Origin of the sequence: Aestuariivirga litoralis (assembly GCF_003234965.1) — a bacterium.
Taxonomy (GTDB): domain Bacteria; phylum Pseudomonadota; class Alphaproteobacteria; order Rhizobiales; family Aestuariivirgaceae; genus Aestuariivirga; species Aestuariivirga litoralis.
The window spans coordinates 221,292-276,766 of the sequence record NZ_QKVK01000004.1; the positions used below are offsets into that span (position 1 = coordinate 221,292).

Here is a 55,475-nt window from a genome sequence, read left to right on the forward strand (position 1 = left end):
AGGCGCGTCATCGACACGCCGATCACCGAGCACGGCTTCACCGGCCTCGCGGTCGGTGCAGCCTTCGCCGGGTTGAAGCCCATCGTCGAGTTCATGACCTTCAACTTCGCCATGCAGGCGATCGACCAGATCATCAACTCCGCCGCCAAGACGCATTACATGTCGGGCGGCCAGCTCAACTGCTCGATCGTGTTCCGCGGGGCGTCGGGTGCCGCCGCCCGCGTCGCCGCCCAGCACAGCCAGGACTATGCCGCCTGGTATGGCCACATCCCGGGCCTCAAGGTCGTCCAGCCCTACTCGGCGGCCGATGCCAAGGGCCTGCTGAAGTCCGCGATCCGCGATCCGAACCCCGTCGTCTTCCTCGAGAACGAGATCCTCTATGGCAAGAGCTTCGAGGTGCCGAAGGTCGAGGACTGGCTGGTGCCCATCGGCAAGGCGCGCATCGCGCGGGTCGGCCACCACGTCACCATCGTCTCCTTCGGCATCGGCATGACCTATGCCCTGGCCGCGGCGGAGAAGCTCGCCGCGGAAGGGATCGAGGCCGAGGTCATCGACCTCCGCACCATCCGCCCGATGGACCTGGCGACCGTTATCGAGAGCGTGAAGAAGACCAACCGCTGCGTCTGCGTGGAGGAAGGCTTCCCGCAATTCTCGGTCACCAGCGAAATCGCCGCCCAGGTGATGACGCACGCCTTCGACTACCTCGACGCGCCCGTCGCACGCGTCGCCGGCAAGGACGTACCCATGCCCTATGCGGCCAATCTCGAAAAACTGGCGCTGCCCAATGCCGATGAGGTGGTCGCCGCAGCAAAGGCTGTGCTCTATGTCTGACCACGATCACCACCACCACAACCACCACGGCGAGATGCACCCGCACCAGCTGGAGCCGCCGCATGAGGTATTCCACGATCCGAAGGCCGGCGAGGTCGCCCGCGCCTGGATCACCAACGGGGGCCTGAGCCTCTCGCTCCATGCCATGGCCTTCGGCACGCCCGACGTCTGGGGCCATGTGCTGGCCGGCATGGCGCAGCAGGTGGCCGCCGCCTGCGCCGAGATGGGCCACGGCAACCCGTCCGACAATTTCGCCGCCATCCGCAAGGTGCTGAACGAGGACCTGAACAAGGTCGCCGCCCAGCTCTCGCCGCTCGCCAACAAGGGCTGAGCCGACTGACGACAAGCATCGCCGGGGCTCACGCTCCGGCGGTGAAGTGCAAGACGAATGGGGAACTCCGACGATGCCCGTAAACGTGCTCATGCCCGCCCTGTCGCCCACCATGGAGAAGGGCAAGCTTGCCAAGTGGCTCAAGAAGGAGGGCGACGCCGTCAAGTCCGGCGACGTGCTGGCCGAGATCGAGACCGACAAGGCCACGATGGAGGTCGAAGCCGTCGATGAGGGCACCGTCGGCAAGCTGCTGATCCCCGCCGGCACCGACGACGTGCTGGTCAACACCCCGATCGCCGTGATCCTCGGAGAGGGCGAGAAGCTGGGTGATGCGCCGAAGCCCGCCGCCGCGCCGCAGGCCGCTGCTGCCGCGCCGGCGCCTGCTGCCGCAGCACCCGCTGCTCCCGTGGCAGCACCTGTCGCCGCTGCCGCGAAACCCGAGGGCGCCCGTGTCTTTGCCTCGCCGCTCGCCCGCCGCGTGGCCAGGCAGAAGGGCCTCGACATCGCGGCGCTTCTCGGCTCGGGCCCGCACGGCCGCATTGTGCTGAAGGACGTCGAGAACGCCAGGCCCGGTGCGGCACCCGCCGCAGCGAAATCCGCTGGCCCCGCCATGGCGACTCCGCCGTCGGACGAGCAGGTGCTCAAGCTCTTCGCCGAGGGTTCCTACGAACTCGTGCCGCACGACTCGATGCGGAAAGTGATCGCCCGCCGTTTGACCGAGTCGAAGCAGACCATCCCGCATTTCTATGTCTCTGTGGATGTGACCCTCGATCACCTTCTCGAACTCCGCGAGCGGCTGAACCTTCAGGCGCCGAAGGACAAGGAGGGCAAGCCCCTCTGGAAGATCTCGGTCAACGACTTCATCATCAAGGCCATGGCCATGGCCCTGATCAAGGTGCCGGACGCCAACGTCACCTGGACCGAGAGCGCCATGGTGAAGCACAAGCACGCCGACATCGGCGTGGCGGTGTCGATCCCCGGCGGCCTCATAACCCCCATCGTGCGCTCGGCGGAACTCAAGGGCCTCGCCCAGATCTCGTCCGAGATGAAGGACTATGCGGCGCGCGCCAGGAACCGCAAGCTCAAGCCCGAGGAATATACCGGCGGCTCGGCGGCCGTCTCCAACATGGGCATGATGAACGTCAAGAGCTTCGCCGCCATCGTCAACCCGCCGCATGCCTCGATCCTCGCCATCGGCTCGGGCGAGCGCCGCCCGGTGGTGCGCGGCAACGACATCGTCATCGAGCAGCAGATGACCATCACGCTCTCCACCGACCACCGCTGCATCGACGGCGCACTTGGCGCGGAATTCATCGGCGCCATCAAGTCCTATCTCGAAGAACCCGGCCTGATGCTGGTGTGAGGCGAGAGATGAAGACCATCCTCGCCTTCGGCGACAGCCTCACCTGGGGCTTCATCGCCGGGAGTTTCGAGCGCCACCCCTTCGACGTGCGCTGGCCCAATGTGCTGGCCGCCGGGCTTAAGGGCAAGGCCCGCGTCATCGAGGAAGGCCACAATGGCCGCACCACGGTGTTCGACGATCCGACCACGCCGGATGACCGCAACGGCTCGCATGTGCTTCCCGTTCTGCTCTCCACCCACACGCCGCTGGATCTCGTCATTGTCCTGCTCGGCACCAACGACATCAAGTTCGCCAACCGCTGCCGCGCCTTCGATGCCTCGATGGGCATGGCGCGGCTGGTGCAGATCGTCCAGACCTTCCCGTTCCTCGACTGGGCGCCGCGCCCGCAGGTGCTGATCGTCGCCCCGCCGGCGCTCGTGCCGACGGAGGATGAATGGTTCAACGACCTCTGGGGCCATGCGATCGCGGAGTCCAAGCAGTTTGGCAAGCATTATGCCCGCGTGGCGGAGGAGATGGGCGTCCATTTCTTCGACGCCGGCACGGTGGCCAGGGCCGACAAGACCGACGGCGGGCATCTCGACGCCGAGAACACCAGGGCCATCGGCACCGCGCTGGTGCCGGTGGTGAAGCGGATTTTGTCTCTCTGACCCCACTCTCATCATGGCCGGGCGTGTCCCGGCCATCCTTTGAGGGCGGCGGACAGGGAACAGATGCCCGGGACAAGCCCGGGCATGATGAAATGCTATTGCCCCATCATGGCCGGGCCCGTCCCGGCCATCCTTTGCGGGCGTGAATGACGAGGAGCAGACCATGGCCGACACGAACTTCGACATCATCATCATCGGCGGCGGCCCCGGCGGCTATGTCGCGGCGATCCGCGCGGCGCAACTCGGCTTCAAGACGGCAGTCGTGGAACGCGAGCACCTGGGCGGCATCTGCCTCAACTGGGGCTGCATCCCGACCAAGGCGCTGCTGCGCTCGGCCGAGATCTACCACTACATGAAGCACGCCAAGAACTACGGCCTCTCGGCGGACAACATCTCGTTTGATCCCGCGGCGATGGTCCAGCGCTCGCGCGGCGTGTCGGGCCGCTTGAACGGCGGCGTCACCATGCTGCTGAAGAAGAACAAGGTCACCGTCATCTGGGGCGAGGCGAAGCTGACGAAGCCCAACGAGATCGTGGTCTCGGCACCATCGAAGCCCGCCGTCCAGCCGCAGAACCCGGCGCCCAAGGACAAGCTGGGGCCGGGCACCTACACGGCGAAGAACATCATCATCGCCACGGGTGCGCGTCCGCGCGTGCTGCCGGGCCTCGAGCCCGACGGCAAGCTGGTCTGGACCTATTTCGAGGCCATGGTGCCCAAGGCCATGCCGAAGTCGCTGCTCGTCGTCGGCTCCGGCGCCATCGGCATCGAGTTCGCCTCCTTCTACAATGCCATGGGTGTGGACGTGACGGTCGTCGAGCTGATGGACCAGATCATGCCTGTCGAGGACGCCGAGATCTCCAAGATCGCCCAGAAGCAGCTCGAGAAGCAGGGCATCAAGTTCAAGCTCGGCGCAAGAGTCACCAAGCTCGACAAGGCCGCCGACAGCGTCACCGCGACGATCGAGGCCGGCGGCAAGTCGGAGCAGCTGACCGTCGATCGCGTCATCTCCGCCGTTGGCGTCCAGGGCAATATCGAGGGCCTCGGCCTCGAGGCGCTGGGTGTGAAGACCGAGAAGGGCTGCATCGTGATCGACGGCTATGGCCGCACCAACGTCCCGGGCGTCTATGCCATCGGCGACGTGGCGGGCCCGCCGATGCTCGCCCACAAGGCGGAGCATGAGGGCGTCATCTGTGTCGAGAAGATCAAGGGCCTGGACGTCCACCCGATGAAGAAGGAGCAGATCCCCGGCTGCACCTATTGCCACCCGCAGGTTGCAAGCGTCGGCCTCACCGAGGCCAAGGCCAGGGCGGCGGGCTATGAACTGAAGGTCGGCCGCTTCCCCTTCCTCGCCAATGGCAAGGCCATTGCGCTCGGCGAGGACCAGGGCCTGGTCAAGACCATCTTCGACGCCAAGACCGGCCGGCTTCTGGGCGCCCACATGGTGGGGGCGGAAGTGACCGAGCTGATCCAGGGCTTCGTCGTCGCCATGGGCCTCGAGACCACCGAGGAGGAGCTGATGCACACCGTCTTCCCGCATCCGACCCTGTCGGAAATGATGCACGAGAGCGTGCTCGACGCCTATGGCCGCGTCATCCACATGTGAGGAGGCCTGCTGCCCCGGCGCTTGATGGCGCGGCGGGCAGGGCCTATCTTTGCAACATCAAGGGACGGGAGAAAGACACATGGAACCCAACCACCTCATGGACCTCGGCGGCGGCGTCGGCTGGATCGGCACGCTGTTCATCGGTGCCCTCGCGGGCATCATCGCCGACAAGGTGATGAAGACCAACCACGGCCTGCTGATGAACATCGTCATCGGCATCGTCGGCTCCTATATCGGCGCCTTCCTCGCCAATGCGCTGGGCATCCAGCTGGGCGAGATCTTCAGTGGCTGGTTCTGGGGCAACCTCATCGTCGCCGCAGTCGGCGCGGTGGTGCTGATCTGGCTGCTGCGCCTCGTGCGGGGCAGATAGAACGGGCCCATGGTCACCATCGTCGACAACAAGCCGAAGCCGCGCCACCCCGAGAAGGCGCACAAGCCCGACACGCCCATCCTGCGAAAGCCGGAATGGATCAGGGTCAAGGCGCCGGGTTCGGCGGTCTATGCGGAAACGCAGAAGATCGTGCGCGACAACAAGCTGGTGACCGTCTGCGAGGAGGCGGGCTGTCCCAACATCGGCGAGTGCTGGTCGAAGAAGCACGCCACCTTCATGATCATGGGCGACACCTGCACCAGGGCCTGCGCCTTCTGCAACGTGAAGACGGGCCTGCCCGAGGCCCTCGTCGCCGACGAACCTGAGAAGGTGGCGGATGCGGTGGCCCGCATGGGTCTGTCGCATGCCGTCATCACCTCGGTGGACCGTGACGACCTCGCCGATGGCGGTGCAAGGCATTTCGCCCGGGTCATCACCGCGATCCGCAAGGCCTCGCCCGCGACCACCATCGAGGTGCTGACGCCGGACTTCCTCAAGAAGGATGGCGCGCTCGAAATCGTCGTTGCGGCGAAGCCCGACGTCTTCAACCACAATCTCGAAACCGTGCCGTCGCTTTACCTGAAGATCCGCCCGGGTGCCCGCTACTTCCACTCCCTGCGCCTGCTGCAGCGGGTGAAGGAACTCGACCCCTCGATGTTCACCAAGTCCGGGATCATGGTGGGCCTGGGCGAAACGCGCGAGCAGGTGATGCAGGTGATGGACGACATGCGCTCGGCCGACATCGACTTCATCACCATCGGCCAGTATCTCCAGCCCAGCCGCAAGCACGCGGCGATCGACCGTTTCGTGACGCCCGACGAATTCAAGGGCTACGAGACCATCGCCTATGCCAAGGGCTTCCTGATGGTGGCGGCAACGCCGCTGACGCGCTCCTCCCACCATGCGGGCGATGATTTCGCAAGGCTGCGTGCCGCCCGGGCCCAGCGCGGCTGATGCCCCAGTTCAGCGTCAGCCGGAGCGTTCCCTATACGGCGGAACAGGTCTTCGCCATCGCGCGCGACGTGGCGAAGTACAAGGAGTTCCTGCCGCTGGTGAAGCGCTCCCTCGTGCGCGGGGTGAGGATGGACGAGCAGGGCCGCGAGCATTTCGAGGGCGAGCTTACCGTCGCCTATGACAAGCTCCGCATCGAGGAGGTGATGACGAGCCGCGTCACCGTCGACCCCGCAGCCCTCACCGTCACCGCGCGGTCCGACCAGGGGCCGGTGAAGCACCTCGTCTCCGAGTGGAAGATTGTGCCAACGGGGGAGAGGCGCTGCGACATCAATTTCACCGTCGACTACACGCTGAAAAGCAAGATGCTGCAGATGGTCCTGTCCGGCATGTTCGACATGGCGGTGCGCAAGATCATGTCCGCCTTCGAAGAGCGCGCAAGGCAGCTCTACGGCCCGGCGATCTCGTAGGCCATTTCCACCGCCACCCGCACCGTCTCGAGCCGCACGGCGTCACGCCCGATGTCGCCGAGGCGCAGCTCGCGATGTACCGTCGCAAAGCCGCGGCGCGCGGCCGCACAATGCACCAGCCCCACGGGCTTCGCCGCCGTACCGCCGCCGGGGCCGGCGACACCCGTCACCGCAATGGCCACATCCGCCGCGCTGTTGGAAAGCGCGCCCGCCGCCATGGCGCGTGCCACGGCTTCGCTCACTGCGCCGTGCTGCGCGATCACCTCCGCCGGCACGCCGATCATCCGCGTCTTCGCCGCATTGGAATAGGTGACGAAGCCGCAGTCCAGCACGTCGGATGATCCGGCGACGGAGGTGACGAGCCCCGCGATCAGCCCACCGGTGCAGCTCTCCGCCGTGGCGAGCATGAGCTTGCTGCGGCGGCAGCGGTCGATGAGGGACGCGGCACGGGCAGTGAGGTCGGGGGGGAACATGGTGCTCACGTTCCGACCCTCCAAACTTCCGTCACCCCGGCGAAAGCCGGGGCCCCGCTTTGTTCGGGAACCACGTGGACAGAAAGCGGGGTCCCGGCTTTCGCCGGGATGACGGAACAATGTGGTGCGACCTGAAGACAGAGCCTCACGGCAACCGCACCGTCACCGTCGCATAGGCCATGATGCCTTCCTTGCGGCCGATGGCGCCGAGTTTTTCCATGGTCGTCGCCTTCACCGCGATGCGCGAGCCGTCCACGTGCAGCAGCGGCGCGAGATAGGCGCGCATCGCGGCGACGTGCGGTGCGATCTTCGGCGCCTCAGCCAGGATCGTAATGTCGGCATTGGCGATGATGCCGCGTCTGGCTTCCAGCAGTTCCACCGCCTTCGCCAGGAAGATGCGCGACGGCGCTCCCTTCCATTGCGGGTCGGAGGGCGGGAAATGCGTGCCGATGTCGCCTTCGCCGATGGTGCCGAGGATGGCGTCGGTGAGCGCATGCATCGCCACGTCGGCGTCCGAATGGCCCTTGAGCTTCTGCGAATGGGGAATCGCGATTCCGCAGAGGATCACCGCATCGCCATCATCGAAGGGGTGGACGTCGATCCCTTGCCCCACGCGCACGTCCGGGCGCTGGGCCAGCTCGCGGCCGGTCATCTCGCGGTCGGCAGTCACGATGTCGTCGGCAGTGGTCAGCTTGCGGTTCTCCGTCTCGCCCGCCAGCATCGATACGGCAATGCCGGCATGCTCGGCAACCGAGGCATCATCCGTCAGCCCCTGCGTCTGCTCGGCCTCCGCCTTGCGGTAGGCGGCGAGGATCCCGTCATAGAGGAAGCCTTGCGGCGTCTGTGCGGTCCAGATGCCAGCGCGGTCCACCGTGCGGCTCACCAGGCCGCCGGGCGCGTGTTTCAGCGTTTCCGCCACCGGCATGCCGGGAACGGCGGCCGGGAAGCGGTCGAGCCACGAGATCACGTTGTCGATGAGAGCGGCGGAGACGAAGGGCCGTGCCGCGTCATGGATCAGCACCTTCGTCGGCTTGTGCCGCCCCACGGCCTCGATGCCGATGCGGCAGGACTCCTGCCGGGTCGATCCGCCGATGACGGGAAGCGGGATGTCGAGGCCCTTCACGGCCTCGGCGAACATCGCCTCGTGGCCCTCGCCGATGACGGGCTGGACGTGGGCGACGGCGGGGTGCTCGAGGAAGGCCCGGCAGGTCCACCAGATCACCGGGCGGCCCCCGATCAGCTGGTATTGCTTGGGGCGTTCGCCCCCTGCGCGCAGGCCGGAGCCACCGGCCACGATCACTGCCGCAACTGTCATGAGCCTGCTGTAGCAAGCGGTTGACACCCCTGCAACAAAGGCTCTTGACGCAATGCAACATCGGGTTATGTTGCCTCTAAATTATACAGCACAGGTGGCTGATTAAAAAATGGGCATCAAGATCGGCCCCATCGAGACCCGCAACCGGGTCTTCCTCGCCCCCATGTCGGGCGTGACGGACGAACCCTTCCGCACGGTTGCGCATGAACATGGCGCCGGCCTTGTCGTGAGCGAGATGGTGGCGAGCGAGGAACTGGTGAACGCGCGGCCCGACATGCTGCGCCGCGCGCTCGGCGCCGAGAAGCTCTCGCCCTTCGTCATCCAGCTCGCCGGCCGCGAACCGCACTGGATGGCGGAAGGAGCCCGCGTGGCGCAGGACATGGGTGCCGAGATCATCGACATCAACATGGGCTGCCCGGCGCGCGAGGTGACGGGCGGCCTCTCCGGCTCCGCCCTGATGCGCAATCTCGACCATGCCGAGAAGCTGATCGAGGCCACGGTGCAGGCCTCTTCCGTGCCCGTCACGCTCAAGATGCGGCTGGGCTGGGACCACACTTCATTGAATGCGCCTGAACTCGCTTGTCGCGCCGAAGCCCAGGGTGTGCAGCTCGTCACCGTGCATGGCCGCACCCGCTGCCAGTTCTATGGCGGCAAGGCCGACTGGTCGGCGATCGCGCGCGTGCGCGAAGTGATCTCCATCCCGCTCATCGCCAATGGCGACGGCGCCTCCGTGGACGACGCGCGCGAGATGCTGGCGAGGTCAGGGGCCGATGGCGTGATGATCGGCCGCGGCGCCTATGGCCGCCCCTGGTGGCCCGGCGTCATCGCCGAGGGCCTCGATGAGGGCACGGGCCGTACGGAGCCAGCCCTCGACGAGGAGGCCCGCATCGTGGCCGAGCACCACGAGCGCATCCTCCTTGCCCATGGTGCCCATCACGGCAACCGCGTGGCCCGCAAGCACATCGGCTGGGCCATCACGAGGCTCGCCGAGCGCAACCACATCACGGCGGAGCAGGCGTCGCACTGGCGCGCCACGCTGCTCCGCAGCAACGACAATGGCGCGGTGCGCGAGGGCCTGCTGACGCTCTACGACACCGTCCAGGAAAGGTCCGCGGCATGAATGCGCCACTGAAGGAACGTCCGCCCGCACCCGATGCGCCCATGCCCAAGGCGGTGGTGGATGCGCTGCCCAACCCGCTCATCGTGCTTGATGCCGAGGAGCGCATCTGCCTCGCCAATGTCGCGGCGGAGGATTATTTCCAGGCCTCCAGCAACGTGCTGCTGCGCCACAAGCTCTCCGACCTCGTGCCCTTCTCGAGCCCGGTCTTCGGCTCCATCGCGCAGGCCCGCGCCAGTGCGGGTGTGGTCAACGAGTATTCCGTCGCGGTGGGAACACCGCGGCTGGGCGGCGAGCGCCTGGTCGACGTGCAGGCGACCCTCATGCACGACGATCCGCGCTACGTGATACTCATGTTGCTTGAGCGCTCCATGGCGCACAAGATCGACCGGCAATTGACGTCGCGCGGGGCGGCGCGCTCCGTCTCCGGCATGGCCACCATGCTGGCGCATGAGATCAAGAACCCGCTCGCCGGCATCCGTGGTGCCGCACAACTGCTGGAACCCACGCTCAATTCCGATGACCGGGCGCTTGCCCGCCTGATCTGCGAGGAGACCGACCGCATCCGCGACCTCGTGGACCAGATGGAGGTCTTCTCCGACGAACGCCCGCTGGAGAAGAGCCCGGTCAACATCCACGCCGTGCTGGAGCGCGTGAAGCGCCTCGTCACCGCGGGGATCGGGCAGGGCGTCAGCGTGCGCGAGGATTACGACCCCTCGCTGCCCCCCGTGCTCGGCAACAAGGACCAGCTGGTCCAGGTCTTCCTCAACCTCGCCAAGAACGCGGCGGAGGCGATCCAGCACAATGGCGAGGCGGGCGAGATCCTGCTCACCACGGCCTTTCGGCCCGGCATCCGCCTCACCGTGCCCGGCACGCAGGAGCGCATCACGCTTCCCCTCGAGGTCTGCGTGCATGACACGGGGCCGGGCGTGCCGGAAGAACTCCGCCCCAACATCTTCGACCCCTTCGTGACCACCAAGCCCGGCGGCAAGGGCTTGGGCCTCGCGCTGGTCGCCAAGATCGTGCGCGACCATGGCGGCATCATCGAATGCGTGGGCCGCGAGCGCGGAACGACGTTCCGCGTGCTGCTGCCCATGCTGCGCGGCACCGCGGCCCCCCGTGATTTTGATGGAGACAACGCATGAGCGGCAAGACGGTCCTGATCGCGGATGACGACAGCGCCATCCGCACCGTGCTGAGCCAGGCGCTGAGCCGTGCGGGCTATGCCGTGCGCTCCACCGCCACGGCGGGCGCGCTCTGGCGCTGGGTCACCGAGGGGCAGGGCGATGCCGTCATCACCGACGTGGTCCTTCCCGACGAGAACGCCTTCGACGTCATCCCCCGCATCAAGAAGCTGAGGCCGACACTCCCCGTCATCGTGATGAGCGCCAAGAACACCATCATGACGGCCATCACCGCGGCCGAGCGCGGCGCCTATGACTATCTGCCCAAGCCCTTCGACCTCAACGCGCTCGTGCAGACGGTTGGACGCGCGCTGGAACAGTCGCAGAAGCCCGCACCGGCCAATGGCGCCAGCCAGTCGGAACAGCTGCCCATCGTCGGCCGCTCGCCCGCGATGCAGGAGATCTACCGCATCATCGCGCGCCTCACCCAGACCGACCTGACCGTGATGATCGTGGGCGAGTCCGGCACCGGCAAGGAACTGGTCGCCCGCGCGCTGCATGACTATGGCCGCCGCCGCAAGGGTCCCTTCGTCGCCGTCAACATGGCGGCGATCCCGCGTGAGCTGATCGAGTCGGAGCTCTTCGGCCATGAGAAGGGTGCCTTCACCGGAGCTACCTCGCGCATGGCCGGCCGCTTCGAGCAGGCGGAGGGCGGAACGTTGTTCCTCGACGAGATCGGCGACATGCCGCTCGAGGCCCAGACGCGCCTTCTGCGTGTCCTCCAGCAGGGCGAATACACCACGGTGGGCGGCAATGCCCCGATCAAGACCAATGTCCGCATCATCACCGCCACCCACCGCGACCTGCGCCAGCTCATCAACCAGGGCAGCTTCCGCGAGGACCTGTTCTACCGCCTCAACGTGGTGCCGCTGCGGCTTCCGCCGTTGCGCGAGCGTTCGGAAGACATTCCGGACCTCGTGCGCCACTTCCTCGCCCAGGCCGTCAAGGAGGGCCTGCCGCGCAAGGACCTGTCGCGTGAGGCGATCGAGCGGCTGCAGGCCCACCGCTGGCCCGGCAATGTCCGCGAACTCGAGAACCTGTTGCGCCGCCTCGTCGCCATCGAAATCGAGGACACGATCCCGTCCTCTGCCATCGAGCGCGAGCTCGCCGCGGCGCCGCCGCAGCAGGCCGCCGAGCAGGTGGACTTCTCGGGCGCCAGCCTGCCGGAATTCATGGAGAACTACCTCTCGCGCTATTTCGCCAGCTTCGGCAGCGGGCTGCCGCCGGCAGGGCTCTATGAGCGCATCCTGGCCGATGTGGAGCCTGCCCTGCTGCGCGCCGTGCTGGCCGCCACGGCCGGCAACCAGCTCCGCGCCGCCGAGCTGCTGGGCATCAACCGCAACACGCTGCGGGTGAAGCTGCGCGACCGCCAGGTGAAAGTGGTGCGCGGCCTTGGCTGACGCTACGGCACTGTCGCAAATAGGACACATTTACTGTTGATTTCCGGCAACAGGTTCTGCTGAACAGGTTGCATGATCGAACGAACGCATCGCCGGCTGCTCGACCGCGTCCGCCGCTTCACCGGCGTGACCGGGTTCGTGCTCGTCCTCGCCGGCGTGGCCTGCGGCCTTGCGACCTTTGCGATCCTGACCGGCATGACGCCGATCACGCCCAATGCCGACAACACCTTCCTGCTGATGCTGCTCAACGGCGCGGTGCTGCTGGTGCTGGCGCTGCTCATCCTGGGCCAGATCCTGTTCCTGCTCATCGAGCGGCGCAACGGCACGCCCGGCGCTTCGCTGCAGCTGCGCCTCGTCTCGCTGTTCAGCGTCATTGCGGTGGTGCCGGCCATCGTGGTGGCGGTCTTCGCCACGGTCACGCTCAATCGCGGCCTCGATGCCTGGTTCTCGCAGCGCACCCGCGCCATCGTCGATTCCGCCGTCTACGTTGCGGAAACCTACGTCCACGACCATGGCGAGGCGGTCCGCAACGACGTGGCGCAGATCGCCGCCGACCTGTCGCAGCACCGCGAACTCTTCGACAAGGAGCCCAACAACTTCATCCGCCGCGTCGCCAACCATGCTCTGCTGCACGGCCTTCCCGCCATCTTCATCTTCGATCCCGCCAAGCAGAAGGATGGCAAGCAGGAGTTCATCGCCCGCGTCGTGGCGCGCGAAACCTTCTCGTTCTTCCCGCCCAACAAGACCTATCTCGAACAGGCCGACAAGGGCGAGCTCGTCGTCATCCAGCCGGGCGAGGGCGGCAACGTGGTGCGCGGGCTGATCAAGCTCCCCAATTTCGGCGATGCCTATCTGATGGTCTACCGGATCATCAACCCGTCGATCCAGAAGCAGCTGCGCGACGCCCAGGAGGCGAAGAAGGAATACGACCGGCTGATGTCGCAGCGTCTCGGCGTCCAGCTCACCTTCGGCATGATGTTCGCGCTCGTCGGCTTCATCCTGCTGCTCGCCGCCATCTGGGTAGGCCTGTGGTTCTCCGACAAGGTGGTGGCGCCCGTGGTGCGCCTGCTCGACGCCGCACGCCGCGTCTCGGGCGGCGAGCTCGACGCCAAGGTGACGGTGGTCGAGGGTCCGAAGGACCTGCAGACCCTGTCCAATACCTTCAACCTGATGACCGACCACCTGAAGCAGCAGCGTGACGACCTCGTTGCCGCCAGCGACGCCATCGATGCGCGCCGCCGCTTCACCGAGGCGATGCTGGCGGGGGTGAGCGCGGGCGTCATCGGCATCGATCCCTCGGGCCGCATCTCGCTGGTCAACCGCTCCGGCCTCACGCTGCTCGGCCGCAGCGAGAACGAGCTTATCGGCGAGCCCGCAGAAGTGGCGCTGGAGCCCTTCCTGCCGATTTTCGAACAGGCGCTCACCAGGCCCTCGGGTTTCGCCGAAGGCCAGGTCGACATCGAAAGGAAGGGCGAAAGCCGCAGCCTCTTCGCGCGGGTCACCACGGAAAGCTCGGAAGACGCCTCGCACGGCCATGTGCTGACCTTCGATGACATCACCGATCTCGTCTCCGCCCAGCGCAACTCCGCCTGGGCCGACATCGCGCGCCGCATCGCGCATGAGATCAAGAACCCGCTGACGCCCATCCAGCTCTCGGCCGAGCGCCTGAAGCGCAAATATGGCGGCCAGATCCACACCGACAAGCACGTCTTCGACCAGTGCACCGACACCATCATCCGCCAGGTCGGCGACATCGGCCGCATGGTGGACGAGTTCTCCTCCTTCGCCCGCATGCCCAAGGCGATCCCCGAGCCGCAGGAGCTCGCCTCCATCGTGCGCGAGGCAACGGTGCTGCAGCGCGTCTCTTCCTCCGACATCGACATCGAGCTCGATGTCAGCCACGGCGAATTCGTCTTTCCCTTCGACCGGCGCCTCATCACCCAGGCCATCACCAACCTGGTCAAGAACGCGCGTGAATCGATCGAGACCCGGTTGCAGAACCAGCCGGAGCCGCGCGGCCACATCGAGGTCATCGCCGGCGTCAATGACGAGCACCCCTTCATCCGCGTCACCGACAATGGCATCGGGCTCCCGCGCGAGAACCGCCACCGCCTGGCCGAGCCCTACATGACGACGCGCGAGAAGGGCACCGGCCTCGGGCTTGCCATCGTCAAGCGCATCATGGAGGAGCATGGCGGCCGCCTCGTGCTCGAGGATGCGCCGATGGCCGACGGCATCCAGGGCGCGCGCGTCACACTCCTTTTCGACAAGATCGCCGCCCATTCGAGTGCGGCGGAATGAAAGTGCAGGGACCTTGAATGGCAGCTGACATCCTCATCATCGATGACGAGGCCGACATCCGGGAGCTCATCGCGGGCATCCTGGAGGACGAGGGCTACGAGACGCGGCTCGCGCATAATTCCGACGCCGCACTTGCCGAGGTGGCGCAGCGCCGTCCCTCCCTCATCATCCTCGACATCTGGCTGATGGGCTCGAAGCTCGATGGCCTCGATCTCCTGAACATCATCAAGGAGAAGCACCCGGAGGTGCCGGTCATCATCATCTCCGGCCACGGCAACATCGAGACGGCGGTCGCCGCCATCAAGCGCGGCGCCTATGAATATATCGAGAAGCCCTTCAAGGCCGACCGCCTGATCCTCGTCGTCGGCCGTGCGCTCGAAACCTCCAGGCTGAAGCGCGAGAACGAGGAGCTGAAGGGCCGCTCGGGTGCCGAGACCGAACTTCTCGGCAATTCCGCCGCCATGCGTCAGCTGCGCCAGCTGCTGAAGAAGATCGCGCCTTCCAACAGCCGCGTGCTGATCACCGGGCCCATGGGTGCGGGCAAGGAGCTCGCCGCCCGCACGCTCCATGCATTGTCGCTGCGCGCCAACGGTCCCTTCGTCACCTTGAGCGCCGCCGCCATGGCGCCCGAGCGCATGGAGGAGGAGCTGTTCGGCGTCGAGGACGGCAGCGGCGCCACCCGGCGCGTCGGCGCGCTGGAGGAAGCCCATGGCGGCACGCTCTACATCGACGAGCTTGCCGACATGCCGCTCGAAACCCAGGGCAAGGTGCTGCGCGTGCTGGTCGACCAGACCTTCTTGCGGGTGGGCGGCGCGAAGAAGGTGAAGGTCGACATCCGTGTCGTCTCCTCCACCAGCCGCGACCTGCCGGGCCTCATCCAGGTCGGCCGCTTCCGCGAGGACCTCTATCACCGCCTCGGCGTGGTACCCGTGCAGGTGCCGGGCCTCACCGAAAGGCGGGAGGATATTCCCGACCTCATCCATCACTTCACCAAGAGCTATTCCGCTGCGTCCGGCCAGCCGATGCGCAAGTTCGCCGAGGACGCGATTGCCGTGCTGCAGACGCGCGAATGGGCCGGCAACGTGCGCGAGCTGCGCAACAACGTGGAGCGCATCCTGATCCTCGCCAGCGGCGAGGGCAGCTCCGAAATCACCGCCTCGATGCTGCCCTCGGACACCGGGGGCGCGGGTGCGGCGGCTGCCACCTTCGGCATCGAGCACCTGCTCGTCCACCCGCTGCGCGAGGCGCGCGAGGCCTTCGAGCGGGACTACATCACCGCCCAGCTCGGGCGCTTCGGGGGGAACATTTCGCGCACCGCCCAATTCATCGGCATGGAGCGCTCGGCGCTGCACCGCAAGATCAAGCTCCTCGGCCTCACCGGCCGCAGCGAGGAGGACACGGAACTGTGAAATTTTCCAACTGAACATTTCGTGATAGTCTGATCCCCGCCGCCACGGCCCAAGCAAGAGAACAGGACAAAAAAAGATGGCCCAAGAAAAGCAACAGAACCTGCAGGACACCTTCCTCAACCACGTGCGCAAGCAGAAGATTCCGGTGACGGTGTTCCTCGTCAACGGCGTCAAGCTGCAGGGCGTCATCACCTGGTTCGACAACTTCTGCGTCCTGCTGCGCCGGGACGGCATGTCGCAGCTGGTCTACAAGCATGCAATCTCCACGATCATGCCCGGCGGCCCGATCAGCCTCTTCGACGAGGAGCAGGCAGGCGGTTGACCACGCGTGGCAAGAGGGGAGCGGGCGGCGGCGTCGACTTCCAGATCGAAGGCAAGGCCGCAACCCGCGCGATTGTCCTCCACGTCGACCGGCGTGACCGCAATGCACCGCCGAGCTCCGACCGCGCCGTCGAGGCGCGGCTGGAGGAGGCCGTGGGCCTCGCACTCGCCATCGACCTCGAGGTGGAAGAGGCGATCATCGCCCCCGTCACCGCGCCCAAGCCCGCAACCCTGCTGGGCTCCGGCAAGGTGGAAGAGATTGCCGAGCGGGTGAAGGCGACCGAGGCCGAGCTCGTCGTCGTCAACGCCCAGCTCTCGCCCATCCAGCAGAGGAACCTCGAGAAGGACTGGGGCGCCAAGGTGCTGGACCGCACCGGCCTCATCCTCGAAATCTTCGGCCGGCGTGCGTCCACGCGTGAAGGCACGTTGCAGGTCGAGCTCGCGCATCTGCAATACCAGAAGAGCCGTCTCGTCCGCTCCTGGACCCACCTCGAACGCCAGCGCGGCGGCTTCGGCTTCCTCGGCGGCCCGGGTGAAAGCCAGCTCGAAGCCGACCGCCGCCTGATCCAGGAGCGCATCAGCCGCATCGAGCGCCAGCTCGAGAGCGTGGTGAAGACCCGCGCACTGCACCGCAAGGGCAGGGCGCGCGTGCCCTATCCGGTGGTGGCCCTCGTCGGCTACACCAATGCCGGCAAGTCCACGCTGTTCAACCGCCTGAGCGGGGCGGAGGTCTTCGCCAAGGACCTGCTCTTCGCCACACTCGATCCCACCATGCGGGTGATCGCGCTTCCGCATGGGCGGAAAATCATCCTCTCCGACACGGTGGGATTCATTTCCGATCTTCCCACCTCGCTCATCGCCGCCTTCCGCGCCACGCTGGAAGAGGTGCTCTCGGCGGACGTCATCCTGCATGTGCGCGACATTGCGCATGAGGATTCGGAGGCCCAGGCCGAGGACGTGAACCGCGTGCTGGAGGAACTCGGCATCGATGAGCTCCGCCGCGCGCAGATCATCGAGGTCTGGAACAAGCTCGACCTCCTGCCGCCGGAGGAACGCGCCGCCCGCGAGGCGCAGGCGCTGCGCCGGCCCGGCACCGTGCTGGTCTCCGCCGTCACGGGCGAGGGGCTGGGCCCGTTGCTCGAACTGATCGAAGGCCGCCTCGGCGCCGAGGACACGATCTACGAAGTGATGCTCGACCCCGAGGACGGCCAGGGCCAGGCCTGGCTCCACGACCGCGGCGAGGTGCTGAGCCGGAGGAACTTCGAGGACGGCCGCATCCTGATGAAGGTCCGCCTCACGGCCGACAAGGCCGGCCAGGCGCAGGCACGCTTCGGCACGGCGATGAAGCTGCTGGGCCAGAAGAAGGTGGCTGCGGAGTAATCTTTCTCGTCCTCTCCCGCGAGGCGTCTCCCTCTCATTCGTCATCCCGGCGAAAGCCGGGACCCCGCTTCCTCACCCCGCTTCCTGAATCAAAGCGGGACCCCGGCCTTCGCCGGGGTGACGGTCCTTGGGGGTCACAACCCCTTCGTCTTCGCCTCGTCCCACAGCCCGTCCATTTCTTCCAAACTGGACTGCCTCGGCTCTTTCCCCATTTCCGCCAGCCTTGCCTCCACATGGCCGAAGCGGCGTTCGAACTTCGCGTTCGTCCCGCGCAGGGCCGCCTCGGGATCGATCCCCAGATGCCGCGCCACATTGGCCATGGCGAAGAGCAGGTCGCCGAACTCCTCGGCCTTCTTGTCCTCCGGTGCCGCGCGGAACTCCGCGATCTCCTCGGCGATCTTGTCATAGACATTCTCGACCGAGGGCCAGTCGAAGCCCACCTTCGCCGCCTTGGCCTGCAGCTTCACCGCGCGCGTCAGGCCGGGCAGGGCGAGGGGAATGCCGGCGAGCGTGCCCTGCTTCGGCTTGCCCTTGCGCTCCTCCGCCTTGCGGTCCTCCCAGAAGCCCTTCGCGAGTGTGGCCGAGCGCGCCTCGTCGTCACCGAACACATGCGGGTGGCGGCGGATCATCTTCTTGTTCACCGCCTCGATCACGTCGTCGAAGCTGAAGCTTCCTTCCTCGTCCGCCATCTGCGCGTGGTAGACGGATTGCAGGAGGAGGTCGCCCAACTCCTCGCAGAGCTCGGCGCGCGAGCCTGTCTCGATGGCATCCGCCACCTCATAGGCTTCCTCGATGGTATAGGGCGCGATCGACGCGAAATCCTGCTCAAGGTCCCACGGGCAGCCGGTCACCGGCGTGCGCAGCGCCTTCATGATGGCGCGCAGCGTCTCGATCTTGCGGGGGTCCATGGCGGCGGGGTTGTCGGTGTTCTGGGTCATGGCCGGGGACTAGCCGATCCGGCGCAAAAGGGCTACCGGGAGATGATGCAGGACAGGCTCTTCGAGGACCCCGATCTCGTCCGCTTCTACGACGCGGAGAATGGCTGGGGCGACGACACGCGCTACTGCCTCGCGCTGGCGGGGCAGGCGGCGAGCGTGCTCGACCTCGGCTGCGGCACGGGGCTCCTCGCGGCGGCCCTGGGGCCGGGGCGGCAGGTCTGGGGCGTGGACCCGGCGGGCGCCATGCTGGACGTGGCCCGGGCGCGTCCCGGGGGCTCCGCCGTCACCTGGGTCGAGGCCGACGGCCGCAGCGTGCGGCTGGGGCGGCGCTTCGACCTCGTGGTGATGACCGGCCACGCCTTCCAGTGCCTGCTGACGGACGCCGACCAGCGCGCGCTCTGTGACACGATTGCCGCCCATCTGGCGCCTCAGGGCCGCTTCGTCTTCGACAGCCGCACCCCGGCGCGGGAGGAGTGGCGGGAGTGGACGCCCGAACTGACCGAGCGGTCATTCGACCACCCGGCGCTCGGCCGCATCACCGCCTGGAACGACGTGAGCATGGATTTCGCAACCGGGATCGTGACGTACCAGACATGCTACCGCGATCAATCGGGCAACATCCAAAACGCAACATCCCGCATCCGTTTTGCATCCCGAAACGACATCGCCCAGCGCATCGCGGAGGCGGGCCTGCAGGTCGACCAGTGGCTGGGAGACTGGTCCGGAAACCCCTGGACCGAAACCTCGCCGGAGATCATCCCGATCGGCCGGTTGGCGTAAAGCTGAGTTTCCTCCTTGCTCCGTCACCCCAGCGAAAGCTGGGGCCCAGCTTCAGGCATCAACCGCGTGGAAAGCTGGATGCCAGCTTTCGCTGGGGTGACGGGATTGTGGGGGCTGACGGACGCAAGAGGCAGGCATCGCCGGGTGCCAGGGGAGACGCACACCCGGGTCAGGCGCAAGCCCGCACAACACTCCAGGACTACTTATCCATCATTCGCATAATATATATTATGGAATATTTCAGCCCTTATCGAGAAGGCTCGGAAATCAGCCCCCACCAATGGCTTGGGCTGATCTCCGTATATCTCACTTCAGTGGCGCCTGCTTCGGCCAGGTCATCGGTTCGCAGGTCGTCACCTTCTCGGTGAAGTCCTTGTTCCACATGGTCCGGCGGCAGTCGAACCAGTAAGGCGTCTGCTTCTGCCACTCGGTGCCGGCGAACTTCGTCGCCAGCAGCTGCTGGGCTGGCTTCGAGTAAGCCGCGTGCCCGCCGTGCCAGTTGCAGCCGTAGCGCGTCGTCCGCACGGCCAGCGCCAGCGCCTCCGGCGCACCATCCTTGCCCTTGGAGGCCTTGCCCCAGTCAATCGCAGCGCGCGACAGCCGCTCCGGACCCTGCGGCATCCGCGACAGTGCCCGCAGCTCCTTCCAGTCGACCGACCTGACCATGGGATGCTTGTTCAGCACGGCGTCGCGCCTTTCGGCCAGCGGTTCGCGCAGCGCCGGGTCATAGACGTCTGCAATCCGCTTCGAAATCCAGTCAAAGTAATCCGGAAATCCCGTTGTATTGTCAGCCTGTTTGCGAATGGCGCCCAGCTGCCGGTCGGGCTCGTAGGGGCACCACCAGTTCTTGTCATTGGGGTTCCAGCCATCGATCTCGGTGAAGCTGTCAGGCCTGATCGACTCGTTCTGCCAGCCGCCGGGCATCGACACGAGGATGTTGTGCGGCGGGCTGCGCAATATGGTTAACAGGCGCTGGTTGCGGGGCGAGATCGCCGGGTAATCCACCTTCACCTGGTCGAATATCGCTTTGATTTCAGGGTTCAAGGCATGGAGCTTGGCCAGGTGCTCACCATCCACCTTGCGCACCAGGCCATAGTCCCTGGTCCAGGCGGCGCGCGCGAACAGCGCCCGGTCGCGCGGCGTGAAGCTCTGGTCATCCGCCAGGGCCCACAAGGACTTGGTGGGAAGGAAGTTGAAGGTGATGTCGGAACCCGGGTCACTATTGCGGAGCACTGCATCCTTCCACTGTGCCTGGTCTTCAGCCACATAGGCAAGCAGGGCCGAAAACCGATTGCGATCAACCATTCGGTCATCACCGGACATGCCGTTCAGCAGCTCCGGCGTGATCAGCGCATCGCGCAGCTTGCGGGACGCGGCAGTGTCACCTTGCGCGGCCTGATACTGAGCCAGATTGTAGAGCGCACCGGCATAGGCCTTGGACGTCTTGGCGGGGGCGGCGGCAAGCCCCTGCTCCGCCTCGTCATATTTCCCGGCCAGCGCCGAGAGGCGCACGGCGTGGTTCAGCAGCAGGCCAGCGGCCGCCGTCTCGGGCGCCGCACCGCAGCTGTTTTCCGCCGTATCAAGGGCTTGCCTGGCCTCAGACCAGAGTTCGGCACGGCTTGCATCGTCCGGGCGCGCGGCCAGCGCCTTGAGCATGGCGAGGGCCGGACCTTGCAGCTTCGCGCCCGTTGGCTGCACCGCCAGCGCCTTGCCGACATATTGCGCCATGCGGTCCTGCCACTTGGTGCCGACGAGGCTCCAGGGTGCCATCTGGTATTTCTCGTTGGCGGTCTGGCCCGCCATCATCCACAGCGCCATGGGGTGCTGGCGGGAGGCATCGACGATGGATTTCGAAATGGTCGCGTCGGCGGGCAGCGTGCCGTCCAGCCACCAGTCACCTTCCTTCTTGCGGATCCCCACGAAATCAATGTCATAGAGAGCGATGCTATACTGGCGCTTCATTCCGTCATCGGCCAGGATCTGGGCCGCCGGCGTTTCCAGTATGGCGATGTCGCCGTCGATCAGGCCGGTCCAGCCCTGGGCCGTGTCCTCCTGGTTGGCAATGTAGCCCAGCAATTGCCGGGTGATCTCGTGCACCGATGCCATGGACGGGTCGGCCAGGATGGCGTCGGCGGCAATACGCGCCTCCACCGGTTGCTTGGCGTTGGCCAGGAGGTTGGCGACGTTATAGGCCGCCGCTGCCCGGTGGATGGAGGTGGAGGCGGCAATCGCCTTGAACAGCGGAATGGCCTTCTGCCTGTCGCGGTAGAAGGCGATCGAGGCCTCCTGGTAGGCGCGGTCGGCCTTCTGCCGGTTGGCCACGGCCGGCGCATCGGCCAAGGGTTCCGGCAGGCTGATCTCGCCATCATCGCCGGAACAGGCGCGGATCACCTGCTGCTGGGCGAGAAGCCATTGTTTGACATAGGGATCCTGCGCTCCCAACTGGTCGATGCGGGTCTTCAGCACCGACAGTGGATAGCCGATGCGGCAGCTCCAGCCGACATTCTGCAGGTCCTGCTGATCGGGCAGGATTGCGCTCGTCAGCTTGCGCCATTCCTCCTGCTGGGCCCAGGTATCGGCATCGGCGGAGCCGGGCTCGAGCATCGGGTCACCCAGTCCCTGCACCACGCGCCATGACCGGGCGCTGAAGGGTTCCTGCGCATATCGATCGATTGCGTCGGCCAGTTTGGCCGGGTCACAGCTGGATTGGGCCAAGGCGGGGCCAGCCAGCAGCGCCAGCGCGGTAAGGCTCGCTGCGAAGGATTTCATCATGATCCGTCCCTTGATCAGAAAGAAAGTTCCAGCCCGTCATAGGCCGGTTCGACGCCAGCGGGAAGTTCCTCCCGAAGTGTGGCGAAGTCGAGATCGACGTGGAGGTTGGTGACGATGGCCCGCCGCGGCTTCATCCGCGCAATCCACTCCAGCGTCTGCGGCAGGCTCCAGTGGCTGGGGTGCGGGGTGCGCCGCAGGGCGTCGACGATCCACAGGTCGAGACCCTCGAGATTCCTGAGGCTCGCGTCAGGAACTCCATCGATATCAGGGGTATAGGCCATGTCGTTGAAGCGGAATCCCAAGGCATCGATGGTGCCGTGATGGACCTGGAAGGGCATGGCCGTGAGGGCGCCCCCTGCTCCGTCGATGGTCACCGGCGTTCCGGCCTCCATGGCATTGAGGTTGATGATCGGCGGGTAATCGCTGCCGGGTGCCGAATAGAAGCAATAGGCGAAGCGGGTGGTCAGCATCCGCCCGGTGGCGTCGTCGGCCCAGACCTCCACACGCTTGCGCTTCAGCAGGAAGAAGGCGCGCAGGTCGTCGATGCCATGGGTGTGGTCGGCATGCTCATGGGTGTAGAGCACGGCATCGATGTCGCGCGTTCCGGAGCTCAGCATCTGCTCACGGAGATCGGGCGAAGTATCGATGAGCAAACGGGTTTCGCCAGCCGGGCCCGATTGCGTCACCAACGCCGAACAGCGCCGACGGCGGTTCTTCGGCTCGGCCGGATCGCACTTGCCCCAGTCGTTGCCCACCCGCGGCACCCCGCCGGAGGATCCGGAGCCGAGGATGGTGATCCGGCGCGTCATGCGTAGCGGGCGGGACGCGGGGTCTTGGAGAACAGCCGGAAGAAATTGTCCGACGTGATGCGGGCCATCTCAGGGACCGGCAGGCCACGGGTCTTTGCCAGCACTTCCAGCGTCTTGACGACGAAGGCAGGCTCATTCGTCTTGCCCCGGTAGGGCAAGGGGGCGAGGTAGGGCGAGTCGGTTTCGACGATGATGCGGTCCAATGGAAGGGCTGCCGCCGTCTCCCGCAGGTCCTCCGCCGACTTGTAGGTGAGGATGCCGGAGAAGGAGACGTAACCTCCTATTTTCACGGCGAAATCCGCCAGCCGGCGGTGCGATGTGAAACAATGCAGGAGCGGCACGAAGGGGCCGAGGGCGAACTCCTCCTCGAGGATGGCGATTGTGTCGTCTTCCGCCTCCCGGCTGTGGATCACCAGCGGCAGGCCGGACCGGCGCGCGGCGTGGATGTGGACGAAGAAGTTGGCCTCCTGCGCCTCGCGTGGGCTCAGGTCGTAGTGATAGTCGAGGCCGACCTCGCCAATACCGACGCACTTCGGGTGCTGCGCCAGTTGGACGAGTTCTTCCGCCGTCACGCCGAGTTCCTCGTGCGCGTTGTGAGGATGGGTTCCCACCGTGAAGAAAACATTGGGATTTTCTTCCGCGATGCGGCGGAGATTGTCATAGCTGCGCACGCGCGAGGAGATGGACACCATCAACCCCACGCCGGCAGCCTCGGCGCGCGCCAGGATGGCCGGCAGTTGCTCTTCCATCCCCTCGAAATCGAGGTGGCAATGGCTGTCGACGACCAGCATCAGGCCTTCGCCGCCTCTTCTTCCACATAGCGCGGGAAGATGGGTGCCGGTGCCGGGAGCGGTGTTCCGGGCACCAGCCGCTTGTGGAGATCAGCGAAGCTTCTGGCGTTGTTTTCGATGCCCAAAAGTTGCAAAAGCGATGCTGCCGATGTTGGTATGTAGGGCTGCGCCATGATGCCGATGATGCGCAGCACCTCGGCCGTCACGTAGAGCACCGTCTCCATCCGGGCGGGATCGGTCTTCTTCAGCGCCCAAGGCTCCTGCCCCGCGAAGTAGCGGTTGGCCTCCGCCACGACACGCCAGATGGCATCGAGCGCCTTGTTGATGGAATGGGTCTCGTGCGCCGCCCGCGCCTCCGCATGGATGCCGTCGGCGGCCGCCAGGATCTCCCGGTCGGCGTCCGTAAAGGCGCCCGGTGTCGGCACGACACCGCCGCAGTTCTTGGCGATCATCGACAGCGAGCGCTGGGCGAGGTTGCCGAGGTCATTGGCGAGGTCGGCATTGATGCGGTTGACGATGGCCTCGTGGCTGTAATTGCCGTCCTGGCCGAAGGGAACCTCGCGTAGGAAGAAATAGCGTGTCTGGTCAACCCCATAGGCCTTCACCAAGGCGGCGGGCGACACGACGTTGCCGACCGATTTCGACATCTTCTCGCCGCGGCTGAACAGGAAGCCGTGGACCACCACCTGGTCCGGCACGGGGAGCCCGGCGGAGAGCAGGAAGGCCGGCCAGTAGATGGCGTGGAAGCGCGTGATGTCCTTGCCGATCACATGGGCGGAGGCCGGCCAGAACGCGGCGCGCGGCGCATGGGTGTCGGGGAAGCCGGTGGCCGAGAGATAGTTGGTCAGCGCATCGACCCAGACATACATCACGTGCTTCGGGTCATCCGGCACTGGCACGCCCCAGTCGAAGGTGGTGCGCGAGATCGAAAGATCGTTGAGGCCGCGCTTCACGAAGGCCACGATCTCGTTGCGGTAATGCTCCGGCACGATGAAATCGGGGCGCTTTTCATAGAGTTCGAGAAGCTTCGGCGCATAGGCCGAGAGCTTGAAGAAATAGCTTTCCTCCTCCACCCATTCGACCGGGGTGCCGGTCTTGATGGCGAAGCGGCGGCCGTCGCGCTCCTCGATCTCGTCCTCGCCGTAATAGGCCTCATCGCGCACCGAGTACCAGCCGGAATACTTGGACAAATAGATGTCGCCGTTGGCGGCCATGCGGCGCCAGATTTCCTGCACCGAGTCCTTGTGGCGCTGTTCGGTCGTCCGGAGAATGTCGTCGGCGCGTGCGTTCAGCTCCTCGCCCATGGCCTCGAACTGCGCGGCGGTGCGGTCAGCGAGCTGCTGCGGCGTGATCCCCTCGCGGGCCGCCGTCTGCTGCATCTTCTGGCCATGCTCATCCATGCCGGTGACGAACAGCACGTCATAGCCGTCGAGCCGCTTGAAGCGGGCGATGGCATCGGTCGCGATGCGCTCATAGGCATGCCCGATATGCGGTGCGCCGTTGGCATAGGGAATGGCCGTGGTGATGTAGAATTTCGGTTTCGACATGTTCTTCGATCTAATTGAATTCAGGAGGCCTTCAGAGCCTCTTCGAGGCGCATCAGCGCATCGGTGACCGTCTGGCGGCGGTCGAGGTTTAGGGCATCCGCCTGCCGGAGGGAAGCATTGATGTCGTCATGGGCGCGCGCCAGCGCCTCGCCGTGGCCCGCGAGGCCCGCGGCGCGGGCCTGGCTTGCCACCCAGCCCACCAGCAGGTCGCAGAAGATGAAATAATCTTCCGCCGTCTCGCGGCCCGAGAAAGCGGCGGCGATCTCGACTGCGGTGGCGGGCGACAGCTTGGAGCGCTTGAGGAACTCGCCGAAGGCCGCCGCCCCGCGCGAGCCGATCAGGTCCATGGCCTTGCCGGGGCTGCCGCGGGACATTTCGGCCGCGGCCCGCACGTCCGCCTCCTCCGCCTCGATGGCCCCGGCGGGCAGGTGGCGGAGCACCTTCAGGGTCTCATCCGTCGAGAGCGGGTCCATGGGCAGATGCAGGCAGCGCGAGCGGATGGTGCGCAGGAGCCGGCCCGGCTGGTTGCAGACGATGAGGAAGATCGACTGTTTCGGCGGTTCCTCGATGACCTTGAGGAGCGCATTGGCGGATTCCGAGTTGAGGTCATCCGCCGCGTCGACGATGGCCACACGCCAGCCGCCGGCGCCGGAGGTGCGGGAGAAGAAGCCCTGCGCGTCGCGCGCGTCATCCACGGCGATCTCGGTCTTGAGCCGCTTGGCGCGCTGGTCCACCGCGCGCTCGATGACAAGGAGATCAGGGTGCGACGCGGCGGCCACCTGCCGGAAGGCATGGCCCTCGGGGGCGATGTGCAGCGTGGTGTGGGCCCTGGCGCCATGCGCGCTCGGCACCTGCAGCAAGAACTTGGCGAAGCGGTAGGCCAGCGTGGCCTTGCCGATGCCCTTGGGGCCAGACAGCAGCCAGGCGTGGTGCAGCTTGCCGGCCTGATGAGCCTGCAGCAGGCGGGCCTCGGCCGGCTTGTGGCCGATGAGTTCACTGGCGCGGCGCGGGTGCCAGGGAACGTCGCGCGGATCCTTGAAGTCCTCGGCCATCAGCCCGCCGCCTCGACGATGGACCAGACGTCCTCGGCCACCGCGTCGATATCCTGGGACGCATCGACCAGGCGGCAGCGCTTGGGGTCCTTGCGCAGAATGTCCAGGAAGCCCTCGCGCAGCTTGCCGTGGAAGGCGAGCCCCTTGCGCTCGTAGCGGTCCTCGGCCTGATGATCGCCGCGCGACTTTGCCCGGGCAAGACCGATGGCCGGGTCGAGATCGAAGACCAGCGTCAGATCAGGCCGCGTCGGGCCGACGACGGCCCTTTCCAGTGCATCGATGAAGCCCGGCTCGCAGCCACCGGCATAACCCTGATAGGCGCGCGTCGAGTCCATGAAGCGGTCGCAGAGAACGGTCCGGCCGGAGACGAGTGCCGGGCGGATGACCTGTTCGAGATGCTGTTCGCGTGCGGCGTAATTCAGCAGGGCTTCCGATCTGGCCGTCCACCGCGCCACATCACCCGAGACGAGGAGACCACGGATCGCCTCTGCCTCCGGCGTGCCGCCGGGTTCGCGGGTGATGAGAACGTCCCTGCCCCTTTCCTGCAGCCTTGCGGCGAGACGGCGAATCTGGGTCGATTTGCCAGAACCTTCGCCACCTTCGAATGTGATGAACCGCGCCGACATCAAGAACCTTCCGTCACCCCGGCGAAAGCTGGGACACAGCGTCTTGGAGCCGAAGCGGGGTGCCAGCTTTCGCTGGCATGACGGCAGTCGGGGATGCCACGCTCCATCACCCTAGCTGCCGAAGACCATGATGAAGACGGAGTCGACGGCACGCGACCACATGGAGGGTTCCTCCTTTACGGCGGCCGCGGTGACCACCGGCACGTCGGCGACGGTGATGCCGTCGACGATGAAGCGGACCGAGCCAACCTCCTTGCCGGCTTCCACCGGGGCGATGAGGGGGCCGGTATAGGCGAGCTTCACCTCCGCCATTTCCTTTTCCTGCGGGGTCAGCGCCACGCGCACGTCGCCCGATGCCAGCAGCGCCACATGGCGCTGCGTGCCGCCCCAGACGCGGGCCTGGCCGACGCGATCACCCTTGGCATAGACGTCCACCGTGCGGAACTGCTTGAAGCCCCAGTCGAGCAGGCTCTGGGCCTCCTGACGGCGCTCGTTGATCGACTTGAGCCCGGCAATGACCATGATGAGGCGGCGGCCGTCACGCTGGGCCGAGCCGATCAGGCCATAGCCCGCCTCCTTGGTGTAGCCGGTCTTCATGCCGTCGGCGCCCGGATAGTCCTTCAGCAGCGGGTTGCGGTTCTGCTGCTTGATGTTGTTCCAGGTGAATTCCGGGATCGAGTAGTACTTGTAGTATTCGGGGAAGGTGTTGATGATGTAGCGCGCGAGAATGGCGAGATCGCGCACGCTCATCTGGTGGCCCGGGTCCGGAAGGCCGGTGGCGTTCTTGAAGGTGGCGTTGGTGGCGCCCAGCTCGTGGGCGCGCTCCGTCATCTGCGCGGCGAAGGCCGGCTCGCTGCCAGCCATGTTTTCGGCAATGACGATACAGGCATCGTTGGCGGAATGCACCACGACGCCCTTGATGAGGTCCTCGAGCGCGATGTCCGAGTTGAGCTCGGCATACATGGTCGACCCGCCGGAGGGCGCGCCGCCGCGCTTCCAGGCGTCCTGGCTGACCTTGAACTTCTGATCCAGCGTCAGCTTGCCGGCCTTCAGCGCCTCGAAGACCATGATCATGGTCATCAGCTTGCTCATCGAGGCGGGGGGAACGGGCTGGTCGGCGTCCTTCTCGAACAGCACGCGGCCAGTGCGCGCGTCGAGCAGGATCGCCTCCGCGGCCTTCGAGACATAGGGCTCGTCGGTCTTGCCCTGGGCAAGGATCTCCCGCGCACCCGGCAGTGCCAGCAGCAGGCAGGCAACAAGCAGGAGGCAGGCGACTCGACGGATACGCTGGACAGACGTCATGGTGCGGAGGCTAGAGGGCTTCGACCCGGAAATCAATTCGCGCCGGCGCCCGCCGCGCCGGAACTACGGGGCGGGCCTATTGCAGCGCCGCCTGCACCGCCTCCGACTTGATCAGCCGGGCATCGGTGAAGCCGGCGGAGCGCGCGTCGGAAAGCGCCGTCTGGGCATCGTCATTATCCGAGATCGGGCCGAGACGGACGCGGTAGACCGGGCCCGCGGCCCCTGAAAGCTCGATGAACTGGACCGGCCAGACGGAGGCGAACTGGTCACGCGCGCGGGCGGCGTTGCCTCCGTCCGAGAAGGAGCCGAGCTGGATGTAATAGCTCACCTCGCCGGTGGGGCCGGGCGCGGCCTGGACCGGTTCCGCCGGCTGTTCGAAGGCGACGGTTTCGGCCACCACCTTCGGCGCCTGCTTCTTCTTCACCGGCGCGGCTTCTGCCACCATCACGGTTTCGGCGGGAGCGGACTTGCCCCGGCGATGGTCGGCGGCGGCAATCATCTTGCGCATCGGCGTGCCGCGCTCGAGTTCGGTGTTCATGGCCACGAGATGCCTGCCGCCCTTGTCGTTGAGGGGAGCGGGGCCGATATACTGGACGCGCACCTTGGCGGTGCCCTGGTTCAGATAGCCCAGTTCGCTGGCGGCGGCCTTGGACAGGTCCATCACGCGGGTGTCGACGAAGGGTCCGCGGTCGTTGATGCGGACGACCACCTCCCGGCCATTCTCCAGATTGGTGACCTTGGCATAGCTGGGCAGCGGCAGCGTGGCGTGGGCCGCGGTGAGGCGGTTCATGTCGAACCACTCACCGTTGGAGGTCTTGCGGCGATTGAAGTCCTCGCCATACCAGGAGGCGGTGCCCTTCCTGTCGTAGTTGGGCTGTTCCTTCGGGGTGAACCACACGCCCGCCACCTGGTAGGGCTTGCCGACGTGATAGCGCCCGCCGCCCCACGGCACGGGCCCCGAACCCGGATAGATGGGGCTGCCGACGCCGGCGAAGGGATCCTGCTTGGCCTGCTTCTTGTGCGAGGAGCAACCGGCGATGGCAAGCCCGATGGCTGCCAGGACGATGGCCTTCCGTGCATGACGCAACATACCCACTCACTCCGCCTCGAAGGCCATGCGCCTCGCGTGGCGCATCCGATTCCATCCGTCGAGAAGTTTGCGCCGGGAGCGTAAACGGAGGGTTGGGAAGTATGGTTAACCGGATCTTGCCGACCTATTCGGCGGCAGCACTCTTGCCCTGCAGGCGGTCGATATTGGCCTGGGCGCGCGTGTTTCCGGCGGCCAGAGCCTGCTGGTAGAGGTCCAGCGCCCTGGTCTTGTCGGCGGTGGTGCCCCAGCCCATCTCATACATGCCGCCCAGATTGTTGAGGCCCCAGGGGTCGTTCTGGGCGGCGGCGGCCTCGAACAGGCTGAAGGCCTTGTTGAGGTCACGCGCCACGCCCTTGCCCTCGAGATAGAGCATGCCGAGATTGTTCTGGGCATCCGCCAGCTTCTGGTCGGCCGCCTTCTGGTACCACTCGGCGGCGCGCGCCAGGTCCACTTCGGCGCCGCGGCCCTGCTGATAGGCCTGACCCAGCGCATCCATGGCCGGGGCGAAGCCCTTGGCGGCCGCATCCTGGTAGAGCTTCAGCGCCGTCGGATAATCCTGCTTCAGGCCCTTGGCACCGCGCGACACGAGGCGGGCGAGGTGATATTGCGCCTCGACATTGCCCTGCAGCGCCGCCTGGCGGAACCAGCGTGCCGCCTCGGCCTCGTCCACCGCGACGCCCTTTCCGGTCTCGTAGGCGAGGCCCACCTGGTATTGCGCGTCGACGTCGCCCACCTTGGCGAGCGTCATCTGCTTGTCGAAGGGAAGCTCCTCCAGCGACTGTGCCGCGGCGGGTGCGGCTGCCAGAAGAAGGGCTGCGAGGGCAAGGACCGGCTGGCGCATGTGGGGGCTCTTCACTTCAGTCGACGCGGATGAATTTCAGGGACTTGCACAGCACCCCGGCCACGCAGCCATTGACCTTCATGGTCGAGGGCCCGAGCAGCTGCATGGAGGAGGAATAGGTGTTGCCGTCGTCCGGATTGTAGATGGTGCCGGACCAGGTGCCCTTGCCGCTGGCCTTCATGTTGGACAGGATGGTGAGGCCGATCACTGGCCGGGAGCGCAGCGCGGGGTTGGGGTTTTCCTTGTCGAGCCGGGGGCGGCCCTTGCCGTCATGCGGCTTCTTGAGCGCCACGACCCGCCCGCACAGGCCCTGGCCGCAATGCGCCACGCGCACCGTGACCTTGCCGTTCGACATCCGCCAGGTGCCGGTGGCATCTTCCGACGCCCGCGCAGCCCCTGCCCCGGCGGCAAGGCCCAGCGCCAGCGCCGTCACCGCAACCATTCGCAATCCTGAAACCACCGCACCCCCGCCATGCGCCCCGCCCCGATCATGCCCGATTGCCGGAGATTATGGGAAGGGATATCGTCACCGGCCTCAGCACAGGAGATTTTCCATGGGGAACCTCGCGACGCTCAAGACCGCGAAAACTCTTGAAACCGATGAATGGCAATTGCGTGTCGACCTTGCGGCGGCTTTCAGGCTGGCCGCGCGCTATGACTGGCACGAGGCGGTGGCCAACCATCTGAGTCTCGCCGTTTCCGCCGACGGCAAGAAGTTCCTGATGAATCCGCGGTGGAAGCATTTCTCGCGCATCAAGGCCTCCGAACTGCTGCTGCTCGACTCGGATGACCCCTCGACCATGGACCGCCCGGACGCGCCGGACCTCACCGCCTGGTGCATCCATGGCCGCATGCACGCCAACGTGCCGCAGGCGCGCTGCATCATCCACCTCCATCCCACCTATGCGACCGCCGTGGCCTCGCTCGCCAACCCCGAGATCCTGCCGATCGACCAGAACACCGCGCGCTTCTACAACCGCGTGGCCTTCGACATGGATTACGGCGGCATGGCCAACACCAGCGAGGAAGGCGACCGCCTGGGCCGGCTGCTCGGCAACAAGCAGATGATGATGATGGGCAACCACGGCATGCTGGTCTGCGCCGAGACGGTGGCCGAGGCCTTCGACCTCACCTATTACTTCGAACGCGCCTGCCGCAACCTGGTGCTCGCCTACTCGACCGGCCAGAAGCTGCATGTGATGAGCCCGGCCGTGGCCGAGAAGACCGCCCAGGAGTGGGAGGCCGACCGCGACCAGTTCAAGTCGCACTTTGCCGAAATGAAGGAAATCCTCGACGCCGAGGACCCCTCCTACGCCGACTGACAACGGTATGATCCCCGGCGGAGCCCGCGTGGCCCTGCCGGGTAATCGTTCAGGCGCCGGCCTTGCGCAGCCGCGCCGTGCAGCAGGCGCGATAGCGCTGCATCCTTGCAAATTCCCGGGCAACCCAGCCGATGGTGACGACCGCCACCAGCGCTTCCACGACATATGCCATTGTCGGACCCTCGTTCAGCCGGAGTGCAGGGTCGCACCCGATTCCTTAACGATCCGCTAACGCCTTACCCGAGTTGACAGTCTCCCAGCCGCTGGGGCATTGAGACAGGCCTGCGGTCCCATCGGAGGGGTGGCAGAGCGGTCGATTGCGGCGGTCTTGAAAACCGTTGAGGGTTCACGCCCTCCGGGGGTTCGAATCCCTCCCCCTCCGCCATTATTCGTCTCTAAGATTCTGGGTTATTCAAACTTTTCGGAACGCCTACTAGAGCCTATCTGTCGTTCAACCCCGCCCAATGGCGAACTGGTTCGGGGCATCGCGCTGGGAAAAGGTATCGCATGGCGGGACATTCCATTCTGCGCGGGCTTAGTCAGGTCTGGAACGGGCTTGCCTTAGTCGCACTTGTCATCATCTGGATAACGGCACCCGTTCTTCCCATTACTTCCGGAATATTGGGCTTTCCAACCATATGGCTCTTTTACGAGTGGCTGTTTGCAGTGACCCGTAGTCGCAGCGGCTGGATAATCGTCCTTGCGCCCTTTCTATTGTCAATTAGCGTACTGCTAATCTGGGGTCCCATCGCTCTTCTGCTGCGAAAGAGCAGACGCGGAAGTTAGTGCTGCATCTGTCTGAGGATTGACCTCAATCGCTTCATAGCCTCACGAAACAGTGTGCGCCTGCTACCTTTGGTCGAACTCAAGCAATGCCTGGTCATAGGAGGCGTCGAGCGCCTGCAATACCGCCGGCGGAACCGTGAGCTGCTCGAGGCGACCTGGCCGCCAGACCAGACGGTCGAGTTGGGCTGCCAGGGCCTCGTAGTGTTTCCAGCGCCTGAGGCCGGAGAGCCTGATCAGCTCCAGCGCCGCGGCGCTCCGGCCCAGCGCCGTCTTCAGCGTGAGGCCGGGGATCAAGCGCTCGGTGCCGGAAGTGCCTGTCCTGCTCTTGTTCTCGTGGGGCAGCGCCAGCGCGATGTCGCCCAGCTCCTGGCATCCGGTGACGTCACCGAGGGTGAGCCCGCCCGACACGAGGTCGGCGAAGGGCAGCAGCCTCACATCGGCAAAGCCGACGTCGGCCAGCAAGCGGCACACCTTCAGATAGTCGAAGCAGGACGCCAGACTGTGTGAGCAGAACGCTGAAAAATCCGGCACGTCCGCCGAGTGAACCTGCTGGAACATCTGCTGATAGAGCGAGGGAAGCGCCTCACCGGCGCGCCGGAGCGTGACGAGAATGCGGCAGTCGACACCGGCCATCAGCTGCCGAAGCCGCGAAAGCCTTGTGCGGGAGGAAGGCTTCCAGTCCACGAGGAACTGCTCCTCCGACAGGATGAGGACGGCGTGGCGCGACGAGAGGTCCCGGATCTCCGTCCTGATCGCGGCGAACGCGGCGTCCGGCTCCTGTTCTGCACTGCAGGCCTCGATGATCCTGTAGTTCAGGCTGTCGACGTCGCGGTGGCGGGGATGGAAGGCACCGCCATAGCAGACGCGGCTGTCGGCCACCGCCTCCAGTGCCAGTTGCAGGGACGAAGTGGCTGTCTTCGGGGGTCCGATATGGACGATGACTTTCATTCACGCGGGTCCGGCACGTCAGTCGCAAATCGGCGCCCGTCATAGGGTTCGGCGGCTGTGGCCGCAAGCTTACTGCAGGTGGCGCTGAATGCCCTGGTTCAGCAATTCAGTCGCGCGCCGGTAGATTTCGACGTCCTGCGGCGCGCGGAGATAGATCTCGCTGCGGGTCTTCTGGTCGAACTCGATGATTTTCTTGCGCTGCGCGCGGCTGTTGAGGACGGGATAGACGGGTGGAGTGCCGAAATGCCTGGAGAGGTCGAGGTCCTTCATCCGGGTCTGCAGCAGGCGCAGCGACGTGGGCAGCGATTCGGTGACCAGCACCACCATGAACCTGTCAAGGCAGAGGCCATCAAGGTGCCGGTACATCGCATCGCCGACGCCGGGCATCGCCGCAAAGTCGATCACTGACAGGCGCCCCTCCCGGATGTCGCGTTGGAACGGCGCGTCACCGCTGTCTTCATTCAGTTCGTGGAGGTACTGGCTGATGATGCGCTCCACCGGATGGCGTACACAGGCGATGTATTGCGCATCGGGGAAGTTGGCGAGGTGGCGCTTCACATTGTAGTGGCCGTGAATGCCGCGATAGAATTTCCCGATGAAGTGGGCCCCCTCGCGGATGAGCGGGTCGGGGCTCGCATAGGTCTCGAAGGGCGCATAGTCCATCAGCACGCGGTGGCCGAAGGCGCGGTTCAGGATCTGGCCCAGGGCGGTGCCCGCCGTCTTCGGTATGTGGACGGACACAAAGAAATCCTGGGGCGCGCGCGCCGTCTGCATGCTGTACCTTCGGGTCTCTTGGAGCAGTGGGTTCACACTAGCAACCCGGCCCGTGGCCCGGCATTCGTTGTTTTGCCCTGCCCGTCCGGATTCCTGCCTAGGTCTTGACCGCATGTTTCGGCCGCTCCCAGCCCTCACCGGGCCGGAAACCGTTTCCAGCCGGGGGTCCTGGCCGCCTTGAGCGGACCTCCTCGGGTCGAGTAATCTCGTGGCATTGACTGTGAGGGCGGCTTGGCGCAAGTGCCGGGGCGCGGCAAGGCAGGATCAGGAAGCAGTGATCGTGAAGACAGGACATTCGTCACATTCTCCGGCTCGGGGCGCGCCAGCTCCCGCCACGGTTTGCGCGCGGTCCTGATGGCGAACGGCACCTCATCGCAGTCGCTTGCCGCGCTTGCCTTCCGGGCGGGCCCCGTCACCTCGGCCGGGGCCATCTTGTGGGTGCATGGCGACAACATCGCCCGGCACAGCGAGAACTACGTGAAGGCCCCTCCCACGATCAGCCATGCCCTGCTCGATCCGGCGATTGCCGATCCCTTCGCCTGGGCGATGATCGTATCGGCGGTGTTCCTGTCATTCGCCATCGTGCAGGTGGTGAGCACGCTCTACCGCATCGTCGCCGCCACGGCCCGCGGCCGGGTTGGCAACCTGCTTCTGCTGGCCGTGATCACGCTGTGCGAGGCGGTGGCGGTGGCCGGCATGATCGTGCTGAGCCAGTACACCGGCAACATCGATTCCCACCTCCACGACGTGGGAAGCTACATGCTGTTCTTCGGCCATGCCTTCGGCATCGGCCTGTCGGGCGTGCTGATCCGCCGGCTGCTGGCCAGCGCGCCGGGGTCGGATGCGTTGATGCAGCTGCGCAGGAACCCGCGCAACGCGCTGGCCATAGCCCTTCTCAGCGCGCTCTACGGCGTCATCTATTTCGGCGGCAAGTTGCTGCCCGATGAATACTTCTTCTGGCAACGCGCCTTGCTGAGCGGCACGGAGGTTGTCGTCATCCTGTCGTTCCTGGCCTATCTCTCGAGCTTCTGGCCCATGGTGCGGATGAGCCGGCAGGCTGCAGGTGCAGCGCGCGCGACGGCCGCAGCGGCGAGAGCCGAGGGCTGACCACCAGACCCCGGCCCGGCGTCAGCGCTTCTTGAACAGTGCGTCGTAGGTATTGCCGAGGAGATTGCTCAGGCGCAGCCCGAACAGCCTGGTTACGGCCGCCGGAACAAAGCCTGAGTCCCAGTAAGGCAGGTCGAAGACGGCTGTCGTCAGGCTGCCGGCGGAATAGGTCGCCACAACATAGTCGCGGGGATTGGCCGGCGAACAGAGTTCGAGCGGACCCCAGGGCACACGTGCCGGCGTCGAGCCTTCGGGCTCGGTGATCTCGGCGCGATAGAGATCGACCACGGGGTAGCGCCAGAACCCCTTGCGGGCGAGCTTCCAGTAGTCGTTGTGGCCGAACAGCTGGTAGCCGTCGCGCGCCGCCTCGGCCGCGAGTTCGGGAAAGCGGCTTTCCAGCTTGTTCAGGTCCTCAGGCCGGTAGACGGTGAAGTCGACGTCATCGTCCCAGGGCATAGGGCCCTTGTGGCGCAGGGCGCCCAGCACCGTGCCGCAGCACATGACGTAGTGGATGCCGTGGCGGGCCAGGAAGCGGTCGGCATAATCCGCCAGCTCGACCAGTTCGTCGAGCACGTCCTGCCGTGCGTGGAAGATGCGCGGCGACTTGAGGGTGATGCCGGTGAGTCGGCAATCCTGCCCGCCGATCCGGTAATGATCGCCAAGGCGGACGCGCCGCGGCTGATAGGGATAGTGATAGCGCAGCCCCAGCACCAGCAGGGCCAGCAGCAGCGCAAGTGCCAGCCACATGCCGCGCAGCAGGCTGGGCGGCAGCAGCAGACCCAGCACGACGCCGCCTGCCGCCAGCAACAGCAGCACCCGGATGCCTTTTGACACCGGGCGAAGTCCCGCCGCGAGACCGCAGAGGCAGGCGGCGGCGGCCGAGGCCAGCGCCATCTGCCAGCGCAGCGGCCAGTCAATCGCCATGAGCAGCATGGTGGCAAGGATCATCAGCAAGGCTGACAGCCATGGCCATTCGAATGCGATACGATCACTCAGGAGGTGGGCTCGGCTGTCGGCATTTGCCATGATGCGACCGGTTTCACCCAAGGCGAACGGACTGTCAACGGCGCGCCGACAGAGCGCTGACGAGCGCTGGTTCCGTCTTCAGGACGGCGACGTAGTTGCCCATCATGTCGAGGCATTCGGCGGTGCGCGGATCATAGTCGGCGAAGTCCACGCCGGCACGGTAAAGCCGCCCGAACACATAGTCCGCCCGCAGCAGTGCACAGAAGTCGAGCAGGAAGCTGCGTGCCGCCACTGCGGTGCTTCCGAACTCGAACTGGATGATCCGCGGGCGCAAACCTGCTGCGATGACGCGGCGGAGGATCGCCAGCTCATGGCCCTCGACGTCCAGCTTGAGGAAGAAGATGGGACGGCCGGCGATCTCGCCCAGGGCAGCCGCATCCCTCACCCGGGCGGTGCCGGGCGAGAAGCCCGGCTCGAGCGGCTGTTCGATGCTGGTGAGTTCGGAACTCGCGCCGGACCGCCAGACCGTCACCTCGGCGTCACGATCGGAAAGGCCGAAGGGAAAGACCTGCCAGCGCCCCCCATGGCTGCGGGCCTGCTCCGCCAATTCGGCGGCCAGTGCCGCATCGACCTCGAAGGACAGGACGTCGACGCCCCCCGGCGGCGCGAGCCAGGCCCTGGCATATTGCCCGCGGTTAGCCCCCACGTCGACGACGCACTCCCCCGCCGCGCAGAAGCGCCGGGCCCGGCCGATGAGCTCAATTTCGCCATTCGCCGCAAGGTCGGAGGAGTTGTTGTGATAGTGCCGTGCCATGAAGCGCAGCGCGCGGCCCAGCACCGTGCCCTCGATCACCGGCTTTTCCAGCCACCTGCCAATTCTGTCGAGAACGACCTGGCGCAGACCGGATATCGTCATGACCTGAATACCCTCACCACTCCCGGGAGATAGTCCGGAAAGCCATGGCGAGGCAATCGACGGGCTCGGCTTTCCCTCGCAGCCGCCTGCGCCTATAGTCAAATTGCAATCTACCGGGACCCCCATGGCCGACATCGCAACTGCCCGCCCCGCCGACCGCGGGCACTTCCGCCGCATGATGCTTCAGATCCTTTGCACGGGCGTGCTGGCCTGGCTGCTGCTGGGGGTCTATCGCGGAGTGATTCTCGAGGCCCCGGAAACCGCCGGTGAATTGCTGGGCGCCGTGCCGGCAGGCATTGCCGCAAGCTTCTATGACCTGCTTTTCATAGCCGGGGTGACGGCGGCGGCCCTCGGCCTGCTGCTGGCGGCGCGGCGCAGCCGGATCGCCAGCCTTGGCGTGGTGATCCTGTTCTACGGCATCATCCTGGTGTCGCTAGCCTGGGGCTTCGCCAACATCAACCTCGTCAAGATGCTGGGCGAACCCTTCACCTTCCAGTGGCTGGTCTATGGCGACTTCCTTCAGAACGCCGACGCCCGCAACGCCATGGCGGATGCCTTCAACCTCACCGACTTCTCGGTCCTGTGCGGCGCCAGTCTCGCCGTGCTGGTGCTGGGCTATGTGGCGGCACGGCTGTGGCTTGGGCTGGGACCTCTGGCGCATCGTCTTGCGCTTGGTGCAATCGTTCTTGGTGTCGGCATCGCAGCTGTCGGGTCCGCCTATCATGTCGAGGCGCAGGCGCTGCCGGTGACCAAGCTGCAGAACCCGGTGGTGCACTTCATCGAATCTGCGCTGGTCAGTTCGACGCCCGTGGTCTTCACCATGCCGGTGAGCGCCAATGACCCCGACACGCTTCCCGTTTCCGAACGCCGGGGCGAGGTTTCGGGCTTCAGGCGGCCGGAGCCCAATCCGGTGAAGAACGTGCTTGTGTTCATGATGGAGTCGGTGCCGGCCAAGTATGTCGAGGCCTTCGGCGGCACCTATCCGGTGACCCCGAACATTGCGGCCCATGTTGACCAGTCGGTGCGCTTCGACCGCATCTATGCGCATGCGCCGTCGACCAATTACTCGATCTTCTCGCTGTTCACGTCGATGTACAACGACATCTCCTACTACGGCATGACGGGGAGCTACCCCTATCTGAAGTTCGACTCGCTCACCAATGCGCTGCAGCAGCATGGCTTCCGCACCGGCTTCTTCTGGAGCGCCGACTCGCGCTTCCAGGGAGTCGATGAATTCCTGCTCAACAAGGGGCTCGACGTCATCAAGGACTACCGCGACCAGGACTGCGGGGGAGCGGAGTTCAAGATCAGCACCGACAGTTTCAAGAACGCCGACTACACCAGCGACCTGTGCACCGCGCGCACCATCGCAAAGTGGATGAACGAGCCTTCGGACAAGCCGTTCTTCGCCATGATGTTCACGGCGATGACGCATTATCCCTACCGCGTGACGGAGGGGGCGCACTCCCGCCGCATTGCCCCGTCCGCCGGCGGGGGCGAGCTGGTCCACTACGCCGATGACGAGAAGTTCAACGAGTACCTGAATGCGCTGCGCATCGGCGACATGGCGCTCGGCCAGGTGCTGGCCAGCCTCAAGGCCTCCGGCAAGCTCGACTCGACGCTGGTGGTGATCCTCGGCGATCACGGCGAAGCCTTCGGCGAACACGGCAACTATGTCCATGCCAGCGCGCTCTACGAGGAGAACGTCCACATCCCCCTGATGATGATCAACCGCCACCTGTTCCACGGCGAAGTCGACGACACGGTGGGCGGCGTGATCGACATCGCGCCGACGATCTTCGACGTGCTGGGGCTGCCGCTGCCGGGCCAGTGGCAGGGGCGAAGCCTGTTCAGCACCGACAAACCCAACCGCACCTTCTTCTTCGCACCCTGGCGCGGGGTGCAGTTCGGCTATCGCGAAGACGACCGCAAGGTGATCTTCAATGCCACCACCGGGAAGATCGAAGTCTACGACCTCAAGGCCGACCCCGGCGAGAAGCAGGATCTGTTCGTCACCGGGGTGAGCGATGCAACGCAACTGCTGCAGCCCATCGCCTCCTGGGTGCAGTCGCACAAGCAGCGCATCGCCGCGGTGGTCGCCGGGGGCCCGAAGCCGGCGGGCTGCGGCATCACCGAACTGGTGATCGATGCGGGCGGCACCGCCTACCAGGCGCCGCCGCGCTTCGAACTGCGTTTCGATGGGAAGCTGGTCGCCACACTGGACGCCGCAGGCGTGCCCAGCACCGCTGCCACGTCACAGCAGTCGCTGGCCGAAATGCAGACGGCCGCTGCCAGCACCGAACCACTGACCATTGACCTGCCTCCCGACGCCAGCCCGCAACAGATCGAGATCCGCTACGTCAATGACCTGTGGGGTACGCCCGACAAGCCGGGGGACCGCAACCTGTTCATCAAGAGCGTGCGGGTCAACGGCCTGCGGATTCCGGATTCGCGGCTGCACGTCGATGCCCAGTCGCATGGCATCACCGACAGCAGCGGCACGGCCATGTATGAGAATGGCTCGTTGTGGATCGATGGGCCGTTCGGCGAAGGTTGTGCGGCTACGCCAACCTCGGGTTGACGCGGCGCGGGACGACATGGCGATGGCTCCGGCGCACACATTGGTCTAGGCTGCAACGGCCTGGGACGGACTGGTGTGCCGCTGCCGCGACTGCTGCAGCAAGACGCGGCAAGCCACGGCCCTGCCCCAAGGCTTTGAACGGATGGGCGCGACCGCCCCTCCGCACACCATCGAGGAGGCAGCAGCCATGTTATCGAAGTTTGCGAAGAGCATCATTCCCCTGTGCGCCGGCGCGCTGCTGTGGAGCGCTGCAGCCGAGGCGGCCTCTCCCCTGACCCTGACGGTGTCGGGCAGCGTAAAGATGCCGGCCAAGGGCTCCAAGATCCCGACGAAGCTGCCGCGCACCACCCTGCAGGCATTTCCTGTCGAGGGAACTACAAACGATATTACGCCGATCTCCGGCAAGGCATCGGCGGCGGGCCGCAAGGCGAACCGTGCCGGCGTGGCGCCGATGGCCTATGGCATCTCATCCGAGAAGTGGCCCTACAGCGCCTCGCGTGTTGCCTCGACGACCAACAGCCTCGGCACCTCGGCACTCGAAAACCCTGTGACGGCCGCGCCCTATCGCCAGACCGGCCTGATGCTGATGGACTTCCAGGATGGCACCTACCAGTGCACCGCCTCGCTGATCCTTCCCAACGTGCTCGTCACCGCGGCGCATTGTGTGCAGGATTATGGGCTGGGTGCGGCGGGCAGCGCCCACAACATCCAGTGGATCCCCGCCAATATGGGCGACCCGACGGATCCCGCGCAGCGTCCCTTCGGCGTCTGGACGGCAGACCGGGTCGTGATCTCGGACAGCTACTACAACGGCACCGACACCTGCGCGCGCAATGCGGTGGGCGTCGTCTGCAACAACGACATCGCCGTCATCGTGCTGAACCGCCAGGCCGGCGACAAGGCCGCCACCATCCTGGGCGATGCCTACATGTATGGCTGGAACGGCTACTCCTACATCAAGTCCCCAGCCTTCAAGAACCTCACCGTCGCGGACATCACCGAACTCGGCTATCCCGTCGCCTTCGACAATGGCGAGCAGATGCAGCGCAACGCGTCCTTCGGCAAGTATACGGTGTCGAAAGGAAAGGCCACCACCACCCGCAAGCCGCTGCTCAACACCCAGCTCGGCACGCCCCTCACCGGCGGCTCCAGCGGTGGGCCGTGGCTGGTGAACTTCGGCACCAGGCCCACGGTGAGCAGCGAGGCCAGCCTCGGCAATGACAGCCTGAGCAACGTCGTGGTGGGTGTCACCAGCTGGGGCTATACGGCGACGGGATACAACGTCCAGGGCTCGTCTTTCTTCGGCCAGAACTACGAGTTCCCGCTTGCCGCCTATGGCATCTACGGCGGCGGCAACATCGGTGCGCTGGTCCAGGCGGCCTGCACGGCCGTTCCCGAGGCCTGCCTCGATTAAGCCGTTCCACGGCAACCGGCACGCGGCGCCAGCGCCGTGTGCCGGCAACCCGCCAGGCCGGAATGCTTACCAGGTAAGGTTAAGGTCTGAAGATACGCATATAGCAATCTACACAGCTTGTCGGATTGGCGTCGGTAGATACACTCACTCCCATCAAACAGGGAGATCACGCCAGTGTCCGCTCAGCTCCTCGCCTTCAAGTCGGCTGCCAACAGCAGCAACCATGCCGCGGACAGCAGCCAGGCGGCAGGTCTCTTCGGCGAATACATGCTCATGGAGCTGGTGCTCGAAGTGGCGCGCAGCTCGCAGGACCCGCAGGCCCGGCTGGCCGAGCTTTTCGACCGCATCACCACCCGCGCCCGGAGCGGCGGCGTCGCCGGCGAACGCAGCTCCGTGATGATGCAGTTCCGCAAGCACGCCGAGAACTTCTTCGTTCTGGCTGGCAAGAATGTCTGACCTCGCCCCCTCGCCCAGCGCTGCCTTGTCCTATGTGCCGGGGCGCTTCTCAGTCTGGCTTTTCGCCGAGCACCAGCGGAAGCATGGCTACCGAGTAGACAATGGCGGCAAGCCCCAGTGGATAGACAGTGCCGCGATGGACCAGGGCCGCGGCGACCACGCCCCCTGAGAAGAAGCACAGGATCGACAGGGCCCGCCTGATCCTGTTGGGGTGAGACCCCTGCCCCAGCCGTGACTCCGACAGCAGCGCCGTCAAGGTGAGGGTCATCACGTTGGTGGCAAGGTCCTGTACGCCATGACGGCGGAGGATGGCAGTCTGCAGCCCCATGCCAAGCGCCAGCAGCGCGGTGATGGCGTGGCCGAGCGTTTCATTGCCATTGGGTTCGTAGGCCCCGCAGATGGCGGCAGCCAATGCAATGGTGCTCCACACGACGAGAAATGCGAAGCGCCGCACCTCGCGCTCGCCCGGCAGCAGCAGCAGTCGCCCGCCCAGTATCGCACCGATGGCAAAGGCGGCCAGCGGCCAGAGGTAGCGTGAGGCACGATCGAACGTGCCGCCGGAGCCCACATCCATCGCCATGAGCAGCAGGTTGCCTGTCATCATCTCGGCAAAGACACCGCCAAGCGCCTTGATGCAGGTGACATCGATGATGCCGCACACCGCGGCCACCAGGTAAAGGCCTGGCCGCACGTCCCGCGTGAAACGTCCGATGACGCCTGCCTCCAGCATTGCCCCTCCCGCAGCCGATTCCCGTTCGCCTGCACGGGTTGACTGTTGGCTTCGGACGTTAAGCAATGATTGACGCGGTTCAGCCTGGCGCAATGATCTGGCGCGAGCGCCGAAGCGTCCCGCTGATGGCCTGGCCGCGCCCCACGGCAGAACGGCCGCGGGCGAGGCCCAGACCATCACTGCGATCAGAACCGGTACTTGAGCGTTGCCCGTGCCACGCTGAAGGTGAAGTCGGCCTCGCCCTTCTGCTTCACGTTGCTCCAGTCGTCCTGCAGCGTGGCATCGTTGAGGGCGACATTGCCCATCGAGCCCCAGTCATAGCTGCCAAGGTCCACATAGAGATATTCAGCACCCAGCACCCAGCGGTCGACGGCGTATTCAATGCCTGCACCCAGTGTCCAGCCGAAATTCCAGCCATCGTCCTCGCCCTCCCAAATGGCGGATTCGCCGGCGTCGTTGGAGGCGGAGAGCGTCTGCTTCACCTTGAGCTGGCCATAGGCAAGGCCGCCCGTGCCATAGACCAGGAAATTGTCCATGGCATAGCCGAGGCGCGCCCTCACGGTGCCAAACCAGTCGGCGGTGTAATTGATGCGGTCCGTGGCGGTGGTGTTCTCCGGCTCCAGCACCTGGCTCATCACATCGCTCGCATCATGCGAGGCGGTGTTGTCGAAGCCGATGTAGTTGATGTCCATCTCGCCGCCGAGGACGAAGTTGCCGAACTGCCAGTTGTAGCCGGCCATCATGCCGCCGGTGAACCACAGGTCGTCGGCAGTGTTCTTGTAGTCGAGGTCATCGATCAGGTCCGTGGCATCCGCGCCGATGTCGGCGCCGCCGACATAGGCATAATCGGCCTTCACCGCGGTCGTGTTGAGGGAGACGCCGGCATTGACCCCGACATAGCCTCCCGCCCAGTCGTAGGAAGACGGCGCGAGGCCAAGATCGCCCGCCATCGCTGCGGGAACACCGCAGCTGAGCGAGAGGATGGCGCAGGACGCGGTGAGCAGTTTCTTCATGGGGATTCTCCGGCGATGAAATTAGCAATTTCACAACCAAGGATCGCAGCAAATGGCTTACGAATTATGAATCCGCCGCACCGTTTTGAACAATCGATTTCACTGCATGCCAAAAAGAAAACTCCGTGCACGGAGGTCCGTACACGGAGCATGTGAGTCGCTGGCAGCCTGCGTCAGAGCGGCGTGTACTGAATCGGCCCCGCGGTCAGGCGCATGCCATCGGAGGTGATGGGAACGCAGGTCGAGGGCGTGCCCTTCGGCAGCCAGCTCGTGGGGTTGCGGGCCTGGCAGAGCTTGCCATTGGAAGCCTGCCACAGGCCGGTGCCGGTGCCCTTGCCGGCCTGGTCATATTCGAAGGTGCCGTCATTGAAGAAGGTCACCGTGCCCTTGTTGCCCGGGGCTGCATAGGTGAACTTGCGTTCCGACAGCGCCTTGGTGATGTCGGCCGCGGACAGCGCATTGCCCACGGGCAGCGGCCCCGGCGCCGGCGCCACCGGAGCGGTGGTGATGGGTGCCGGGGTGGCGGGTGCGAGATCCGGCGTGGACTTGCTGGAGGCGCAGGCGGCAAGGCCGAGGGCCACCGTTGCAAGCATCAGGCCGGCCAGGCCGCGGGCGAATCGCATTGCGTCAGACTCCTTCCGCCAGCACCACCACGCGGGTGCCGATGGGAACGCGGCGGTAGAGGTCCTCCACGTCCTGGTTGATCATGCGGATGCAGCCGGACGAGGCATTGTGGCCGATCGACATCGGGTCGGTCGTGCCATGGATGCGGTACAGAGTGTCCTGGCCGTTCTGGAAGAGATAGAGAGCGCGGGCGCCGAGCGGATTGTCGGGGCCGCCGGGCATGCCGTTCGCCCACTTGGCCTTTTCCGGCACGCGGGCGATCATTTCCTTGGGCGGCGTCCAGCGCGGCCACATGACCTTGCGGCCGACGTCAGCGAGGCCGGCCCAACGGAAGCCGTCCTTGCCCACCGCGCAGCCCCAGCGCAGCGCCGTGCCGCCCTGCTGGACGAGGTAGATCTGGCGGTTCGGCGTGTCGACGATGATGGTGCCCGGCCATTGGCGGCCGGTATAGGCAACGGTCGCCGGACGGAAGGGCGCGGGGATCTTGCTGTAATTGAACGGCGGCAGCGGATACGGATCGTCGTCGGCACTCTGCGGGAGGGCCGCTGTGGACAGGGGCACCGTCAGCAGGGCTGCGGATGCTCCGGTCAGGACGGCGCGGCGGGAAAGCATCATGGTCCTCTCGTCGGGTCTGGAAGTCACTGTTGTCTCGTACCAAATTGGCGGGGAAACGCTAAGTACATATTAACGATAACCCGCAAGTTGTGAGGGATTGTCCGGCAGAACGCAATTGAACTCGAATTAATGCAACCTGGGATTTATCGATTGCAGCGGGCTTTCCCGGGATTTCCGCCTAGCTCTTGATCCGCAGCCCCGCAGAATCATGGAGCGGCCGGAGGTGGATATGCGCCTTCACCACGTCATTCGCCACCACCAGCTCATAGCTCGCGTCCGTCAGGTTTCGCTCGTCCACCCCCGCCGGATTGCGCACGTAGCCATACCCAATGGGCCTGCCGATGGTGTAGCCATAGCCGCCGCTGGTGAGGTAGCCGGCGAACTGGCCGTCCCGCAGGATGGTCTCGCGGCCTGCCAGGACCACGTCCTCGCGTTCCGTGGTGAAGCCGGCCAACATCTTGACGAGCGGCCTCGAGGCGATGGCCTCCGTTGCGGCGCGGCCGATGAAGTCCTCGTTGGATTTTAGCTTCACCGCCCAGCCGAGGCCGGCATGGAAGGGCGAGTCATTGGGCGTGATGTCCGCCCCCCAGGCGCGGTAACCCTTCTCCAGGCGCAGCGATTCGATGGCGCGGTAGCCGGCGGGGGCAATGCCGTGGGCGGCGCCCGCCGCCATGAGCGCATCGAACACGGCCCCGGTGGCGCTGATCGGCACATGCAGTTCCCAGCCAAGCTCGCCCACATAGGTGACGCGCAGCGCCCGCACCCGCGAGCCGGCAATGGTGATCTCGCGCACCGCGCCGAAGGGGAAGGCGGCGTTGCCCACATCCCCGTCGGTGACGGCGGCGAGGATGGCGCGCGACGCCGGGCCCATCAGCGACAGCGTGCCCCACTGTTCGGTGACGTCGGTGAGTGCCGCATCGAGACCGGGCCGGATATGTTCCCGGATCCAGGCGAAGTCGTGGGTGCGGAAGCCGGTGCCGGTGACGATGTAGAAATGATCCTCCGCCAGCTGCGCCACGGTGAGGTCGCACTCGATGCCGCCGCGGCTGTTGAGCATCTGGGTATAGGTGAGCTTGCCGGGCCCGCGCGCCACGCGGTTCGCCGCGATGAAGGAGATGGCCTCGGCCGCGTCCCTGCCCTTCAGCTCATACTTGGCGAAGGACGACTGGTCGAAGAGCCCCGCCCGCTCGCGCACCGCGCGGTGCTCTTCGCCCACGGAGGCGAACCAGTTCTGGCGGCCCATGGAATAGACGTCCTTTGGTTCAACGCCAGCGGGCGCGAACCAGTTGGGCCGTTCCCAGCCCAGCTTCGAGCCGAAGCAGGCGTTGAGGCCCTTCAGCCGCTCGTAAAGGGGCGACACGATGCGCGGCCGGCCGCTCTGGTACTCTTCGTGCGGAAAAGCCACCGTGTAGTGCTTGCCATAGGCCTCGAGCGTTCTTTCGCAAGTCCAGGCGCGATCCTTGTGGAGATCCGAGAAGCGGCGGATGTCGACGACCCAAAGGTCCATCGGCGCTTCGCCCTTGGCCGCCCATTCGGCCAGCACCCAGCCTGCGCCGCCGCCCGACGCGATGCCGAAGGCGTTGAAGCCCGCGCCAACATAGAAGTTCTTCAATTCCGGCGCCTGGCCGAGAATGAAGTTGCCATCGGGCGTGAAGCTCTCCGGACCGTTGATCATCTTCTTGATGCCGGTCTTGGCCAGGGCGGGCACGCGGGCCAGCGCCTCGCCCATGTGCTGCTCGAAATGGTCCCAGTCGTCCTCGAAGAGCTGGAACTCGAAATCGCCTGGCACGTCGCCCGTGGTCCACGGGATGGGGTTCGGCTCATAGCCGCCGAAGACGAGGCCCCCCACCTCCTCCTTGAAATAGGTGCGCCGGTCGGGGTCGCGCAGCGTGGCGGCGTCGGGGCTCAGGCCCTCCACCTTCTCGGTGATGATGTACTGGTGCTTCACCGGCTGCAGCGGCACCGAGACGCCAGCGAGCGCTCCGATCTGCCGCGCCCACTGGCCGCCGCAGTTGATGACGGTTTCGCAGGCGATGACGCCCTGACTGGTGCGGATGGCGGTGACCCGGCCGTCCTTGATGTCGAAGCCCTCGACGCGGCAGCCCTCGACGATCTTGGCGCCATGCATGCGCGCACCCTTGGCGAGTGACTGAGCGATGTCCGACGGCGAGGCCTGCCCGTCGGTCGGAAGCCAGGAAGCGCCCACGAGGTCGGACACGTCCATCAGCGGCCACATCTTCTTGACCTCGTCGGGAGAGACGAGGTGCATCTCCATGCCGAAGCTCTGCGCGGTGGTGGCCAGCCGCTTGAACTCGGTCCAGCGATCCTCATTGGTGGCGAGCCTGAGGCAGCCCGTCATCTTCCAGCCGGTGGCAAGCCCCGTCTCTTCGTCCAGCCGCTTGTAGAGGTCGACCGAATACTTCAGCACCTGGGTGATCGAGGCGGAGGAGCGCAGCTGCCCCACCAGTCCCGCCGCATGCCAGGTCGAGCCGGAGGTGAGCTTGTTCTGCTCCAGCAGCACCACGTCCGCCTTGTGGCCCCGGGCGAGGTGATAGGCGGTCGAACAGCCGATGATGCCGCCGCCGATGACGACATATTGCGCATGCGAAGGAAGGGTCATGATGAGTCCTGTGTTCGGTTGCATGATGCGTGGAGTCGGAGCGGAATTCACCTCCATTTTGGACATTCTGCTTTACCCTCTCATCATGCCCGGGCTTGACCCGGGCACCCTTGAGCTCCCCGTGAAAAGGGTCGCCGGGACAGGCCCGGCGATGATGAGGTGAAGGGAACCGCCATCCCCCCGCCGCAGCCTTCCCCCGCTGACCAAGCCCTTTGTCCAACTGCCGGCTGCCTTACCCTCTAATCATGCCCGGGCTCGACCCGGGCACCCTTTAGCTCCCCATGAAAAGGGTCGCCGGGACAGGCTCGGCGATGATGAGGTGAGGGGAACCGCCATGCCCCCGTCGCAGCCTCCCCCCGCCGCCCAAGCCCTTGTTCGCCTGCCGGGACTCCGCCATCCTGCGCGCCATCACGGGGAGGAACACATGAACATTCTGGTCATCGGCGGCGGCGGCATGGTCGGCGTCAAGCTGATCAACAGGCTGGCCAAGGACGGCAAGCTGGGCGGCACGCCGATCTCGAAGATCATCCGCCATGACGTGGTGCTCTCACCCCCGCCCCCGGCCTCCGCCTTCCCCATCGAGACGCTGATCGGCGACCTCTCGACACCGGGCGAGGCCGAGAAGCTGGTGGTGCTGAAGCCCGACGTGATCTTCCACCTCGCGGCCATCGTCTCGGGCGAGGCCGAGGCCGATTTCGAGAAGGGCTACCGCATCAACCTCGATGGCACGCGCTATCTCTTCGAGGCGATCCGCAAGGCGGGCGGCGGCTACAAGCCGAAGGTGATCTTCACCTCCTCGATTGCCGTTTTCGGGGCGCCCTTCCCCGAGGCGATCCCCGACGAGTTCTTCAATACGCCATTGACCAGTTACGGCACCCAGAAGACCATCTGCGAACTGCTGCTGGCGGATTATTCGCGCCGTGGGTTCTTCGATGGCGTGGGCCTGCGCTTCCCGACGATCTGCGTCAGGCCCGGCAAGCCGAACCTCGCGGCCTCGGGCTTCTTCTCCAACATCATCCGCGAGCCGCTGGCAGGCCAGGAGGCGGTGCTTCCCGTGCCCGAGGACGTGCGCCACTGGCACGCCTCCCCCCGCGCCGCGGTTGGCTTCCTGATCCATGCCGCGACCATGGACACGGCGGCTCTCGGCGCGCGCCGCAACGTGACGCTGCCCGGCGTCTCCTGCACCGTGGGCGAACAGATCGAGGCTTTGCGCAAGGTGGCGGGCGACAGGGTGGTGGCCCGCATCAAGCGCGAGCCCAACGAGACCATCATGAAGATCGTGGCAGGCTGGCCCCGGAACTTCGAGGCCAGGCGTGGCCGCGAGCTGGGCTTCAAGGCCGAGAACAGCTTCGAGGAGATCATCCGCGTCCACATCGAGGACGAACTCGGCGGCAAGATCGCCTGATGACCCGGTCCGCATCGGTGGCGCAGCTTGCGCCCTTCTCGCTCGCCGTGCTCACGTCCGCGGGGGCGGACGAGGCCTCGGCGGAGGCGGCCACCTGGGCCATGCTCCACGCCTCGCTGCATGGCGTGGACAGCCACGGCATCCGGCTCCTCCCCTTCTACGCCGACTGCCTGCGGAACGGCATCGCCAAGCCCCGGCCCCATGTCACCGTCACCTATCCGCGCCGCGCCGTGGCGCTGGTCGATGCCGATGACGGGCTCGGCCACATCGCCACCTACCGCGCCATGGACGAGGCCTGCGCCATCGCCAGGGACTGCGGGATCGGCATGGCGAGCGTCATCAACTCAACCCATTTCGGCGCGGCCGGGGCCTATACGCTGGCGGCGGCCGATGCAGGCTTCATCGGCTTCGTGTGCTGCAATTCCGGCGCCTTCGTGGTGCCGCATGGGGGCGCGAAGCCCATCCACGGCACCAGCCCGATCTCGCTTTCGGCCCCCAATCCCGGCGGCGATCCCTTCCTCCTCGACATGGCGACGAGCTCCGTGCCGTGGAACAAGGTTCTGAGGTATCGGACGGAAAGCATTGAATTGCCTGAAGGAGTCGCGGTCGATGGCTCGGGCGCCTTCGTCACCGACCCGACCAAGGCCATGGCATTGGCCCCGGTGGGCGGTGCGGATTTTGGCTACAAGGGCGCAGGGCTTGCGGGCCTCACCGAGGTGCTGGGCGGCATCCTGACCGGCATGCGGCTCTCCTCCGACCAGGACGGATTGGCGCTGGGCGACACCAAGGTGGGGCACTTCGTGATGGCCATCGACCCCACCCTGTTCATGACGCTGGAGGCCTTCGGGCTGGGCGTCCAGACCTATATCGACCGCTTCAAGGCCCAGCCCGGCACCTATGCGGCCGGAGGCCCGGAATGGGAGCGCCGCCGCAAGCGCGAGGCGGACGGCATTCCGCTCCCCGACGGGCTTCATGCCGAACTGGCCGATGCGGCTGCAAAGGCAGGCGTGACGCCGGGCTTCTGATGGCGCCGGACCTCACCGAGAACCGGACGCGCGGCATCCTGTGGATGCTCGCCACCATGTTCTGCTTCATCTCGCTCGACACGATGATGAAGTACCTGATGGAGAGCTATTCGCTGGTGCAGGTCACCTGGGCGCGGTTTTTCTTCGCCACCGTTGTTGCAATCGTTGCCTGCGGGCCGCGCATCGGCCAGCTGGCGGTGAGCCGCCACCCGAAGCAGCAGCTCCTGCGCTCGGTCTTCCTGATGTCGACGACGGGCCTGTTCAATGCCGGCATCCGCACCGTGCCGCTGGCCACCGCCACCACCATCATGTTCCTGAATCCGGTGCTGGTGACGGTGCTGGCCATTCCGCTGCTGGGCGAGAAGGTGGGGCTGCAGCGCTGGATCGGCGTGCTGCTCGGCTTCCTCGGCGCGGTGATCGTGGTCAGGCCCTGGCAGGAGGGCATGGGCGCCTATGGCTATGGAACGCTCTTCCTGCTCGCCGCCGCGGTGCTGAACGCCAATTACCAGATCCTCACGCGGCGGGTGCGCGGGGACGATCCGCTCACCTCGCTGCTCTACACGGCGACCGCCGGCGCGGTCGTGACCAGCCTGTTGGTGCCGTGGTTCTGGGACTGGCCCACGGCCTTCGACTGGCTGCTGCTGATGGGCACGGGGCTGGCGGGCGGGTTTGGCCACCTGTTCCTCATCCGCTCTTTCCGCGCCGCACCCGCTTCCGTTGTGTCGCCCTTCTCCTATTCCTCGCTGATCTGGGCCACGATCTTCGGCTTCGTCATCTGGGGTGACTGGCCGGACCTGTGGACCTGGGCCGGCGCTGCGCTTATCATCTTCTCCGGCCTCTACATCTTTTCGAGGGAACGCAGGGCATGAAGACCGTTGAATTCACCGCCATGAAGGACGGCACCAAGGAGGAATACCTCTTCCTCAAGCCGCTCGAGGACGAGCACATCAAGGGCACCGCCGACCGCGTGCTGCGCGAGCTTCGCCTGCAGGAGGAAGAAACGCTGCCCGGCTACAAGATCTCGCGCCTCACCCACGGCCTGCAGTCGGCGACGCGCGCCTACAATGAGGGGGCGGATGTCGACTGGGTGGTGGGTGCGCTCCTCCACGACATCGGCGACGGCCTCGCGCCGCAGAACCACGACAAGTTCGCCGCCGAGATCCTCAGGCCCTACATGCGCGAGGAGGTGGTCTGGACGGTGGAGCACCACGCCGCATTCCAGATGTATTATTACGCCCACCACTATGGCTGGAACCAGCACGAGCGCGAGAAGTACAGCGCCTCGCCCTATTACAGGTCCTGCGTGGATTTCTGCGAGCGCTGGGACCAGTCCTCCTTCGACCCGGCCTATCCCACCAGGGACCTCGACTTCTTCGTGCCGATGGTGCGCGAGGTCTTCGCTAGGAAGGCCCATGACCCTGCCGTGCAGCAGAAGGGCGTGGTCAAGGGCATACCCCCGCTGGCCACCGCCGCCGAATAGCCGCATACGCCGCAAGCAGACCTGAAATGCCGCACCGTGGCTGGCAGCCGCCCGCGCGCCAGCCCAAGCTTGCGCGCATGAATCAGACCAGCCCGGCCCTGAGCCGCAACCTCACCGGCGTGATTTCGCTCTGCGCGGGGGTCTTCGTGTTCTCGATGCAGGACGCGATCCTGAAGGGATTGAGCGGTGAGCACGCCGTGACGCTGGCCATCGTGCTGCGCTCGATCGTGGGCCTGCCGCTGCTCCTTGCCATGGTGTGGTACGAGAACGGGCTCGGGGCCTTGCGGACGCGGAACTGGAAACTCCTGGTGGCGCGCGGCCTGATCCTGCTCACCTCCTACACCACCTATTACCTTGCCTTCCCGGCCCTGCCCATGGCCGAGGCGGTGGCGCTGTTCTTCACCTCGCCGATCTTCGTCACCATCCTCGCTGCGCTGTTCCTGCGCGAGAAGGTGACGCTGAAGGCGTGGGCCGCGGTCATCGCCGGCTTCGTCGGCGTGCTGATCATCCTGCGCCCCGGCACCGGCCTGTTCGAACCTGCCGCCCTGCTCAGCCTGCTGAGTGCCGCGGCCTACGCCCTCTCCATGGTGCTGGCGCGGCGCTACAGTGCGGATGAATCGACCACCGTCATGGCCTTCTACGTCAATGCCGTCTACATGGTGGCGGCGGCCGGGGTGGCGCTGGCCTTCCACCTGCTCGGCATCACCCACGCGGCCCACCCGAGCCTCGAATTCCTGGTCAGGCCCTGGGCGCTTCCAGACCTCACAGACCTGGCGCTGATGGGCCTGTGCGGCGTCATCGCGGCGCTGGGCATGATCCTGCTCACCCATGCCTACCGGCTGGCGCGCGCCAATCTCGTCACGGTGTTCGAATACACCGGCATGCTGTGGGTACCGCTGTGGGGCTTCCTGTTCTTCGCCGAGGTGCCGAAATGGACCACGGTGCTCGGCACGGTGATCATCATCGCGGCGGGGATCTTCGCGGTCCGGACCGCGAGGCCCTAGGGCGCCACCTGTTCGCTCAGGATGCGGAAGTCGCCGACATAGCTCTTCGCCGCGCCGGGCGCACCGACGACGCGCAGCCAGAGGCCCCTGCCGGTCTCGCCGCCGGGAATGGCGAAGGTCCGGCCCTGCGCCGACTGCGGCAGGTCGAAGCTCATCACCGGGCGGCCGGAGGCGCCGAGTTCGCCCTCGGGCAGCACCATCACGTCCACCGACTTTGCCATGGAGGCAGGATCGACGCCGGCCGGCGGGGTGTATTCCAGCGCCGTCACATCATGCGCCGCAGCGCCTTTGAACAGCACCAGCACGTTGATCTCGTTATCCGGCGGGGCGATGGCCAGGAAGGTGTCGTCCTCGCCATCGAACAGGCTGGCGAAGCTGTAGCGCGCTTCGCTGCCGTCCTTCAGCGCGGCGGAAAAGCTCGCACCCTCGGCCAGGTCGACCGTCTGGGTGGCGAGCTTCGGCGCGTCGGTCTTGGTCACCGTCTCGTTCGGAACCACCGCGTCGGCCTTCTGGGGGTCGACCGTCACCACCACGTTCACCGGCGGCTGGGCCGCCGGCTGCGGCTGGAAGGTCTGATAGGCGGCGAGCCCGACGCCGGCGATCGCCGCCAGGCTCGATATGACGATGTGGAAATTGGTGAGCTTCACCGAATTAGGCTTTGAGGATGCTCCGTCCCGCATATGTCGCCTGCGACCCCAGTTCCTCTTCGATGCGAAGAAGCTGATTGTACTTGGCCAGCCGGTCCGAACGGGCCAGCGAGCCGGTCTTGATCTGACCGCAGTTTGTGGCGACAGCAAGGTCGGCAATCGTCGAATCCTCGGTCTCGCCAGAACGATGCGACATGACGGCGGAATAGCCCGCCTTGTGCGCCATCTCCACGGCTTCCAGCGTCTCGGTCAGCGAGCCGATCTGGTTCACCTTGACGAGGATCGAGTTGGCGATCCCCTCCGAAATGCCCTTCTTCAGGCGCCTGGTGTTGGTGACGAAGAGATCGTCGCCCACCAGCTGGTGCGTCTTGCCGATGAGATCGGTGACCTTCTTCCAGCCGTCCCAGTCATCCTCCGACATGCCGTCCTCGATCGAGAAGATCGGATAGGCCGTGGCGAGCTTGGCGAGGTACACGGCCTGCTCGGAGATCGAGCGCTTCCTGCCCTCGCCCTCGTAGTCATAGGCTCCGTTCTTGAAGAACTCGGTCGCGGCACAGTCGAGCGCCAGGTAGACGTCCTTGCCCGGCTTGTAGCCCGCCTGCTCCACCGCCTTCATCACGAAGTCGAGTGCGGCCTCCGCCGACGGCAGGTTGGGGGCGAAACCACCCTCGTCGCCGACATTGGTGTTGTGGCCGGACTTCTTGAGGGCACCCTTGAGCGTGTGGAAGATTTCGGCACCCATGCGCAGGCCCTCGCGGAAGCTCGTGGCCCCCACCGGCATGATCATGAATTCCTGGAAGTCGATGGGGTTGTCGGCATGCACGCCGCCATTGATGATGTTCATCATCGGCACCGGCAAAACGCGGGCGGCCGCGCCGCCCACATAGCGGTAGAGCGGCAGTCCGGCCGCTTCCGCCGCGGCCTTGGCCGTGGCGAGCGAGACACCGAGGATGGCATTGGCGCCGAGGCGGGCCTTGTTGGGCGTACCGTCGAGCTCGATCATCGCCTGGTCGATGGCGATCTGGTCCTCGGCCTCCATGCCGGCCAGCGCATCGAAGAGTTCGCCGTTGACGGCGGCCACCGCCTTGGTCACACCCTTGCCGAGATAGCGCGCCTTGTCGCCGTCGCGCAGCTCCACCGCCTCATGGGCGCCCGTGGAAGCGCCAGAGGGCACGGCGGCGCGGCCCATGGAACCATCCTCCAGCACCACGTCCACCTCCACCGTCGGGTTGCCACGGCTGTCTAGGATTTCGCGGGCGGTGATGTCGATGATGGTGGTCATGGCCGTATCCCTTGATGTGCGCAAATCAGGCAGGCGTTATGGCGGGCGCCAATGGTGTTTGCAAGACGGTTCGAAAAGCCGCAAAAATGCAGCGATTTTCCCGCCAGGGGTCGAGGCCGCGGCGAACCCCGGCAGCCAGGAGAAGAGCATGCAGAAAACCGATGTTTCAGGCCTCACCCAGCTGGGCGCCGCCACCCCCGCACCGGCCTCCCCGGACGAGGCGGTGATCGAGCGCGTGCCCAACAGCCAGCAGGACGTGGATTATCTCGTGCGCTTCGTGGCGCCGGAGTTCACCTCCATGTGCCCGATGACCAATCAGCCGGATTTCGCCCACCTGGTGATCGATTACGTACCGGACCAGTGGCTGGTGGAGTCCAAATCCCTGAAGCTGTTCCTGGGTTCTTTCCGCGACCACGGCAGCTTCCATGAGGACTGCACCATCGGCATCGCGCGGCGGCTGGTGACTGAACTCAGCCCTCGCTGGCTGCGCATAGGCGGCTATTGGTACCCGCGCGGCGGCATCCCGATCGATGTGTTCTGGCAGACGGGCGACGCTCCGGCGGGGGTGTGGATCCCGGACCAGGGTGTCGCACCCTATCGCGGGCGGGGTTAGGTCCCTCCCCCCAAGCTCGTCACTGAGCCTTCGCCACCGTGTCCAGCGCCATCAGCGTGGTGAGCAGGCCTTCCAGCTTGTCGAGCGGCACCATGTTGGGGCCGTCGGAGGGAGCATTGTCCGGGTCCTGGTGGGTCTCGATAAACACGCCCGCAACCCCAACCGCCACGGCGGCGCGGGCGAGCACCGGCACCATGCGGCGGTCACCTCCGGAAGACGCCCCCTGGCCCCCCGGCTGCTGCACCGAATGGGTGGCGTCGAAGATCACCGGGGCGCCCATCTCTGCCATGATGGGGAGTGCCCGCATGTCGGATACCAGCGTGTTGTAACCGAAGGACGCGCCGCGCTCGGTGAGCATGACGTTGGGATTGCCGCTCTCCACGATCTTGGCCATCACGTTCTTCATGTCCCACGGCGCGAGGAACTGACCCTTCTTGACGTTGACGATGCGGCCCGTCCTGGCGGCGGCGATCAGCAGGTCGGTCTGGCGGCACAGGAAGGCCGGGATCTGCAGCACATCGACTACGCCCGCCACCTCGGCGCATTGTTCGCGTTCATGGATGTCGGTGAGCACGGGCAGGCCCAGCTCCTTCTTGATGTCGGTGAAGACGGCGAGCGACTTCTCGAGCCCCATGCCGCGCTGGCCCTTGAGGCTGGTGCGGTTGGCCTTGTCGAAGCTCGACTTGTAGACCAGCCCGATGCCGAGCCGGCCGCAGATTTCCTTGAGACGACCCGCCATCATGAAGGCGTGGTCCCTGCTCTCCATCTGGCACGGACCGGCGATGAGCGAAATGGGGAGCGAGTTGCCGAACGCGACGTTCGAAACGGTGACGATTGGGTTTGCGATCATTTCTTGGGATACACCAGGAATGTGCCCGAGCCATGGGCATAGAGTTTGCCGTTGTCGTCGGTGAGCTTCGCATCGGCGGTGAGCATGGTGCGGCCGGCGTGGATCACCGTGCCGGTGCAGATGAGCCGCTTCACCGAAGCGTCGATCTTGCCGACATAATTCACCTTGAGCTCGATCGTGCCATAGCCGATGCCGGCAGGCAATTTGGTCTGCACTGCGCAGCCGGTGGCACTGTCGATCAGCGTTGCCGCATAGCCGCCGTGGAGGCGCATTTGCGGGTTGT

The 55,475-nt window shown here is 65.8% G+C and carries 54 protein-coding genes and 1 tRNA gene (2 of these 55 cut by a window edge); 28 read left to right on the forward strand and 27 right to left on the reverse strand.

Annotated elements, in window-relative coordinates; translation table 11 throughout:
* From DK847_RS10865 to DK847_RS10900, 8 genes are all read left to right on the forward strand, one after another.
* Positions 1-831: the 3' portion of a pyruvate dehydrogenase complex E1 component subunit beta gene (locus DK847_RS10865; RefSeq protein ID WP_111198529.1), read on the forward strand. It extends 519 nt beyond the left edge of the window; the window shows 831 of its 1,350 coding nt (coding positions 520-1,350); its start codon lies off the left edge, out of view; the stop codon is at positions 829-831.
* Positions 824-1,162 carry a DUF5076 domain-containing protein gene (locus tag DK847_RS10870; protein ID WP_161957234.1) on the forward strand — a complete coding sequence of 113 codons (339 nt, stop codon included), beginning with the start codon at positions 824-826 and terminating at the stop codon, positions 1,160-1,162. Before DK847_RS10865 ends, DK847_RS10870 begins: the two co-directional genes overlap by 8 nt.
* 73 nt (positions 1,163-1,235) lie before the next feature.
* Positions 1,236-2,525, forward strand: a complete 1,290-nt coding sequence (locus DK847_RS10875; RefSeq protein ID WP_111198531.1) for a pyruvate dehydrogenase complex dihydrolipoamide acetyltransferase — start codon at positions 1,236-1,238, stop codon at positions 2,523-2,525.
* An 8-nt stretch (positions 2,526-2,533) separates the two neighbouring features.
* Positions 2,534-3,172: an SGNH/GDSL hydrolase family protein gene (locus DK847_RS10880; RefSeq protein WP_111198532.1), complete on the forward strand. Its 639-nt coding sequence runs from the start codon at positions 2,534-2,536 to the stop codon at positions 3,170-3,172.
* A 163-nt stretch (positions 3,173-3,335) separates the two neighbouring features.
* The gene (gene lpdA / locus DK847_RS10885; RefSeq protein ID WP_111198673.1) at positions 3,336-4,775 is read left to right on the forward strand and encodes a dihydrolipoyl dehydrogenase; all 1,440 of its coding nucleotides are present in this window, start codon (positions 3,336-3,338) and stop codon (positions 4,773-4,775) included.
* 79 nt (positions 4,776-4,854) lie between these two features.
* Positions 4,855-5,145, forward strand: a complete 291-nt coding sequence (locus DK847_RS10890; protein WP_245414587.1) for a GlsB/YeaQ/YmgE family stress response membrane protein — start codon at positions 4,855-4,857, stop codon at positions 5,143-5,145.
* Between the two features lie 9 nt (positions 5,146-5,154).
* A complete protein-coding gene (gene lipA / locus DK847_RS10895; RefSeq protein WP_111198533.1) occupies positions 5,155-6,099 on the forward strand; it encodes a lipoyl synthase in 945 nt (314 codons plus the stop codon).
* Positions 6,099-6,566 (forward strand): type II toxin-antitoxin system RatA family toxin, encoded by a 468-nt coding sequence (locus DK847_RS10900; RefSeq protein WP_111198534.1) that lies wholly within the window; start codon positions 6,099-6,101, stop codon positions 6,564-6,566. The genes lipA and DK847_RS10900 overlap by 1 nt, the downstream gene beginning before the upstream one ends.
* Here the strand turns inward: DK847_RS10900 and DK847_RS10905 are convergent.
* Positions 6,545-7,039 (reverse strand): CinA family protein, encoded by a 495-nt coding sequence (locus DK847_RS10905; RefSeq protein WP_111198675.1) that lies wholly within the window; start codon positions 7,037-7,039, stop codon positions 6,545-6,547. The genes DK847_RS10900 and DK847_RS10905 overlap by 22 nt on opposite strands.
* Before the next feature lie 145 nt (positions 7,040-7,184).
* Positions 7,185-8,354: a bifunctional 2-C-methyl-D-erythritol 4-phosphate cytidylyltransferase/2-C-methyl-D-erythritol 2,4-cyclodiphosphate synthase gene (locus DK847_RS10910; protein ID WP_111198535.1), complete on the reverse strand. Its 1,170-nt coding sequence runs from the start codon at positions 8,352-8,354 to the stop codon at positions 7,185-7,187.
* Positions 8,355-8,463: 109 nt separating this feature from the next.
* On the opposite strand from DK847_RS10910, the gene dusB reads away from it, so the two are divergent.
* From dusB to hflX, 7 genes are all read left to right on the forward strand, one after another.
* Positions 8,464-9,474 carry a tRNA dihydrouridine synthase DusB gene (dusB, locus tag DK847_RS10915; protein ID WP_111198536.1) on the forward strand — a complete coding sequence of 337 codons (1,011 nt, stop codon included), beginning with the start codon at positions 8,464-8,466 and terminating at the stop codon, positions 9,472-9,474.
* On the forward strand, positions 9,471-10,616 hold the full coding sequence (locus tag DK847_RS10920; protein WP_204508302.1) for a two-component system sensor histidine kinase NtrB: 1,146 nt from the start codon (positions 9,471-9,473) through the stop codon (positions 10,614-10,616). The genes dusB and DK847_RS10920 overlap by 4 nt, the downstream gene beginning before the upstream one ends.
* Entirely contained in the window at positions 10,613-12,055 is a 1,443-nt protein-coding gene (gene ntrC / locus DK847_RS10925) for a nitrogen regulation protein NR(I) (protein ID WP_111198537.1), read from the forward strand. The genes DK847_RS10920 and ntrC overlap by 4 nt, the downstream gene beginning before the upstream one ends.
* 72 nt (positions 12,056-12,127) lie before the next feature.
* Complete coding sequence (locus DK847_RS10930) at positions 12,128-14,356, forward strand: sensor histidine kinase NtrY-like (protein WP_111198538.1); 2,229 nt, start codon at positions 12,128-12,130, stop codon at positions 14,354-14,356.
* 17 nt (positions 14,357-14,373) lie between these two features.
* Complete coding sequence (gene ntrX, locus DK847_RS10935; protein WP_111198539.1) at positions 14,374-15,765, forward strand: nitrogen assimilation response regulator NtrX; 1,392 nt, start codon at positions 14,374-14,376, stop codon at positions 15,763-15,765.
* A 76-nt stretch (positions 15,766-15,841) separates the two neighbouring features.
* The gene (gene hfq, locus DK847_RS10940) at positions 15,842-16,087 is read left to right on the forward strand and encodes an RNA chaperone Hfq (RefSeq protein WP_111198540.1); all 246 of its coding nucleotides are present in this window, start codon (positions 15,842-15,844) and stop codon (positions 16,085-16,087) included.
* Positions 16,084-17,466 carry a GTPase HflX gene (gene hflX / locus DK847_RS10945; protein WP_111198541.1) on the forward strand — a complete coding sequence of 461 codons (1,383 nt, stop codon included), beginning with the start codon at positions 16,084-16,086 and terminating at the stop codon, positions 17,464-17,466. Before hfq ends, hflX begins: the two co-directional genes overlap by 4 nt.
* A gap of 134 nt (positions 17,467-17,600) precedes the next feature.
* Here hflX and mazG read toward each other — a convergent pair whose 3' ends face one another.
* Entirely contained in the window at positions 17,601-18,374 is a 774-nt protein-coding gene (mazG, locus tag DK847_RS10950) for a nucleoside triphosphate pyrophosphohydrolase (protein ID WP_111198677.1), read from the reverse strand.
* Positions 18,375-18,449: 75 nt separating this feature from the next.
* On the opposite strand from mazG, the gene DK847_RS10955 reads away from it, so the two are divergent.
* A complete protein-coding gene (locus DK847_RS10955; protein ID WP_111198678.1) occupies positions 18,450-19,184 on the forward strand; it encodes a class I SAM-dependent methyltransferase in 735 nt (244 codons plus the stop codon).
* A 306-nt stretch (positions 19,185-19,490) separates the two neighbouring features.
* Here DK847_RS10955 and DK847_RS10960 read toward each other — a convergent pair whose 3' ends face one another.
* The 10 genes from DK847_RS10960 to DK847_RS11005 form a co-directional block, all read right to left on the reverse strand.
* Entirely contained in the window at positions 19,491-21,956 is a 2,466-nt protein-coding gene (locus DK847_RS10960) for a hypothetical protein (RefSeq protein ID WP_111198542.1), read from the reverse strand.
* Positions 21,957-21,970: 14 nt separating this feature from the next.
* Complete coding sequence (locus DK847_RS10965; RefSeq protein ID WP_111198543.1) at positions 21,971-22,765, reverse strand: MBL fold metallo-hydrolase; 795 nt, start codon at positions 22,763-22,765, stop codon at positions 21,971-21,973.
* Positions 22,762-23,556, reverse strand: a complete 795-nt coding sequence (locus DK847_RS10970; RefSeq protein ID WP_193548193.1) for a TatD family hydrolase — start codon at positions 23,554-23,556, stop codon at positions 22,762-22,764. The genes DK847_RS10965 and DK847_RS10970 overlap by 4 nt, the downstream gene beginning before the upstream one ends.
* Entirely contained in the window at positions 23,556-25,103 is a 1,548-nt protein-coding gene (metG, locus tag DK847_RS10975) for a methionine--tRNA ligase (RefSeq protein WP_111198544.1), read from the reverse strand. The genes DK847_RS10970 and metG overlap by 1 nt, the downstream gene beginning before the upstream one ends.
* Before the next feature lie 20 nt (positions 25,104-25,123).
* Complete coding sequence (locus DK847_RS10980) at positions 25,124-26,155, reverse strand: DNA polymerase III subunit delta' (RefSeq protein ID WP_111198545.1); 1,032 nt, start codon at positions 26,153-26,155, stop codon at positions 25,124-25,126.
* Complete coding sequence (gene tmk / locus DK847_RS10985; protein WP_204508304.1) at positions 26,155-26,781, reverse strand: dTMP kinase; 627 nt, start codon at positions 26,779-26,781, stop codon at positions 26,155-26,157. The genes DK847_RS10980 and tmk overlap by 1 nt, the downstream gene beginning before the upstream one ends.
* 111 nt (positions 26,782-26,892) lie before the next feature.
* Entirely contained in the window at positions 26,893-28,083 is a 1,191-nt protein-coding gene (locus DK847_RS10990; RefSeq protein WP_111198547.1) for a D-alanyl-D-alanine carboxypeptidase family protein, read from the reverse strand.
* A 76-nt stretch (positions 28,084-28,159) separates the two neighbouring features.
* The gene (locus tag DK847_RS10995; RefSeq protein WP_111198548.1) at positions 28,160-29,173 is read right to left on the reverse strand and encodes a septal ring lytic transglycosylase RlpA family protein; all 1,014 of its coding nucleotides are present in this window, start codon (positions 29,171-29,173) and stop codon (positions 28,160-28,162) included.
* A gap of 124 nt (positions 29,174-29,297) precedes the next feature.
* Positions 29,298-30,014, reverse strand: a complete 717-nt coding sequence (locus DK847_RS11000; protein ID WP_111198549.1) for a tetratricopeptide repeat protein — start codon at positions 30,012-30,014, stop codon at positions 29,298-29,300.
* Positions 30,015-30,030: 16 nt separating this feature from the next.
* Positions 30,031-30,456, reverse strand: coding sequence for a DUF2147 domain-containing protein (locus tag DK847_RS11005; RefSeq protein ID WP_111198550.1), 426 nt, complete (start codon positions 30,454-30,456; stop codon positions 30,031-30,033).
* Positions 30,457-30,568: 112 nt separating this feature from the next.
* Between DK847_RS11005 and DK847_RS11010 the strand changes: the two genes are divergently transcribed.
* Positions 30,569-31,336 carry a class II aldolase/adducin family protein gene (locus DK847_RS11010; RefSeq protein ID WP_111198551.1) on the forward strand — a complete coding sequence of 256 codons (768 nt, stop codon included), beginning with the start codon at positions 30,569-30,571 and terminating at the stop codon, positions 31,334-31,336.
* Positions 31,337-31,385: 49 nt separating this feature from the next.
* Here the strand turns inward: DK847_RS11010 and DK847_RS21010 are convergent, their stop codons facing one another.
* Entirely contained in the window at positions 31,386-31,508 is a 123-nt protein-coding gene (locus DK847_RS21010; RefSeq protein ID WP_280956398.1) for a hypothetical protein, read from the reverse strand.
* A 123-nt stretch (positions 31,509-31,631) separates the two neighbouring features.
* Between DK847_RS21010 and DK847_RS11015 the strand changes: the two genes are divergently transcribed.
* Positions 31,632-31,721 (forward strand) — tRNA-Ser (locus DK847_RS11015).
* Positions 31,722-32,185: 464 nt separating this feature from the next.
* Here DK847_RS11015 and DK847_RS11020 read toward each other — a convergent pair.
* Together DK847_RS11020 and DK847_RS11025 are read right to left on the reverse strand one after the other, a co-directional pair.
* On the reverse strand, positions 32,186-33,070 hold the full coding sequence (locus tag DK847_RS11020; protein WP_111198552.1) for a hypothetical protein: 885 nt from the start codon (positions 33,068-33,070) through the stop codon (positions 32,186-32,188).
* Between the two features lie 69 nt (positions 33,071-33,139).
* Positions 33,140-33,958, reverse strand: a complete 819-nt coding sequence (locus tag DK847_RS11025) for a sulfotransferase family 2 domain-containing protein (RefSeq protein WP_111198553.1) — start codon at positions 33,956-33,958, stop codon at positions 33,140-33,142.
* 240 nt (positions 33,959-34,198) lie between these two features.
* On the opposite strand from DK847_RS11025, the gene DK847_RS11030 reads away from it, so the two are divergent.
* The gene (locus DK847_RS11030) at positions 34,199-34,951 is read left to right on the forward strand and encodes a hypothetical protein (RefSeq protein ID WP_146256101.1); all 753 of its coding nucleotides are present in this window, start codon (positions 34,199-34,201) and stop codon (positions 34,949-34,951) included.
* Positions 34,952-34,972: 21 nt separating this feature from the next.
* Here DK847_RS11030 and DK847_RS11035 read toward each other — a convergent pair whose 3' ends face one another.
* Together DK847_RS11035 and DK847_RS11040 are read right to left on the reverse strand one after the other, a co-directional pair.
* Entirely contained in the window at positions 34,973-35,899 is a 927-nt protein-coding gene (locus DK847_RS11035) for a LicD family protein (protein WP_161957236.1), read from the reverse strand.
* A 112-nt stretch (positions 35,900-36,011) separates the two neighbouring features.
* Positions 36,012-36,833: an FkbM family methyltransferase gene (locus DK847_RS11040; protein WP_161957237.1), complete on the reverse strand. Its 822-nt coding sequence runs from the start codon at positions 36,831-36,833 to the stop codon at positions 36,012-36,014.
* Positions 36,834-36,957: 124 nt separating this feature from the next.
* Between DK847_RS11040 and DK847_RS11045 the strand changes: the two genes are divergently transcribed.
* From DK847_RS11045 to DK847_RS11055, 3 genes are all read left to right on the forward strand, one after another.
* Positions 36,958-39,414, forward strand: a complete 2,457-nt coding sequence (locus tag DK847_RS11045; RefSeq protein WP_111198556.1) for a sulfatase-like hydrolase/transferase — start codon at positions 36,958-36,960, stop codon at positions 39,412-39,414.
* Between the two features lie 187 nt (positions 39,415-39,601).
* Positions 39,602-40,828 carry a trypsin-like serine peptidase gene (locus DK847_RS11050; protein WP_161957238.1) on the forward strand — a complete coding sequence of 409 codons (1,227 nt, stop codon included), beginning with the start codon at positions 39,602-39,604 and terminating at the stop codon, positions 40,826-40,828.
* 174 nt (positions 40,829-41,002) lie between these two features.
* A complete protein-coding gene (locus tag DK847_RS11055; protein WP_111198558.1) occupies positions 41,003-41,284 on the forward strand; it encodes a hypothetical protein in 282 nt (93 codons plus the stop codon).
* A 49-nt stretch (positions 41,285-41,333) separates the two neighbouring features.
* Here DK847_RS11055 and DK847_RS11060 read toward each other — a convergent pair whose 3' ends face one another.
* The 5 genes from DK847_RS11060 to DK847_RS11080 form a co-directional block, all read right to left on the reverse strand.
* Positions 41,334-42,014 (reverse strand): YoaK family protein, encoded by a 681-nt coding sequence (locus DK847_RS11060; protein WP_161957239.1) that lies wholly within the window; start codon positions 42,012-42,014, stop codon positions 41,334-41,336.
* Between the two features lie 185 nt (positions 42,015-42,199).
* On the reverse strand, positions 42,200-43,027 hold the full coding sequence (locus DK847_RS11065; protein WP_111198560.1) for an outer membrane protein: 828 nt from the start codon (positions 43,025-43,027) through the stop codon (positions 42,200-42,202).
* A 173-nt stretch (positions 43,028-43,200) separates the two neighbouring features.
* Positions 43,201-43,650, reverse strand: coding sequence for a hypothetical protein (locus DK847_RS11070; protein WP_111198561.1), 450 nt, complete (start codon positions 43,648-43,650; stop codon positions 43,201-43,203).
* A gap of 4 nt (positions 43,651-43,654) precedes the next feature.
* The gene (locus DK847_RS11075; protein WP_111198562.1) at positions 43,655-44,266 is read right to left on the reverse strand and encodes a L,D-transpeptidase; all 612 of its coding nucleotides are present in this window, start codon (positions 44,264-44,266) and stop codon (positions 43,655-43,657) included.
* Positions 44,267-44,444: 178 nt separating this feature from the next.
* The gene (locus tag DK847_RS11080) at positions 44,445-46,886 is read right to left on the reverse strand and encodes a GcvT family protein (RefSeq protein WP_111198563.1); all 2,442 of its coding nucleotides are present in this window, start codon (positions 46,884-46,886) and stop codon (positions 44,445-44,447) included.
* A gap of 424 nt (positions 46,887-47,310) precedes the next feature.
* Here DK847_RS11080 and denD point away from each other — a divergent pair, with 424 nt between their 5' ends.
* The 5 genes from denD (at position 47,311) to DK847_RS11110 (ending at position 51,800) form a co-directional block, all read left to right on the forward strand.
* A complete protein-coding gene (gene denD / locus DK847_RS11085) occupies positions 47,311-48,291 on the forward strand; it encodes a D-erythronate dehydrogenase (protein WP_111198564.1) in 981 nt (326 codons plus the stop codon).
* A complete protein-coding gene (locus DK847_RS11090; protein WP_111198565.1) occupies positions 48,291-49,316 on the forward strand; it encodes an Ldh family oxidoreductase in 1,026 nt (341 codons plus the stop codon). Before denD ends, DK847_RS11090 begins: the two co-directional genes overlap by 1 nt.
* Positions 49,316-50,185 (forward strand): DMT family transporter, encoded by an 870-nt coding sequence (locus DK847_RS20395; RefSeq protein ID WP_161957240.1) that lies wholly within the window; start codon positions 49,316-49,318, stop codon positions 50,183-50,185. Before DK847_RS11090 ends, DK847_RS20395 begins: the two co-directional genes overlap by 1 nt.
* Positions 50,182-50,796, forward strand: a complete 615-nt coding sequence (locus DK847_RS11105) for an HD domain-containing protein (protein WP_204508306.1) — start codon at positions 50,182-50,184, stop codon at positions 50,794-50,796. Before DK847_RS20395 ends, DK847_RS11105 begins: the two co-directional genes overlap by 4 nt.
* Before the next feature lie 77 nt (positions 50,797-50,873).
* Entirely contained in the window at positions 50,874-51,800 is a 927-nt protein-coding gene (locus tag DK847_RS11110) for a DMT family transporter (protein ID WP_111198683.1), read from the forward strand.
* On the opposite strand, the gene DK847_RS11115 is transcribed toward DK847_RS11110, so the two are convergent.
* Positions 51,797-52,447, reverse strand: coding sequence for a hypothetical protein (locus DK847_RS11115; protein ID WP_111198566.1), 651 nt, complete (start codon positions 52,445-52,447; stop codon positions 51,797-51,799). The genes DK847_RS11110 and DK847_RS11115 overlap by 4 nt on opposite strands.
* Positions 52,448-52,451: 4 nt before the next feature.
* Entirely contained in the window at positions 52,452-53,729 is a 1,278-nt protein-coding gene (gene eno, locus DK847_RS11120) for a phosphopyruvate hydratase (RefSeq protein ID WP_111198567.1), read from the reverse strand.
* A 148-nt stretch (positions 53,730-53,877) separates the two neighbouring features.
* Here eno and queF point away from each other — a divergent pair, with 148 nt between their 5' ends.
* Positions 53,878-54,342 carry a preQ(1) synthase gene (queF, locus tag DK847_RS11125; RefSeq protein WP_111198684.1) on the forward strand — a complete coding sequence of 155 codons (465 nt, stop codon included), beginning with the start codon at positions 53,878-53,880 and terminating at the stop codon, positions 54,340-54,342.
* A 19-nt stretch (positions 54,343-54,361) separates the two neighbouring features.
* Here queF and kdsA read toward each other — a convergent pair whose 3' ends face one another.
* Positions 54,362-55,192 (reverse strand): 3-deoxy-8-phosphooctulonate synthase, encoded by an 831-nt coding sequence (gene kdsA, locus DK847_RS11130; protein ID WP_111198568.1) that lies wholly within the window; start codon positions 55,190-55,192, stop codon positions 54,362-54,364.
* Positions 55,189-55,475 carry the 3' portion of a PaaI family thioesterase gene (locus DK847_RS11135; protein ID WP_111198569.1) on the reverse strand. The gene runs 175 nt beyond the window's last position, so 287 of the gene's 462 nt are visible here — the last part of the coding sequence; the start codon falls outside the window, past its right edge — the gene reads right to left on this strand; the stop codon is at positions 55,189-55,191. Before DK847_RS11135 ends, kdsA begins: the two co-directional genes overlap by 4 nt.

What these genes read in the sequence shown, in the direction of transcription:
- DK847_RS10870 (WP_161957234.1), top strand. Translation starts at nt 824, where the DNA reads ATGTCTGACCACGATCACCACCACCACAACCACCACGGCGAGATGCAC.
- DK847_RS10875 (WP_111198531.1), top strand. Translation starts at nt 1,236, where the DNA reads ATGCCCGTAAACGTGCTCATGCCCGCCCTGTCGCCCACCATGGAGAAG.
- DK847_RS10880 (WP_111198532.1), top strand. Translation starts at nt 2,534, where the DNA reads ATGAAGACCATCCTCGCCTTCGGCGACAGCCTCACCTGGGGCTTCATC.
- lpdA (WP_111198673.1), top strand. Translation starts at nt 3,336, where the DNA reads ATGGCCGACACGAACTTCGACATCATCATCATCGGCGGCGGCCCCGGC.
- DK847_RS10890 (WP_245414587.1), top strand. Translation starts at nt 4,855, where the DNA reads ATGGAACCCAACCACCTCATGGACCTCGGCGGCGGCGTCGGCTGGATC.
- lipA (WP_111198533.1), top strand. Translation starts at nt 5,155, where the DNA reads ATGGTCACCATCGTCGACAACAAGCCGAAGCCGCGCCACCCCGAGAAG.
- DK847_RS10900 (WP_111198534.1), top strand. Translation starts at nt 6,099, where the DNA reads ATGCCCCAGTTCAGCGTCAGCCGGAGCGTTCCCTATACGGCGGAACAG.
- DK847_RS10905 (WP_111198675.1), bottom strand. Translation starts at nt 7,039, where the DNA reads ATGTTCCCCCCCGACCTCACTGCCCGTGCCGCGTCCCTCATCGACCGC.
- DK847_RS10910 (WP_111198535.1), bottom strand. Translation starts at nt 8,354, where the DNA reads ATGACAGTTGCGGCAGTGATCGTGGCCGGTGGCTCCGGCCTGCGCGCA.
- dusB (WP_111198536.1), top strand. Translation starts at nt 8,464, where the DNA reads ATGGGCATCAAGATCGGCCCCATCGAGACCCGCAACCGGGTCTTCCTC.
- DK847_RS10920 (WP_204508302.1), top strand. Translation starts at nt 9,471, where the DNA reads ATGAATGCGCCACTGAAGGAACGTCCGCCCGCACCCGATGCGCCCATG.
- ntrC (WP_111198537.1), top strand. Translation starts at nt 10,613, where the DNA reads ATGAGCGGCAAGACGGTCCTGATCGCGGATGACGACAGCGCCATCCGC.
- DK847_RS10930 (WP_111198538.1), top strand. Translation starts at nt 12,128, where the DNA reads ATGATCGAACGAACGCATCGCCGGCTGCTCGACCGCGTCCGCCGCTTC.
- ntrX (WP_111198539.1), top strand. Translation starts at nt 14,374, where the DNA reads ATGGCAGCTGACATCCTCATCATCGATGACGAGGCCGACATCCGGGAG.
- hfq (WP_111198540.1), top strand. Translation starts at nt 15,842, where the DNA reads ATGGCCCAAGAAAAGCAACAGAACCTGCAGGACACCTTCCTCAACCAC.
- mazG (WP_111198677.1), bottom strand. Translation starts at nt 18,374, where the DNA reads ATGGACCCCCGCAAGATCGAGACGCTGCGCGCCATCATGAAGGCGCTG.
- DK847_RS10955 (WP_111198678.1), top strand. Translation starts at nt 18,450, where the DNA reads ATGCAGGACAGGCTCTTCGAGGACCCCGATCTCGTCCGCTTCTACGAC.
- DK847_RS10960 (WP_111198542.1), bottom strand. Translation starts at nt 21,956, where the DNA reads ATGATGAAATCCTTCGCAGCGAGCCTTACCGCGCTGGCGCTGCTGGCT.
- DK847_RS10965 (WP_111198543.1), bottom strand. Translation starts at nt 22,765, where the DNA reads ATGACGCGCCGGATCACCATCCTCGGCTCCGGATCCTCCGGCGGGGTG.
- DK847_RS10970 (WP_193548193.1), bottom strand. Translation starts at nt 23,556, where the DNA reads ATGCTGGTCGTCGACAGCCATTGCCACCTCGATTTCGAGGGGATGGAA.
- metG (WP_111198544.1), bottom strand. Translation starts at nt 25,103, where the DNA reads ATGTCGAAACCGAAATTCTACATCACCACGGCCATTCCCTATGCCAAC.
- DK847_RS10980 (WP_111198545.1), bottom strand. Translation starts at nt 26,155, where the DNA reads ATGGCCGAGGACTTCAAGGATCCGCGCGACGTTCCCTGGCACCCGCGC.
- tmk (WP_204508304.1), bottom strand. Translation starts at nt 26,781, where the DNA reads ATGTCGGCGCGGTTCATCACATTCGAAGGTGGCGAAGGTTCTGGCAAA.
- DK847_RS10990 (WP_111198547.1), bottom strand. Translation starts at nt 28,083, where the DNA reads ATGACGTCTGTCCAGCGTATCCGTCGAGTCGCCTGCCTCCTGCTTGTT.
- DK847_RS10995 (WP_111198548.1), bottom strand. Translation starts at nt 29,173, where the DNA reads ATGTTGCGTCATGCACGGAAGGCCATCGTCCTGGCAGCCATCGGGCTT.
- DK847_RS11000 (WP_111198549.1), bottom strand. Translation starts at nt 30,014, where the DNA reads ATGCGCCAGCCGGTCCTTGCCCTCGCAGCCCTTCTTCTGGCAGCCGCA.
- DK847_RS11005 (WP_111198550.1), bottom strand. Translation starts at nt 30,456, where the DNA reads ATGGTTGCGGTGACGGCGCTGGCGCTGGGCCTTGCCGCCGGGGCAGGG.
- DK847_RS11010 (WP_111198551.1), top strand. Translation starts at nt 30,569, where the DNA reads ATGGGGAACCTCGCGACGCTCAAGACCGCGAAAACTCTTGAAACCGAT.
- DK847_RS21010 (WP_280956398.1), bottom strand. Translation starts at nt 31,508, where the DNA reads ATGGCATATGTCGTGGAAGCGCTGGTGGCGGTCGTCACCATCGGCTGG.
- DK847_RS11020 (WP_111198552.1), bottom strand. Translation starts at nt 33,070, where the DNA reads ATGAAAGTCATCGTCCATATCGGACCCCCGAAGACAGCCACTTCGTCC.
- DK847_RS11025 (WP_111198553.1), bottom strand. Translation starts at nt 33,958, where the DNA reads ATGCGGTCAAGACCTAGGCAGGAATCCGGACGGGCAGGGCAAAACAAC.
- DK847_RS11030 (WP_146256101.1), top strand. Translation starts at nt 34,199, where the DNA reads ATGGCGAACGGCACCTCATCGCAGTCGCTTGCCGCGCTTGCCTTCCGG.
- DK847_RS11035 (WP_161957236.1), bottom strand. Translation starts at nt 35,899, where the DNA reads ATGATCCTTGCCACCATGCTGCTCATGGCGATTGACTGGCCGCTGCGC.
- DK847_RS11040 (WP_161957237.1), bottom strand. Translation starts at nt 36,833, where the DNA reads ATGACGATATCCGGTCTGCGCCAGGTCGTTCTCGACAGAATTGGCAGG.
- DK847_RS11045 (WP_111198556.1), top strand. Translation starts at nt 36,958, where the DNA reads ATGGCCGACATCGCAACTGCCCGCCCCGCCGACCGCGGGCACTTCCGC.
- DK847_RS11050 (WP_161957238.1), top strand. Translation starts at nt 39,602, where the DNA reads ATGTTATCGAAGTTTGCGAAGAGCATCATTCCCCTGTGCGCCGGCGCG.
- DK847_RS11060 (WP_161957239.1), bottom strand. Translation starts at nt 42,014, where the DNA reads ATGCTGGAGGCAGGCGTCATCGGACGTTTCACGCGGGACGTGCGGCCA.
- DK847_RS11065 (WP_111198560.1), bottom strand. Translation starts at nt 43,027, where the DNA reads ATGAAGAAACTGCTCACCGCGTCCTGCGCCATCCTCTCGCTCAGCTGC.
- DK847_RS11070 (WP_111198561.1), bottom strand. Translation starts at nt 43,650, where the DNA reads ATGCGATTCGCCCGCGGCCTGGCCGGCCTGATGCTTGCAACGGTGGCC.
- DK847_RS11075 (WP_111198562.1), bottom strand. Translation starts at nt 44,266, where the DNA reads ATGATGCTTTCCCGCCGCGCCGTCCTGACCGGAGCATCCGCAGCCCTG.
- DK847_RS11080 (WP_111198563.1), bottom strand. Translation starts at nt 46,886, where the DNA reads ATGACCCTTCCTTCGCATGCGCAATATGTCGTCATCGGCGGCGGCATC.
- denD (WP_111198564.1), top strand. Translation starts at nt 47,311, where the DNA reads ATGAACATTCTGGTCATCGGCGGCGGCGGCATGGTCGGCGTCAAGCTG.
- DK847_RS11090 (WP_111198565.1), top strand. Translation starts at nt 48,291, where the DNA reads ATGACCCGGTCCGCATCGGTGGCGCAGCTTGCGCCCTTCTCGCTCGCC.
- DK847_RS20395 (WP_161957240.1), top strand. Translation starts at nt 49,316, where the DNA reads ATGGCGCCGGACCTCACCGAGAACCGGACGCGCGGCATCCTGTGGATG.
- DK847_RS11105 (WP_204508306.1), top strand. Translation starts at nt 50,182, where the DNA reads ATGAAGACCGTTGAATTCACCGCCATGAAGGACGGCACCAAGGAGGAA.
- DK847_RS11110 (WP_111198683.1), top strand. Translation starts at nt 50,874, where the DNA reads ATGAATCAGACCAGCCCGGCCCTGAGCCGCAACCTCACCGGCGTGATT.
- eno (WP_111198567.1), bottom strand. Translation starts at nt 53,729, where the DNA reads ATGACCACCATCATCGACATCACCGCCCGCGAAATCCTAGACAGCCGT.
- queF (WP_111198684.1), top strand. Translation starts at nt 53,878, where the DNA reads ATGCAGAAAACCGATGTTTCAGGCCTCACCCAGCTGGGCGCCGCCACC.
- kdsA (WP_111198568.1), bottom strand. Translation starts at nt 55,192, where the DNA reads ATGATCGCAAACCCAATCGTCACCGTTTCGAACGTCGCGTTCGGCAAC.